Source organism: Sphingopyxis sp. OAS728, assembly GCF_014873485.1.
GTDB lineage: Bacteria > Pseudomonadota > Alphaproteobacteria > Sphingomonadales > Sphingomonadaceae > Sphingopyxis.
Map to the genome: position 1 here is coordinate 968,653 of NZ_JADBDT010000001.1, position 54,655 is coordinate 1,023,307.

Genomic DNA, 54,655 nt, shown 5'->3' on the forward strand with positions numbered 1-54,655 from the left:
CGGTGGTAATCCCCGACAGATGACCGCCCGAATTGAGCGCGCGCTCGGCCGCCTGCAGCGCGACGAGGCTCGCCTGACTGAAATTCTTGACCGATCCCATCTCGGCCTCGCCGCCCGCGACGCGATAAAGCGCGGTTTCGGCCTCCTCGATCTGCGCCTGCGGATCGACGCTTTCGCTGGTGTCGAGCGCATTTTCGACAAGTGTTCGCCCGACCCCCGCCAGTTCGCGGAGCAGCGCGAGGTCGAAAATCTGGCGTGCAAAGTCGCGCGCGCCAATCAGGCCGGCACCGCTACCCGTAAGCTGCGCGAGATAGCCCACGCCGCCGACCGCCTTGATCGCCTCGTCGGCCTCGAAATAGGGCTTCAGCGTGACCGGGGTCGCGATGCTGTTGCGCTCGATCAGCGCCATCGTCTGCTGGAAAATGCGGCCATGCAGCGGCTCGAAAAAATGTTCGGGGGTCAGCGCGACGGGCAAATCCTCGACGACTCGGTTGTCGATCAGAATCGCACCGAGAAACGCGGCCTCGGCCTCGATATTGCGCGGCATTTGGCGCTCGTCGCCCGTGGCAACGGCGGTCGGGATAAGGGCTAATTCAGGCATCGCTGTCTTCATGCGGCGGCGACCCCATCGGCGCAACCGGCTATGTTGTCCGGCATATCATAACTGTGGAATGCTGTGAATAAGTCGGCTTGCCCTTCGCCCCCGGGCAAGTAGAAGCACGAAGAATATGGCCGACGCAGACCCTTCGAAACAACGGATCATTTCGATCGAACTCGACGAGGGTTCGATCGTGTGGCGCAATCCGGATGTCGAGCAGGAACGCCGGGTCGCGATCTTCGACCTGATCGAAGATAATAAATTCGTGCCGCAACGCGGGCATGAGGATGGCTATGCTGGCCCCTACCGCTTGATGTTGCGTGTCGAGGACGGCCGGCTGATCTTTGAAATATCACGCGAAGATGGCTCCCCGCTTGAGGCCATCATCCTCGGGCTTGGCCGCTTTCGCCGCCCGATCCGCGACTATTTCGCGATCTGCGATAGCTATTATCAGGCGATCAAGACGTCGACAGCGCAGCAGATCGAGACCGTCGACATGGCGCGGCGCGGCCTGCACAACGAGGCAGCCGAGATGCTGATGGATCGCCTCGACGGCAAGATCGCGGTCGATTTCGCAACGGCGCGGCGATTGTTCACGCTGATCTGCGTGCTGCACATCAAGGGTTGAGCATGGCGACGGGGGCGATCAGGGGCAAAGGGTCAGGCAAGGCCGCCGACGATTGGCGCGCGGCAATCGCGCGGACGCTGCGCAAGATCGGCGGCGCGATCGTGCTGCTGCTCCTCGCCGCGGGACTCGCGCTATGGTGGGCGGCACGCTGGACGCCCGACCGCGCGCTTTATCCGATCCAGGGCGTGACGATCAACGCGGGCAATGGCGATGTTCATTGGGGGTCGATCAAGGCCGCCGGTGCCGATTTCGCATACATCATGGGGACTGACGGCTCGGCGGGGGTCGATCCGCAATTCGCGCGTAACATGGCTGCTGCACGCGAGGCCGGGGTGCAGGCAGGCGCGATCCATCGCTACAGCCTCTGCCAGCTCGCCACCGACCAAGCCGCCAATTTCATTCGCCATGTCCCGCGCCGCGCCGACGCCCTCCCTGCGGTCGTGTGGCTCGACTATGATGATCGCTGCCCCGACCGCCCGACGCGCGCGCTGCTGCTGTCCGAACTCGCCACTTTTCTGGCACAGATCGAGGCGCATATGGGCAAGCGCAGCCTGATCGCCCCCGGCCCGGCGTTCGAGGCCGATTACAGAGTCACACAGGGTATCGCGCGTACCACCTGGCTGCGCCGCGATTTCTTCGAACCCGACTATGGTGCCCATCCCTGGGCGATGTGGCAGGCGAACGACTATATCCGGCTGTCGGGCGCCGAGGGCACCGTCGGCTGGAACGCGCTGCGCCCGCAAGGAGAGATGCGATGACCGAGGACCGTGATGCACTGATCGACGCCGCGCGCGACGCCGCAACCCGCGCCTATGCGCCCTATTCGGGCTTCCACGTCGGCGCAGCGCTGCTGCTCAAGAATGGCGACGTCGTGACCGGCGCCAATGTCGAAAATGCGAGCTATGGCCTGACGCTCTGCGCCGAAACCGTCGCGGTGGCAAAGATCGTCAACGAGGGATGGATCGGTGAGCTTGCCGAGGTCGCGATCGTCGGCGGCCACCCCGACGGCGACAGGCTGCTCGGCACCGATCCGGTCAACCCGTGCGGACGCTGCCGCCAGATATTGAACGAAGCCGCCGAACGATCGCAGACCGACATTCTCGTCCATTGTGCCTCGGGCGACGGCAGCGCGGTGAAGACCTACAAGCTCAGCGAGCTGCTTCCCGTAGCTTTCGGGCCCAAGGATCTCGGCCTCATCGACTGACCGCTTGCGCAAGCCCCACAGGACCGACAAGAGACACTATGGCCATTCTTTCCGATCGCTGGATTCGCGAAGCCGCCCAAACGCAGGGCATGATCGAACCGTTTGTCGAGGCGCAGCGCCGCGACGGTTGCATCAGCTACGGCCTCTCCTCCTACGGCTATGACGCGCGCGTCGCGCCCGAGTTCAAGATCTTCACCAACGTCGATTCGACGATCGTCGATCCCAAGGATTTCGACCCGAAGAATTTCGTCGACCGCGAAACCGACGTCTGCATCATCCCGCCCAACAGCTTCGCGCTGGCGCGCACGGTCGAATATTTCCGCATCCCGCGCGACGTGCTCGTCATCTGCCTCGGCAAATCGACCTATGCGCGCTGCGGCATCATCGTGAACGTCACCCCGCTCGAACCCGGCTGGGAAGGCCATGTGACGCTCGAATTTTCGAACACCACCCCCCTGCCCGCCAAAATCTATGCCAATGAAGGCGCGTGCCAGTTCCTGTTCCTGCAAGGCAATGAGCCGTGCGAGACGAGCTACGCCGACCGCGCGGGAAAATATATGGGGCAAAAGGGCGTCACGCTGCCCAAGCTCTGATACCGCGACTTACGCTAACGCGCTTGCCCTCACAGCTGAAATTGATAACGTTCCCATAAATCAAAAATGGGGATGAGGTCATGAAATTCCGCACCGCCGCACTCGCGCTTACCGCGCTGCTTTCCTCGACTGCGGCGCACGCCGAGGGCTTTCTGAAGGTTGAGGGGACCCAGATCGTCGACGGATCGGGCAAGTCGGTGATCCTGCGCGGCATGGGCCTCGGCGGCTGGATGCTGCAGGAAGGCTATATGCTGAAGCTCGGCGAGGTCGGGCAGCAGCACAAGATCCGCGCCAAGCTTGTCGAACTGGTCGGCGAGGAGCGCACCGCGACCTTCTATCGCGCCTGGCTCGACAATCACACGACCGAGGCGGACATCGCCGCGATGGCGAAATGGGGCTTCAACTCGGTGCGCCTGCCGATCCATTTCGACCAGCTGACCCTGCCGACCGACAAGGAACCGAAGCCCGGCCAGGACACATGGCATGAGGAGGGCTTCCAGCGCATCGACCGCCTGCTCGAATGGAGCAAGGCGAACCGCATCTACCTGATCCTCGACCTGCACGCCGCGCCCGGCGGCCAAGGCAACGACCTTGCCATCTCCGATCGAGATCCAGCCAAACCTTCGCTGTGGCAGAGCGAAGAGAACCAGCGGAAAACCGTCGCGCTGTGGACCAAACTTGCGGCCCGCTACAAGGATGAGTCGTGGATCGGCGGCTATGACCTGATCAACGAGCCGAACTGGAGCTTCGCGACCCCCGGCAAGGGCAATGGCTGCGACGAGACCGAGAATAAGGCGGTCTGGAGCCTGCAGCAGCGGATCTCCGCCGCGATCCGCAAGGTCGACAAAAAGCATATCGTGATCATCGAGGGCAATTGCTGGGGCAATAATTACAAAGGCCTGCCGCCCGTGTGGGACGCCAATATGGTGCTGAGTTTCCATAAATATTGGAACCGCAACGACGAAGCGAGCATCGCCGAAATCACGGCAACGCGCAGACGCACCAATCGCCCGATCTGGCTCGGCGAGTCAGGCGAGAACAGCAATGTCTGGTTCCGGGATGCAATCGCGCTGGTCGAGGGTGAAGGCATCGGCTGGAATTTCTGGCCGCTCAAGAAAATCGGCTTCAACCAGCCGCTCGAAATCGATCCCGGCGAAGGCTGGATGAAAATTGTCGCATGGGCGACCGGCAAGGGGCCGAAGCCCGACGCCGACGCGGCCTTTGCGGCGATGATGACTTTCGCCGAAAACAGCCGGTTCGAGAAGAATATCGTGCACCGCGACGTCATCGACGCGATGCTGCGCCAACCGCACGATGCAAGCTACAGGCCCTTTGTCGCGCGCCGCATCGGCGGAGGTCCGCTTACCATCCGTGCCGTCGACTATGACCTCGGCGCGGCTGGCGTCGCCTATCAAGACAGCGTCGACGCCGATTATCATGTGGCGACCGGCGGCGATTGGGCGGTGTGGAACAACGGCCGCACGTACCGCAACGACGGCGTCGATATCGCGCGCGGCGCGGACGGCGCCCCCTATGTTAGCGATTTCGTCACCGGCGAATGGATGCGCTACAGCGCCGAGGTTGCAAAGGCCGGCCGCTGGACCGTCGCCGCGCGCGTGCGCTCGGCAAAGGGCGGGCGCATCGGCATCGACGAGAGCGGCATCGCCGTTCCCGCAGGCGCCGCATGGCAGGTCGTCAAGCTCGCCGATGTCGACCTGCCCGCCGGTCCCGGCGCCGCCACGCTGCGCGCGATCGATTGCAGCGACTGCGAGATCGCCGAGTTGGTCTTCACGCCGCGCTAGCCGGAACCCGATCGCCTCCCCGCGCGTCCTGTCTGCACAAGCGGACGGGGCCTGTTTGGAGGACGAAATCCATGTCCATGCTTGCCGTTTTCATCGGACGCCTGTTTATCGCGCTGATTTTCATCGTTTCGGGGATCAACAAGCTGATCCACGTGTCCGACACCAGCGCGATGATTAGCGCCGCGAACCTCCCGGGCGGCCTCGCCATTCCGGTCGGGCTGTTCGAACTGATCGCGGGCATCTGCATCGCGCTCGGCATCGCCGTTCGCCTCATATCGATACTGCTCGCGATCTTCGTCCTCGCCACCATCCTCTTCTTCCACCGCGAATTCACCGATCCGGTGCAAGCTATGGCGGCGATGAAGAATCTGGCGATTGCCGGGGGGCTGCTCTGCCTGTTCGGCTACGGCCATACGCGCTGGAGCTACGACGCGCTGCGCGCCAAGCGGCGCGACGAGCTCGCAGCACACCGGGCGCAAGAACATGCAACCGATGCCGAACTCCGCGCCGCACGCGCCGAAGGAAGAGCCGAAGCCGTCGGGGCGCCGGTCGTCGTCAAGAAACGCCCCTTCTGGCGCCGCTAGACCTTCGCGCTTGGCAAGCTCCGCCGCCTGCGCTAGCCTCCACTTAACGTTTACGTAAAGGGAGGATAGCCATGGCTGCGGCCCGCGAATTCGACATCATCGTCTATGGCGCGACCGGCTTTACCGGGCGGCTCGTCGCCGAATATCTTGCCGAGCATTACGCCGGGCGCAAAGACGCGCCGAAATGGGCAATGGCGGGGCGCAGCGCCGACAAGCTCGCCGAGGTCCGCGACCTGATCGGTGCGCCCAAAGACACCCCGCTGATCGTCGCCGACGCCAGCGATCCTGCCGGCCTCGACGCAATGGCGGCAAGCACGAAGGTCGTGCTGACCACCGTCGGTCCGTACCAGCTTTACGGCAACGAACTTGTCGCGGCATGCGTGAAGGCGGGGACCGCCTATGCGGATCTCTGCGGCGAACCCGGCTGGATGCGCGACATGATCGACGCGCACGAAGACGCCGCCAAGGCATCGGGCGCGCGCATCACCTTCAGCTGCGGTTTCGATAGCATCCCCTTCGACCTCGGCGTTCATTTCCTGCAGGCCGAAGCGATCAAACGCCACGGCAAACCTGCGCCGCGCGTCAAGGGCCGCGTCCGCAAGATGGCGGGCGCAGCTTCGGGCGGTACGATCGCGAGCCTCACCGAAACGCTGAAGGCCATGGCAAAAAAGCCGTCGCTCGCGCTGCTCCTCAAATCGAGTTTCGCATTGACCCCGGGCTTCGAGGGGCCCTCGCAGCCGACCGGCCTCGTTCCCGAATATGACGCCGCGACAGGCACCTGGACCGCGCCCTTCGTGATGGCGCCGATCAACACCAAGAATGTCCATCGCACCAATTTCCTGCTCGGCCATCCGTGGGGCGCGGATCTGGTCTATGACGAGATGGTGATGACGACGATCGGTGACGCCGGAAAGGCCATGGCCGAAGCGATGGCGAAGGCGAATCCCTTTGACCCCAGCATCAAGCCCGGCGAAGGCCCGAGCAAGGAAGAGCGCGATAACGGTTTTTACGATGTGCTCTTCATCGGCGAATATCCGGACGGCACCACCGTGCGCGCCAGCGTTCAGGGCGACCGCGACCCCGGCTATGGATCGACGTCGAAGATGCTCGCCGAAACGGGCATCGCGCTGCTCGCGAATAAGGGCGAAGGTGGCGTGTGGACGCCGGGCGCGCTCCTCGGCGATGCATTGATCGACCGGCTCACCGAACATGCCGGACTGACGTTCCAGATCGAGGATTAACCCAGACATGACGACCTCTCCCAGCGCGCTCGACGCGCTGCTCTCGACGCTGCGTACCGAAGAGGGCGTGGCGAAGGCGCATATCGACGAAGGATGGATGCAGGGCCGCACCGCTTATGGTGGGATCAGCTCGGCTGTCGCGCTCGCGGGGACGATGGCACTCCATCCGACCGAGACGCCGCTGCGCTATGCCCAGATCAGCTTCGTCGGCCCGGTGGGCGGCGATTGCACGGTCGAGACGCGCGTGCTGCGCCAGTCGAAATCCTCGCTGTTCATCGACGCCGGCGTGTCGAGCGACCAGGGGTTTGGCACCGCTGCGGTCTTCGCCTTCTCGGGCGACCGCAAGAGCCATCTCGACCACAATCGCATCGATATGCCGAATACGCCCGATCCCGCGACGCTGGCGCCGGTGCCCGAACATAAGGCGCGTCCTTCCTTCACGCGCCATTTCGATATGCGTCCGGTCAATGGTCCGCGTTTCGAATGGAAAAGCGACGTCGGCGAATATCTGACCTGGGTCCGCTTCGTCGAGGAGCCAGCCTGTCATCCTGCGGTCGCGCTGCTCGCGATGGGCGACGCCCTGCCTCCGGCCGCAATGGCTCTGTTCCGTGAATTCGGCCCGATCAGCTCGATGAACTGGACCGTCAATATGCTCACCGGCACGCCGGCGACCGACGACGGCTGGTGGCTCTTGTCGGCCAAGACCGGCTATGCGCGGCATGGCCTGTCGGTCCAGGACATGATGCTGTGGAACCGCGCTGGCGAACCGATCCTGAGCGGCAGTCAGGCGATCGCGATCTACGCGTGACATCGACCTGAATCGCCATTCGCCGGCCTGGATATTCGGCTGGCAATTTCCTTTCTTTCATCGTCTCGGTGGATCCTGGACCAAGTCCGGGACGACGAACGTCCGGTTGCAACCGCCGGCGGCCAGCTTTCGGGAAGCGGCCTAGCGATCATTTTGAACGCTTCGCCCAGCGTGGAGCCGATGCAACGGAACGATCGATGCAAACGGCCGTTGCCAGAATATCGAAACCCAAATGGAGGGTGGTTCGCCCTCGCCGTTGGAGAGAGAGAATGAAAAATCTTCTGAAAATTTTCGCTATTGGCAGTTCGATATTGCTTCTGTCTGCTTGCAATACGGTCGAAGGTGCCGGGAAAGACGTTGAATCGGCTGCTGACTGTGCCGATGGCGTTAAGGGCAACTGCTAGGCTGCGGCGCCCCGCTTCAAAAAATAGCTTCATCGTTCTTGGGAAAGCGGGATCCGGGGCTGGTTCGGTCAACGAACGCTCTGCGGCCCGCTTTCGCGAGGATGAAGAAAATGGGGATTGCGTCTCCCTACCCGGTGCGGGCTACGTTGGCCCTAAGATATGACCGGCAACGTAATCACCGCGTCGAGCCCGCCGCCTGCACGATTGTTCAGCGCCAGCGTCCCGCCCTCGCCTTCGGCGATATCGCGCGCGATCGATAGCCCCAGCCCCGCCCCGCCGGTCGCGCGATTGCGCGATTGCTCGCCGCGCGCGAAGGGCTCGATCAGCGTCTTGATCTGCTCGTCGGTCAGGCCGGGGCCATCGTCCGACACGATGATCCGGGCGTGCCCCTCGCGCAGCATGACCGACAGCCGCGCCCGCAGACCATAAGCGACCGCATTGTCGGCGAGATTACGCAGCGCCCTCTTGAGCAGCATCGGTCGCGCCAGCACCGTGGCGCCGGCAATATCGCCGACCTCGACATCCTGCCCGCGCTCCTGATAATCGGCCGCAAGCTCGCCGATCAGTTCGTGCAGCGGAATGCGCTCCTGCGCCTCGGTCCCTGCGCCCGATCGCGCGAGCGCCAATATGTCGCTCAGCATCGCGGTCATTTCCTCGATGCTGGCGATCATCTTGTCGCGCAGCCTGTCGTCGTCGATCTGCTCGACCCGCACGCGCAGGCTGGCGAGCGGGGTGCGAAGATCATGCCCGACCGCGCCGAGCATCCGGTCCTTGTCCGACAGCATCGTCGCGATGCGGCTGCGATAGGCGTTGAAGGCGCCGATCAACTCGCGCACGTCGGACGGCCCCTCCTCCTCGAGCGGCTCGGCATCGCGGAGCGCCGGATTGGCACGCGCCGCGCGCGTCAGGTCGCGCAGCGGCCGCGCGGCGCGCCACGCGATCAGCATGATCGGGACGAGCAGCAACAGGTAGAGCGACAGCGTCTGCCAGACGAGGAAGCCCTGAAGCCGGTTTCCGCCTGCCGCAATTCGCGTTCGCACCGCGAAATAGCGCCCATCGACCTTGGCGACGACAATGACGGCACGGTCGGGGAATGCAGGCCGGCGCAGCCGTTGCCGTTCGCGCGGCGGGACCGCCCACGCATCGACCATGGTCGCAGGGATATTGGTTTCGCCCAGCAAACCTTCGACATAGGCAGCAAGGTCGGGCACCCGGACGGCGCCGACGGGCATTGGGGGGCGCTGATCCGAAATCACCAGCTTTTCCGCCCGCTCGCGGGCTTCGTGCCGCTCGCGTTCGTTGCGCGGCGGCCCGAAGTCGCCGCGGCGGTCGCGCTCGATCGCATCGATGATCCGCGCGACCGCCATGCCGCCACCATGCGCGAGGGTCTGCTGCCGCATCCCGCGCGACAGCAGCACGAAATTGATCGCCTGCGCGACGAACAGCATCACCGCGACGGCAAAGACGAGCTGCCCGATCAGGCTTTTGGGCCACAGGCGCAGTTTCACGCCGCCGGCCCCATCCGCTTCACTTCGCACGCGAGCGTATAGCCCCCGCCCCACACAGTCTTGACCAGCTGCGGGTGCGCGGCGTCGACCTCGATCTTCTTGCGCAACCGGCTGACCAGATTGTCGATCGCGCGATCGAAGATATCGGCCTCGCGCCCGCGAACCATGTCGAGCAGCCGGTCGCGGCTCATCACTTGCCGCGGATGGCGGACCAGCGCGTGCAGCAGATGATATTCGCCCGACGACAGCGCGACCTCATTGCCCTCGCCATCGACGAGCACACGCTCGACCTCACGCAATACCCAGTCGCCGAATGCATAATAAGTCCCGCCCGGATCGAGCGCGCGGCCGCCCTGCTGCGTCCGGCGCAGCACGGTGCGAATGCGCGCGACCAGTTCGCGCGGGTTGAAGGGTTTGACGACATAATCGTCGGCGCCGATTTCCAGTCCGATGATCCGTTCGGTGTCCTCGGCGCGCGCGGTCAGCAGGATGACCGGGATGCTGCTCGTCTCGCGCAAATGGCGTGTCAGCGACAGGCCGTCCTCGCCGGGCATCATGATGTCGCTGACGACGAGGTCGACGCCCTGCGCGCGCAGCACCGAGCGCGCCTCGGCGGCGCTCGCGACGTCGGTGACGGCAAAGCCCTGCCCGGTCAGATACTCGCCGAGCGGTTCGCGGATCGACGGTTCGTCGTCGATCAGCAGGATGCGGGGCGTGTCGCTATCGGTCATCGGGTTTCCATGGAAAAATGCTAGTTCGCCCACCGGCCACGGGGGCCGATGGGCGATAGCTGGCAGGGACCGGCGACAAAGGCAATGCCGGGAGGGGGGAGGAAGGCCCTACGCTTTGCGCCCGGCCCCTGCCAAATGGCTTATTCGCTTGCGGGAGCGGCCGGAGCCGCACCGCGCTTGGCGCGCCATGCGCCGCGCTGCGCCTGGCGTTCGTCGGCGGTCACCTGGCCATCCTTGTTCGCGTCGGCGGCATCGAAGCGCGCGAGTGCCGCGGTCTGGAATTCCGCCTGGCTGATCGCCTTGTCGCCGTCGGTGTCGGCCTTGCCCATCATACGGCCGCCCATGCCATGGTGGCCGCCGCGCTTGCCGTGATGGCCACCGCGCATGCCGTCGCGCTTGCCTTCGCCGGCTTCAGCACGCTTTTCGCCGCGCTTGGCGGCGCGGTCGGCACCATGCTTGTCCCATTCGGCCTTGCTGATGCTGCCGTTGCCGTCGGCGTCGAGGCTGGCGAAGATTTTCGCCTGACGTTCCGCGTGCTGCGCACTGCGGTCGGCGACGTCGAGCTTGCCGTCCTTGTTCGCATCCATCCGGGCGAACATCTGTGCGGCACTCGCCTGCGCTTCGGCGCGGGTCAGCACGCCATTGCCGTCAGCGTCACCCTTGGCCGCACCACCGGGGGCAGCAAGAACGGGCACGGCAAGAAGCGCGGCGCCCAGTGTCAAAAGAGAGATTTTCTTGTTCACGTAACGAACTCCTTCAAGGGCGTTCCGGACAGGAGCCGGATCCCGATGAAGCCGTTCTAGGCGTCGTTCGTCTCAGCACATTGCCGGATCGACGGAGAATTGTCGCAAAATGTCGCAGAAGCGCCGCGCCGTTCATGATGGTGAAAGCGCGGCGCCTGCCTTGCGGACCGCAACGACCGCACGCACCAATCGATGCGCGCGGCCGGATGCCGGCGATCAATCCGGGCTGACAGGCGAATCCTTGTCGTCATCGGCAATCAGGACGATGGCGGTGATGCCGGCCAACAGGCCGATCAGCCCGATGATCCAGCTCGAATTGCCTCCCAAGTCGCTTTGGCCCTCGGTCACCGACAGCGCGCGTACGCCGTCCGCCGCGGAGGCGGCGACCGGCGCCGCAACCATCGAGAGCATCGCCAAAGATATGGCCGCTTTTTTGAGCATGGTCATTTCATTCTCCATCCGCTGGAACATTCCGTGCGAATTCCATCAACGAGGATCGTCCCCCAAATGATCCGCATCGCGGGGGCATTGGTCGCGGAAGCCGGACGGGTCGGCCCGGAATCGAATTTTCCGGCGCGACGCCAGCATGTTGCGGCGGCCGTGCCCCAACCCTAGGTTCGCCGCACAACGGAGGAGAGAGAATCGCATGACCGACACCGCACCCGACCGGCGAACTGTCCTGGCAGGAATGGGCGGCCTTGCCGTCGCGGCCGTCGCCGGCCCCGTCGCGGCCAAGGGAGTCGCGGCCAAAGAAGGCGCCGACTCGCGCCTCGACACGCTTCTCGCGGCACAGTTCGAACAGGGATTGCGCGACGATCCCACGCGCGCGACCTCGCTCGGCCTCGATACCGGCGCGCGCGCCGCGCTACGCGCGCAGTTTCCCGACTGGTCGCCCGCTGCCCGCGCAGCGCGAACGCGCCAGATCGACAGCGACCTCGCGGCGGTGCGCGCGATCAAGGCCGATACGCTCGGCGACGCAGCACGTATCGCGCACGACAGCGCCGAATTCGATCTGGTCACGCGCCAGCGGCTCGCGCGCTTCACCTATCACACCGGTGGTTTCGGCCACCGTCCCGGCCCCTATGGCGTCACCCAGCTCGGCGGTTTCTACACCGGGGTCAGCACCTTCCTCGACAGCCAGCATCCGGTCGCGAGCCAGGCCGATGCCGACGCCTATATGGTGCGGCTGCAGGCGATCCCGGCGTTGTTCGACGCCGACACCGAAATCGTGAAGGCGAACGCGGCAATGGGCGTCGTCGCCCCGCGTTTCATCCTCGATCAGGCGCTTCAACAGCTTGCACGTCTGCGCGATGGCGATGTCGCGGGCAAGACGCTCGTTAGCTCGATCGCCAAGCGCAGCACCGCAATCGGCCTTTCGGGTTATGGCGAGCGCGCCGTCGCTGCCTTCGAAGGCCCGATCCGCGCCGCGCTGTCGCGCCAGATCGATGCGCTGACCGCGCTGCTGCCGCGCGCCGGTACCGATGCCGGCGTTGCGCGGCTGCCCGATGGCGAGGCCTATTATGCCGCAACACTCGCCCAGCATACGACGACGAACCTCAGCGCCGCCGAAATCCATCGCATCGGCCGCGAACAGGTTGCCGACCTCAACTCGCGGATGGACGTGCTGCTGAAAGCGCAGGGTTACAAGGACGGCAGCATCCGTGAACGGCTGGACGCGCTCGGCAAAGCCGACGGCCAGCTGTTCGCAAACGACGATGCGGGCCGCGCCGAAATGCTCACCTACCTCAACGGCCTGCTCGTCAGCATCCGCGGCAAGTTGCCGCAGGTGTTCAGCCGTATGCCCAAGGCACCCTATGAAATCCGCCGCGTACCGCCCGAGATCGAGATCGGTGCCCCGGGCGGCTCGGCGCAGGCGGGAACGCCCGACGGCTCGCGCCCCGGCATCTTCTTCATCAACCTGCGCGATACCGCCGAATGGCCGCGCTACACGCTCCCCACCTTGGCGTATCACGAGGGCGCGCCAGGGCACTTGTTCGAGGGTGCGCTGAAGTTCGAGGACGCCGAACTGCCGCTTTATCGCCAGGCGGCGTCGGTCACCGCCTATGGCGAAGGCTGGGGACTCTACGCCGAACAGGTCGCCGACGAGCTCGGCATGTATCGAGACGATCCGCTCGGCAAGATCGGCTACCTCGCCTCCTATGCGTTCCGCGCATCGCGGCTCGTGGTCGATACGGGTATCCATGCGATGGGTTGGAGCCGCGAGCAGGCGATCGATTATATGGTCGAGAATTCGTCGAATTCGCCGAGCGCATCGCGCACCGAGATCGACCGTTACATCGTCTATCCGGGGCAGGCCTGCGCGTACAAGGTCGGCCAGATTGCGATCAGCCGCGTGCGCGACGAAGTGTCGAAACGCCCGGGCTACGACATCAAGCGCTTCCACGATGTGGTGCTGGGTGCCGGACGCATCCCGCTCGCGGTGCTCGAACGCCGCGTCCGCGCGGCCTTTCCGGCCTAGAAACAGGTAAGCCCCGTCGCATTTCTGCGGCGGGGCTCCCTAGGTTCCGTCCGAAGACAGGAACCAGATTCTACCTTCTCTTTCGATCCGATAGATAGGTGAAACGCGGCAGGCACCGGATGGTTCCCGCCGCGATCAAATTTTAGGTGATTTTCTTCGCGGCGGCCGATCCGAGGACGAGGAACAGCACAACGAGCGCAAGGCCGACGAAGAACAGGATCTTGGCGATACCCGCCGCGGCGCCCGCGACGCCGCCGAAACCCAGAACAGCGGCAAGCAGCGCAATGACTGCAAAGATCAAAGCCCATTTGAACATCCGACGTCTCCTTCGATTGCCCAGAGCAGGACGCGCAGCACCGGTTTCGAAAGCCCTCGAAACAGGCTTTCGAAAGAAGAAGCGACCGGTGGCCGTGCCTCAAGTCTCTGATTGATGTGTACGAAGGTGAAACGAGGGATGCGAAGGAAGGTTCCTGCCGCCCCTTCCCGTCCCGATCGATATGCCCTTGCCTATTCGGCTCGCCGTGCGTTTATGCGTGCAACGATCGAGGGAGTTTTCATGCGCATATCGTCTTTGAACCGGCTGCTTGCGGCGGCCGCATTTGCCTGTTGCATTCCGGCTTCGGCCATCGCCCAAGCGGGCGACGCGGCACCGACGCAAGGCACCGCCTGGCTCAACAAACAGATGGCAGCGCTCGCCGAGCGCAATGGCGCCGACGGATGGCGCGTGACGCCGAGCGGGCTGCGCTGGCGCCGAATCGCGGGCGACGGCAGCGGCGCGCACCCCGGTCCGGCCGATAACGTCACCGTCCATTATGTCGGCACCTTCGCCGACGGCCGCGAGTTCGACAGCTCGGTGCGACGCGGCGAACCGACGAGCTTCCCGCTCAATCGCGTGATCGACGGCTGGCAGGAAGGCGTGCAGTTGATGGGTGTCGGCGACAAGGTCGAATTCGCGATCCCCTGGCAGCTCGCTTACGGCCCCGACGGCAAGGGCCCGATCCCCGGCGGCGCGACCTTGCTGTTCACGGTCGAACTTCTGGGCGTCGAGCCGGCCGGCTAATTCGGCACGGGCGCCTCAGGAGGCGGCCGCCTTCGCATAGGACTGGACGTGCAGACGCGGGAAGACCGCCTCGAGCGGCTTGGTGTCGGGCAGCACATAGACATATCCGCCCTTCTTCTGGAAAAGCGGGCGGACGCTCTTGCTATAAAATAGCGACGGAACGTTGATGCAGCCAAAGGTGATGCGGTTGTCATCGATGCCGGGCGACAGCATCCGCTGGCGGCGGCGTTCCTTCTGGTTGCCCGTCGGGATCGGGTGGAGCGCCACCGACGTCGCATAATCGACCCAGAGCACCCGCTGTTTTCCGGCCGCCATCCCGAATTTGGCGAGGAAGCGCCCGGCGGGCGTCGTTCGCTCGGCGGGCCCGATCTCGGCGAGATTCTTCGAACCAATCCCCGGGGTCGCTTCGTCGCCGACCGCAACGCCGATCAAAACCGGAACCTGCCCGAGCGCTTTCCCCTTCGCGTCGAACAGCAGGAGCGAAGCCGCCTCCTTGTCGACAATGATATAAGGCAAGGCGGCATTGTCCCCTGACGCAGCAACCCAGTCGGCGACGCGCGTGGCGGCCTCCGATCGCGTGACCGCGTCACTGGTTTCGGGTGCGGGAGGAGGCTCCGCCGATCGAGCCGGCATCGAAGCGGTCAACGCGAGCCCTGCAATCGCCAGAAACACTTTGATCATAGGTCGATGCACTCGAATGAAGGGATCGCCGTCGCCCGGAAGCGACGGCGATAGAAATCACGGTTGATCAGCAGTTGCCGTCTAGCCGCCTCAGTTGCGCGGCCGCTTCTGCTGCGCCTGCATCCGCTGTTCGATGCCATCGACGCGGCTGTTGAGCTGATCGAGACGCTGGCCATTGTTCTGCGCCTGTCCCGATGCGGCCTGTGCTTCGCTCAAGGCTTGTTTCGCGGTGGCGTCGGTAGTCTGCAACTGCTGTTCGAGCGCATCGACGCGCTGGCTCACCACCGCGACCTGCTCGCGCACGAAGCCCTTGGTGGCGCAGCCGCCCAAAGCCAGCGAGCCGGCCAAAATCACCACGGCGGGTGCCAGTTTTTTCAGAGATGGGGACATCGAAATTCTCCTAGTCGCTAATGCCCCCCTCCCGACCGGCCCAAGCCGAGCGCCGCCGCGCGAACAATGCGATTCTGTCCGGCTGTGCATTCCGTCAGGTAGATGGATAACGCCGGCGGATAGCGGCAAGTTCCGGGGCTCGGCGCGCCTCTCGGCGGCCAATCGAGCCCGTCGGCTCGCGCATTATCGATGCCTGATTTTGTTGGAGCGGGTAGCGGGAATCGAACCCGCCTAGCTAGCTTGGAAGGCTAGAGCATTACCACTATGCTATACCCGCATCTCCAAGGTCGGCGGCGATTGCCATTTTGCCCGGCCGCCGTCAAGCGCCTCATTGAGAACATCTTGGCAACATGCTAAAGCGATGCCGTGCAGGACGGCGACGACCATAGCCCCGAGGACGCGGCGGACACTCCGGTCCGCAAGATCATCCACGTCGACATGGATGCCTTTTACGCGTCGGTCGAACAGCGCGACGATCCGTCCTTGCGCGGTAAACCCGTAGCCGTCGGTGGCTCGTCGCGGCGCGGTGTCGTTGCCGCCGCGAGTTATGAAGCGCGCAAATTCGGCGTGCGGTCGGCGATGCCCAGCATCACCGCGAAGCGCCAATGTCCGGGCCTGATCTTCGTCCCGCCCCGCTTCGAAGTGTATCGCGATATCTCGCACCAGATCCGCGCGATCTTTCGCGACTATGCCGATGAAGTCGAACCGCTGTCGCTCGACGAGGCCTATCTCGACGTCAGCGCCGACAAGGCCGGGCTCGGCAGCGCGACCGCCGCTGCGAAGCTGATCCGCCAGCGCATCCGCGAGGAAACGGGCCTCACCGCGTCGGCCGGCGTCTCGTATAACAAGTTCATCGCCAAGCTGGCGTCGGACCAGAACAAGCCTGACGGCCTTACCGTGATCCCCCCCGGGCGCGGTGCGGCCTTCGTGCAAACATTATCGATCCGCCGCTTCCACGGTATCGGCCCCGTGACGTCGGCGAAGATGGAGGGGCTTGGCGTGTTTTCGGGTGCCGATCTCGCCGGTAAAGACCCGATGTGGCTTGCCGAGAATTTCGGCAACAGCGCCGAATGGCTCTATAATCTCGCACGCGGCATCGACCATCGCCGCGTCAAATCGAACCGGCCGCTGAAATCGCTGGGCGGCGAGCGCACCTTCTTCAACGACCTGATCACCGACACCGAAATCCGCGAGGCGCTCGCGCATGTCTGCACCGTCGTGTGGGACCGCGCCGCGAAGAAAGGCGCGCGCGGCCGGACCGTGACGCTCAAGCTGCGCTACGCCGATTTCCGCACGATCACGCGCGCCAAATCGGTCGCCGCGCCGATCCTCGACGGCAATTCGCTGCTCGCCGCGGGCGAAGCGATCCTCGCCCCCCTGCTGCCCACCGAACAGGGCATCCGTCTGCTCGGGGTGACGCTCAGCAAGTTCGAGGGCGAAGAGGATGAGGAGGAAGACGGCGCCGCCGCGCCCGCCGACCTGCTCAGCCTTATTTGACGACGGTGGGCGCGAACCGCTTCATCGCTGCCTTCATCTTCGGCGACAGCGACGCCAGGCTGCAACGGATCAGCGTCTCGTCGGTCTCCTGGATTTCGTCGCGGAACGGCGCGCCGACGCGGTAGAGCGCCCGGTCGGTTCCGGCGAGCTTGAGCCGCATATAGCCGGCGCCGTCATAGCCGCCGAACTGCATCTGGGTGAACCCGCCTGCCACGACGCGCGCCTGCGTAATCGGCTCGAGCTCGGCCGCCGGTCCCATCGAACCGCCCGGCCCGTAATAATAGAGCGCGCCCCAGCGCTTTCCGTCGAACACATAGCCGTGATGGACGGTCGCGCATTTTTCGGTGTCGTTGGTCCAGAAGCCGGGTGCAATCGGCAGTTTGACCTGTCCTTGCGCCGCCACCGGCGCGCTGCTCGCAATGGCCGCGAGCGCCAAAATCCATCCGCGCATCGATACCCCCACCTCTGCCGAAAATGACGTCATGGTGGCGGAAATGGGCGATGCGATCAACCCGCGTCGGCGAAAACGCGTTCCTTGGTCGCCGTGAAGCGGATCGCCGGGTGACGCTGGGTCACATAGCCGACTTCCCACGCGTCCTTCGCCATGAAGACCGGAGCGCCGTCGCGGTCGGTCGCGCTGGCGCCGCGGTGGTCGGCCTGAAACGCCTTGAGTGCGGCGGCATCGTCGCTCGCGATCCAGCGCGCGGTGTCCCACGGCGACTGCTCCAGCTTCGCCTCGACCTTATATTCGGCCTCGAGCCGGCTGATGAGCACTTCGAGCTGCAACTGGCCGACGACGCCGACAATCATGTTCGACCCGATTTCGGGATAGAAGACCTGGATGATCCCCTCCTCGGCCATATCGTCGAGCGCTTTGCGAAGCTGCTTGGTCTTCGTCGGATCGACGAGCGCGACGCGGCGCAGGATTTCGGGCGCGAAATTCGGCAGACCGGTGATCGTAATGTCGGTGCGTTCGGACAGGGTGTCGCCGACGCGGAGCGTGCCGTGGTTCGGGATACCGATGATGTCGCCGGGGAACGCCTCTTCGGCCATCTCGCGGTCCTGCGCGAGGAACAGCATCGGGCGGCTGATCGCGATCGCCTTGCCCGTCCCCCCCTGCATCAACCGCATGCCGCGCTCGAACTTGCCCGAGCAGAGACGCATAAAGGCGATGCGGTCGCGGTGCGCGGGATTCATATTCGCCTGTACCTTGAACACGAAGCCGGTGACGGCATCGTCGCCGGGCTGCACCGGCGCGGGTTCGGCGGGCTGCGGCTGCGGCCCCGGCGCGTGGTTGGCGAGCGCCGACAGCAGGTCGACGACGCCGAATTCCTTGAGCGCCGATCCGAAATAGACCGGCGTCAGGTCGCCATTGCGGTATGCTGCGGCATCGAACGGCGCATAACAGGCCGAGGCTAGCTCGGTCTCTTCCTTGAGATGCGCGAGCCCGCCAGCGCTGAGTTCGGCCGCGAGCGCCGGATCGTCGAGCCCGGAAACCTTCGCACGGTGCCCCTCATACATGCGCGAGGCGTCGCCGCCCGGACGCATGATCGCCGGATCGACGAGGTCGTAGATCCCCTCGAACTGCCCGCCCATGCCTGCGGGCCAGTTCATCGGGCAAACGTCGAGCGCGAGCCGGTCGGCGACCTCGTCGAGCAGCTCGAACGGCGGCAGGCCTTCGCGGTCGACCTTGTTGACGAAGGTGATGATCGGCACCGAGCGGAGGCGGCAGACCTCGAACAGCTTCAGCGTCTGCGGCTCGATGCCCTTCGCGGCGTCGATCACCATCACCGCGCTGTCGACCGCGGTCAGCGTACGATAGGTATCCTCGCTGAAATCCTCGTGCCCCGGGGTGTCGAGCAGGTTGAAGACGAGGCCCTGATGTTCGAAGGTCATCACCGACGAGGTGACCGAAATGCCGCGCTGCTGCTCGATCTTCATCCAGTCGGAGCGCGCGCGCCGCGCGGCGCCGCGTGCCTTCACCTCGCCCGCGATATGGATCGCGCCGCCGGCGACGAGCAATTTCTCGGTCAGCGTCGTCTTGCCCGCGTCGGGGTGCGAGATGATGGCGAAGGTACGGCGGTCGGGATGCTTCTGGGACATGGCGCGGGCGCCTAGCAGGTGGGGCGACATGTGGAAAGGGGCTGGCGTCGGCGCCGCCATCGCCGCATGATCGACCTATGCGAACCCTGCTCCTCGCCGCCGCGCTGATCGCCGCCCCCGCCGCCGCGCAGAACTCCCCTTTCGTGGGGGAATATAGCCTTGCCGAAGGGCCCGAAGTCGGCGGCGGCCTATTGATCCGGAACGATGGCCGTTTCCAATATATGCTCGCTGTTGGCGCGCTCGACGAACGCGCCGAGGGCCGCTGGGAGATGCGCGGCGACATGGTCTGCCTCACCACCGACCCCAAACCCGTGCCGCCGGCGATGGAGAAAGGCCCGCTGATCGAGGTCGAGGGCGCCGTCCCGACGCTGCTCGTTACTTGGCCGAACGGTGAAGCCATCCCCGGCGTCGATTTCACAATCGGCTTCGACAGCGGCGATCCGGCCGAAGGCTACACCCAATATTATGGCTGGACGATGCCCGAGGACGACACGCGCATCCCGCGCTGGGTCGAGGTACGCGAGCCCATCTATGATATCACCGCACCGCGCTATGAATTGACCGAAGCCGACGGCGGCAAGGTGCGCGTGATCATCGTCCCCAACGACATCGGCGTCGTGAATTTCGACGGCGCCTGTGCCGAAAAGACCGAGCGCGGCGTCACCCTCCACCGTGCAGAGGGCGACATGCGGTTCGTGCGACTGGGCGGTGAATGACCGGCTAAAGCTCGGCTAGCAGCCGGTTACTGCTTTTTCCCGACGATTGCGCCGGAGCCGACGCCGCCTCCCCCCACGACCGAAAAGCTTCCCCCGATTTCCGCCGCGGCGGGACCGTAAAAATGCCCCCCCACAACGACCCCATAGGTGCCGCCACCACTGCTTGCGCCGGCGAATTGATTGCCATCTCGGATCGATCCGTCGATGTTATGCGTGCCAAGGCTCTTCGGCAGGCCATTGACCACGTTCTGCGCCGTCAGGTCCATGGTGAGGGCGACCGTTCCCGCGCCGAAATTTGCCGAAAATGTGCTGGGACCGGAAAGCGCGTATACGCCTCCGGCGTCCGAAAACTGCCCATCGATCTTGGTACGATAATTGGACGTCCCGGTCCGCGGCATGTCGGCGGCGGCGGTCTGGACTCCGAAGGCAAAGAAGGCGGTGTCGACATCGACGCTCGCCCCCTTGTCAACGATCGTCTGCAGCGCGCCATAGCTCGCATAGGTCAACGCCAATTCGGTGTTCGCCGGACCGGGATTGAACAGGACGAGATTTTCGCTCTTGTTGCCACTGGCCTTCTCATAAACCGAAATGACCGGCGTGCTGTCGCCCGCCTGCCGGTTCGAGGCTGCAAATGTCGACTGAGGCAGGGTGAGCCCAACCACCGTATAGGATTTCGTGCTCGCATCATAACGCACGATGGCGCTCGAGCTTACAGCGGCAGCGCGCTGCGTTGCGCCGCCCGTCGAGCGCAGGACATTATATTGCATGACCGTCGCGAAGCCGACCAGATCCTCGCTGAACTTCAGATCGGTGAGCGACGTATTGGACTGGGCGGCGGGGGGCGGCGGCGGCAGCGGGGTGGATGACAGGCTCCCGCCACTGCCGCCGCAAGCCGACAAAGCGGCGCAAGAGAGGCCGACAAGTATAACGCGCTCGCAATTCATAAACTTCCCCCCGAATATTCGATCATCTTGCCGCCATCTCCAATCCCGTCAAGGCTGATAAGACACTAATCTGGTTGCGTTAATTTATCCCGAAGACTCCTAAACTTCACGCCGTCGGTGCATGGGGTCGTCGATCCGATCCCCCCAAACCCCTTGCACTCAGGCGGCAAATGAGTCACACTTTACGTGAACGTAAAGGTAAGGCACCTGCGAGAGGATTCTTCCCCATGACCCTTCCGACCTTCGACACGATCAAGCTCGAAATCGCCGACGCTGTCGCGACGATCACGCTCAACCGCCCCGACCGGCTGAATTCGATGCCGCCCGCGATGGCCGACGATATTCGCGAAGCGCTCGACCATCTGCCGGGTCTCGGCGCGCGCGCGCTGCTGATCACCGGCGAAGGCCGCGGTTTCTGCTCGGGCGCCGACCTCGCGGGCGACCGCTCGGCGGGCGGCGCGGTCAGCGGCGGGGCGCGGAGCCGCAATGCGCTACGCGGTCATTACAATCCCATGCTGCTCGCGCTCGCCAATCTCGACATCCCCGTCGTTGTCGCGGTCAATGGCCCCGCCGCGGGTGTCGGGTGCAGTTTCGCGCTGTCGGGCGATTTCACGATCGCGGGCAAGAGCGCCTATTTCCTACAGGCGTTCGTCAACATCGGCCTTGTCCCCGACGGTGGCTCGTCGTGGCTGCTGCCGCGCCTGATCGGCGTGCCGCGCGCGTTGCAGATGATGATGCTGGGCGAGAAGATTTCGGCCGATCAGGCGGCGGACTGGGGCATGATCTACAAGAGCGTCGAGGACGCCGACCTGATGGCCGAAGCCAAGGCATTGGCGACGCGGCTTGCGAACGGGCCCACGATCTCGCTCGGCACGATGCGCAAGATATTGCGCGACGGGCTGACGCAGGATTTCGCGACCACGCTCGACGCCGAAGCGAAGGGCCAGTTCATCGCCGGCGGCACCGCCGATGCGATGGAAGGCATCATGGCGTTCCAGCAGAAGCGCAAAACCGAGTTCAAGGGCAAGTAAGCCCGAAAATGCAAACCCCGGCGAGAGCCGGGGTTCGTTTCTACTCCGCCGCTTCCTCGACCATCACCTTCTTGTAGATGCTCGTACGCGGGTAGGAGCAGAGGCGCATCACCATCGGCTCGAAGAACTCAAGCGGCTCGCTGTCGTAATCGGGATCGAACGCGGGCGCGTCATATTTTTCGCAGAATTCGGCGCATGCGGCCGCATAAGGGCTGTCGGCGAACTGGTCGCGCATGTCGCGATCGAGGCCGATATAATGGAAGAAATAATGGCCCTGAAAAATCCCGTGGTGCTGGACGATCCAGAGATTCTCCTCTGACAAGAAGGGTTTGAGGATCGCCGCGGCTACATCGGGATGGTTGAACGCGCCCAATGTGTCGCCGATGTCGTGAAGCAGTGCCATCACGACATATTCCTCGTCGCGGCCATCGCGGTGCGCCCGCGTCGCGGTTTGCAGGCAATGTTCGAGCCGGTCGACCGGAAAGCCCCCATAATCGCCGCCGAGCAGCTTCAGATGTTCGAGGATGCGCTTGCCATTGTTCGGCGCGAACTCTTTCTGCTCGCGCGCGATAATGTCCCAATCTTCCTGCGTTCCGTCGATCATCGACCGGAAAGTGGCGTGATCGTGCGTCATCTCGTTCATAGCAGCCTCTCCTATTTTGTGGAGCAGCCTATCCTATTCGTTGTTATTTGCAACGTTATAGGTCTTGACCTCGGCCTGTGTCAGGCACCGCCGCGTCGATTTGTCCTCAGCATTCGCCAGCGCTTTCTGCTGGTACATGACCTCGGTCAGCAGCTTGCGCGACACCCCCATGCGGATCAGGAAGTCATTGTCCTCGCTCGCGAGCAATGCGGCATCCTGTTCGATGTCGCCGATCAGTTCCTTCGTCGCATCGGTGCCCATTGCGACGCTTATGTCGATCGCGCTGCGGTCGCCGGTGCGCGTGAACATATGGACGATGAACAGCCCACCGGGATCGATCACGCGCGGCTGGCCGCCCATGAAGATGAAATTGCACGCGCTGAAACAGGCCCAGCCCGCGGGGATGCGCGTCGTCAGCCCGAAGTTCGAGCGGATGATCCGCCCTGCCGCATTGCCCGCGCGCGCGTCGCCGCCGGGCGAGCGCAGCCAGACTTCGCTGATGTCGGGATTGGCTGCGAGCGCGGCCTTCAACCGCTCGGGCAGCCCGGAATCGATGCGCCCTTCGGCGAGAAGTACCTTCCCGCCTTTTTTCGCAACGGGGGTCAGCTTCATCGTCGCATTTGCCGACCAGTCGGGAGTCAACGGACAAGTCGGGTTTGCCGGATCCATCGCCGGCTTGGCCGCGCCTGTCAGGCAGGCGATCAGGCCCGCCGCGGCTGCGATGCGAAAGGCTCTACGCCGCAAGGACATAGCGCGCCTGCCCCGGCCCCTTGCACATCCGCTTCGACACGCGCGTTTCCTCACCCTCGACAATGATGATGTCGGTGACGTTCATGCACTGCGTCCCGTCGGCAAGTTCGTTCTTCGCCGCGACGGTCGACGACCCGCTGACATTCTCGCGCGTTTCGCTCTTCCAGTTGGCGGTCGCGCCGACTTCCTCGCCGCGCGTCACTTCGTCGGTCGCGGCGGCCGCCTGCACCTGTTCGGCGGGATCGAGGCGGCACGCAATCGCGTCGGTGAGCGTGCCGCTGACCTCGCCGATCGGCACATAGCTGTAGACGCCGGCCTTGCTCGCCGCATCGCCGACCGCATCGTTGATCACATTGCCCAGGATATTGCGGCCGATGCTGTTGCCCTTTTTGCCCTTCGGACAGCCGCCGCTCTTGTCTTCGCTCGGCTTGGGCGCCGGTGTCGTCACCTTCCGGAGCAGGCTGCCGAACTGCGCTTGCGCAGGCGTAATGGCTAGCAGGCACGCCGCGAGCACCGCGGGGGTCGCCATAATTTTACGCATCATCTTGTCCACCCTTGTCGCGTCCGAACCCGGACTATCCTGCGACCCCTGTACCAATGGTTCATGCCACCCGCTGTGATTTTCATCAACTCTGCAACTTATGTCATCCAGACAGGTTGAATTAGGGATGAATATGTCACAGTAACGCCCCCATGCTCTCGCAAAAGACCCGTTATACGATCCGCGCGTTTCAGCACCTGGCCGACAATTGGGGCAAGGGGCAGGTGCAGCTTGCGGACATCGCGGACGCGCAGAACATTCCGCCCAAATTCCTGACCGTGATCCTGTCGGAAATGGCGCGCGAAGGCCTGCTGATTTCGCAGCGTGGGCGCGACGGCGGCTATCAGCTCGCCTTGCCGCCGATCGACATCAGCTACGGCGACCTCGTCCGGCTGACGCGCGGCTCGCTCGCGCTCGTCCCCTGCGCCGCACGCAACGCACACGAACATTGCAAGAATTGCCTGCCCGAAGCCGAATGCCGGCTGCGCAGCCTGATGCTGAAGGTCCGCGACGACACCGCATCGATCCTCGACCGCATCACGCTCGCCGATCCGATCGCTTTGGAGCCGGTGTTCGACAAAGACGAGGCGGCCGAATAGCAGCGGCTTTTGAAGGAAGGGATTGATGACAGCCACCCTTCCCGCCCCCTGCGACAGCGCCGTCCTCGACCGTTCCGGCGGGCAGGTGCCATCGCATCCGCGCTGGACGCTTGCCGCGACGATCCTCGCGTCGAGCCTCGCCTTTATCGACGGGTCGGTGGTCAATGTCGCGCTGCCTGCGATCGGCCGCAGCCTCGATGCCGACGCCGCCGGGCTGCAATGGACGGTCAACGCCTATCTGCTCCCGCTCAGCGCGCTGCTACTCCTCGGCGGCGCGGCGGGCGATCAGATGGGGCGGCGCCGGATGCTGATCGCGGGAATCCTCGTGTTCCTTGCCGCGTCGCTCGCCTGCGCGGTCGCGCCGACGATCGAAGTCCTGCTAGCCGCGCGGGCGTTCCAGGGAGTCGGCGCCGCGATGCTGATGCCCAACAGCCTCGGCATTCTCGGCAACAGCTTCCGGGGCGAGGCGAAAGGACGTGCGATCGGGACGTGGGCCGCGGTCGGCGCCATCGCGAGCGCGGTCGGCCCGCCGCTCGGCGGCTGGCTGATCGAGGTCGCCGGGTGGCGTGCGATCTTCTACCTCAACCTGCCCGTCGGCGCCGCGGCGATCGTCATCGCGTGGCGCTATGTCGCGAATGACAGGGGCAGCGGCAAGCCGCTCGATTGGGCGGGAGCGGCGCTCGTGACCGTTGGTCTCGGGCTTCTGACCTGGAGCCTCACCGATTGGTCGAACGACGGCGCCGTCGGGGGGCCCGTCCTATTCGGTCTGGTCGCCGGCCTCGCGATGCTCGCCGCCTTCGTCTTCGTCGAACGCGCGCGCGGCGATGCCGCGATGATGCCGCTGTCGCTTTTCGCATCGAAGGCCTTTGCTGGCCTCACCTTCCTGACCTTCGCGCTTTATGGCGCGCTCGGCGGGCTGCTCGTCCTGCTCCCCTATCTGCTCATCTCCAGCGGCTATTCGCCGCTCGAGGCCGGCCTTGCGCTTTTGCCCTTCCCGCTCGTCATCGGGCTGGCGTCGCGCTGGATCGGGCAAATCGCGGCGGGCGCCGGGCCACGATGGCCGCTGACGCTCGGCCCGATCGTCGCTGGCGCGGGCTTCCTGCTGCTGCACCGCGTCGATCCTGCGGCGGGCTATGTCGTGGGCGTGCTCCCCGGCCTCTTCGTGATCGCGCTAGGCATGGCGGGCGCGGTGGCGCCTTTGACGACCGCCGTGCTGTCGGCGGTCGACGATCAACATATGGGAACTGCGTCGGGCTTCAACAGCGCGATCGCGCGGACAGGAGGATTGATCGCGACGGCGCTCGTCGGGGTCGTGCTGTCGCAGAGCGGCGACGCCTTGCTGTCGGCGTTTCGTACGGCGGCGATCGCGGGCGGCGTGCTGGCCGGCGCGTCGGGGCTCGCCGCGTGGGCCACACTTGGTGGTCCCGGACAGGGCAGTCGAAGAAGGTGAGTTGGAGAAGAAATGGTGGAGCCTAGCGGGATCGAACCGCTGACCTCCTGCATGCCATGCAGGCGCTCTCCCAGCTGAGCTAAGGCCCCGTACCATTTCGTCGTGTCGCGCTGGCCAATGGCTTGGCGGTTGCGACCGGGACGCCGCCTTTAGCAGCGCCATCGAGTGATGCAAGGGGCCAAATGCATCTTTGTGACGCCTTTTTGACCCCTCGCCGAAAAAATCAGGTTTCGACGTCCTCGTCGTCGCCCGTGGCAACGCCCAGATCGTCGTCGCCGCCGAGGTCGACGTCGTTGTCGGGCGAATCGCTGTCCTCGTCGACATCGACGTCCAGATCCAGATCCTCGTCGGCGCCTTCTTCCTTGGCGACCTTGCCGGGCTTCTCGATCTGCTCGAACGGCATCGGCTGCTTCGATTTCAGCACCGATTCCGGGATCCAGTTGTAACCGCAATTGATGCAGTTCACCGGATCGTCCTTCGTCAAATCATAGAATCGGGTTGCGCATTTCGGGCAGCTACGCTTCGTGCCCCATTCAGCCTTGATCATATATGCCTCGTAACCCTTTGGAAACAGGATAGAAATATCGGAAGAGCGACGGCGCCTGAATAGCTATCCGCCAAATCGGCGTGCGCCTTGCCAGATTGCAAGGCCGCTGTCAAAAGCCGCACGCCATGACCGATCAAACCGCCACACCGCGCAGCTTTTCCGCTTCCGTTCCGCTTAAAGGTAGGATCGCGATTCCGGGTGACAAGAGCATCTCGCACCGCTCGCTGATGCTCTCGGCGCTCGCGGTGGGGGAAAGCCGCGTCACCGGGCTGCTCGAAGGGCATGACGTGCTCGCGACCGCCGCCGCGATGCGCGCGATGGGAGCGACGATCGAACGTCAGGACGACGGCGAATGGGTGATCGACGGCGTCGGCGTTGGCGGGCTGCTCCAGCCGCGTGAGGCGCTCGACATGGGCAACAGCGGCACCTCGACACGCCTGCTCATGGGCCTCGTCGCGAGCCACCCGATCACGGCGACCTTCGTCGGCGACGCCAGCCTGTCTGGCCGACCGATGGGCCGCGTCATCGATCCGCTGAGCGCGATGGGCGCCGATATCAGTGCCTCGCCCGGCGGCCGACTGCCGCTGATGGTCCGCGGCCTCGCGCCCGCCATCCCCCTCACCTATCGCCTGCCGATGGCTTCGGCACAGGTAAAGAGCGCCGTGCTGCTCGCGGGCCTCAACACGCCGGGAATCACCGAAGTGATCGAACCCGTGCCGACGCGCGACCATAGCGAACGCATGCTGCGCGGCTTCGGCGCCGATTTGACCGTAGAAACCGACACCGACGGCACGCGCCACATCCGCATTCGTGGCGAGGCCGAGCTTAAGCCGCAGACGATCGTCGTTCCGGGCGATCCGTCGTCGGCCGCCTTCTTCATCGTCGCGGCGCTGATCGTTCCGGGCTCCGACATCACCATCGCCAATGTCGGACTCAACCCGACGCGCGCTGGGCTCGTCGAGGTGCTGCAGCAGATGGGTGGCGACATCATATTGCAGGACGCCCGCGAGGTCGGAGGCGAACCCGTCGCCGACCTCCGCGTCCGCCACAGCAATCTGAAGGGCATCGAGGTCGACCCCGCCATCGTGCCGAGCATGGTCGACGAATTCCCGATCCTCTTCGTCGCCGCCGCATTCGCCGAGGGCCGCACCGTGACCACCGGCCTCGACGAACTGCGCGTCAAGGAAAGCGACCGCATCGCGGTGATGGCCGCCGGGCTCAAAGCGATCGGCGCGCGCGTCGAAGAAAGCGAGGACGGGCTCGTCATCGACGGCACCGGCGGCGAGCCCCTGCCCGGCGGCGCGACCGTTGCCGGCCATCTCGATCACCGCATCTGCATGAGCTTCGCGGTCGCGGGTCTCGTCAGCAAGACGCCGGTGACAATCGACGACATCGCCCCGGTCGCGACCAGCTTCCCCAATTTCGAGGAACTGCTGGCGGGGTTGAAGGATCAACATCATGAGCTATGATCTCATGGTCTTTGATCCCGCAGTGGCACCGCGCGATCGTGCCCGTTTCATGGCGTGGTATGGCGAACTGACCGCATGGGGCGAAGGACATTCCTACGACGACGCCTCCATCACCACCGACGGGTTGCGTCGGTGGTATCGAGACATGCTCGCTACTTTTCCGGCCATGAATGGTCCCGATGCGGCAGATCGTCCGGACGACTCCCCCGTTTGGGACGATCTGCACCTGACAGATTACAGCATTGCGCGGCATGCGATCTATTGCGCGTTCAGCTGGTCGGTGGGCGAAGAGGCCTTGGCCGCCGTCCCGCAGCTGGCAGCCAAGCATGAGGTGGGTTTTTTCGACGTTTCGGCTGATGCCGGGCAAATCCGTTTTCCAGACGGTTTAATCCTGTGATCATCGCCGTCGACGGCCCCACCGCGTCGGGCAAGGGCACCCTCGCCCGCCAGCTCGCCGACCATTATGGCCTGCCCGTGCTCGACACCGGCCTGCTCTATCGCGCGGTCGGTTATCAGACGCAGCTCAACCATGGCGACGCCGACAATGCGACCGATGCGCTGGCCGCATGCGACTTCCCCGACAGCTTGCTCGATGATCCGGCGCTGCGTTATGAAACCACCGGCGGGCTCGCCAGCCGGGTATCGGTCCATCCCGCCGTCCGCGCGGCGCTGTTCCAGCGCCAGGTCGATTTCGCCAACCAGCCGGGCGGCGCAGTGCTCGACGGGCGCGATATCGGCACCGTCATCGCGCCGCATGCCGATGCCAAGCTGTTCGTCACCGCCAGCCCCGAAGAACGCGCGCGCCGCCGCCATGCCGAAATGCGCGGGCGCGGGGTCGATGTGACCTATGACGCCGTGCTCGCCGACGTCCATGCCCGTGACGCTCGCGACACCGGACGTGCCGACGCGCCGCTGCTTCGCGCCGACGACGCCTTGCTGCTCGACAATACGGACATGGACAAGGACGCCGCGCTCGCCGTCGCCATCGCCTTCGTCGAGGAACGGCTGAAGCACCGCGGCTAGACCCGGCTTTCTGCCTTGCCTTTGCGGGGGTCGAGGACTATATGCGCGCCGTCTGACGGGCTTTTAAGCAGGTCGAGGCATGGTCAAACCGCCGCTCGAAACCGAGTGTCGGGCGTGACGGGATGCACCCGTCGCGCCCATTTTGCTTTGTCCATGGCTTGCCGGCGAGCGGTTCGAAGGATGCTGCGTCCTGCATCCGGCAGGCGTGGCGGATCGGCCACAAGACCAGCGGAACCAACCGCTTGGCCGGAACAAATGAAGTAAGGAAACACAACTATGGCCACTACGGCTTTCCCGACGCGCGACGATTTCGCCGCGATGCTCGATGAATCGCTTGGTGGTGCCGACGGCGGCTTTGAAGGCCGCGTCGTCAAGGGCACCGTGACCGCGATCGAAAACGACCTGGCAGTGATCGACATCGGCCTAAAGAGCGAAGGCCGCGTGCCGCTTCGCGAATTCGCGATGCCGGGCCAGAAGGCCGACATCAACGTCGGTGACGAAGTCGAAGTCTATGTCGACCGCGTCGAAAACGCCAATGGCGAAACCATGCTGTCGCGCGACCGTGCTCGCCGCGAAGCCGCCTGGGACCGCCTGGAAGAAGAATTCAACAAGGAAGCCCGCGTCGAAGGCGTCATCTTCGGCCGCGTCAAGGGCGGCTTTACCGTCGACCTCGGCGGCGCCGTGGCGTTCCTTCCGGGTTCGCAGGTCGATATCCGCCCCGTGCGCGACGTCGGCCCGCTCATGGACCTGCCGCAGCCCTTCCAGATCCTGAAGATGGATCGCCGCCGCGGCAACATCGTCGTGTCGCGCCGCGCCATCCTCGAAGAAACGCGCGCCGAACAGCGCTCGGGCCTGATCATGAACCTCGAAGAAGGCCAGATCATCGAAGGCGCGGTCAAGAACATCACCGATTATGGTGCGTTCGTCGACCTCGGCGGCATCGATGGCCTGCTCCATGTCACCGACATGAGCTACAAGCGCGTCAACCACCCGAGCGAAGTCATCAACATCGGTGACACCGTCCGCGTCCAGATCATCCGCATCAACCGCGACACGCAGCGCATCAGCCTCGGCATGAAGCAGCTCGAAAGCGATCCGTGGGAAGGCGTCGCCGCCAAATACCCGGTCGGTGCGAAGCTGTCGGGCACCGTCACGAACATCACCGATTATGGTGCGTTCGTCGAACTCGAAGCCGGCATCGAAGGCCTCGTCCACGTCAGCGAAATGTCGTGGGTCAAGAAGAACGTCCACCCCGGCAAGATCGTCTCGACCAGCCAGGAAGTCGACGTCATCGTCCTCGAAGTCGACAGCGACAAGCGCCGCATCTCGCTCGGCCTCAAGCAGGCCCAGTCGAACCCCTGGGGCGCGTTCGCCGAAACCCACCCGGTGGGCTCGGTCGTCGAAGGCGAAGTCAAGAACGCGACCGAATTCGGTCTGTTCGTCGGCCTGCCGGGCGACGTCGACGGCATGGTTCACATGTCGGACATCGCTTGGGGCATCTCGGGCGAAGAAGCGCTGCACCTCCACCGCAAGGGCGAGGCCGTGCAGGTCGTCGTTCTCGACGTCGACGTCGAGAAGGAACGCATCAGCCTCGGCATCAAGCAGCTTGAAAAGGGTGCTCCGGCCGTTGGCGGCGGTGCCGCCGCTGCTGGCTCGGTGAAGAAGAACGACGTCGTTACCGTCACCGTCCTCGAAGTCCGCGACAACGGCCTCGAAGTCCAGGCTGGCGACGATGGCGCGACCGGCTTCATCAAGCGCGCCGACCTCGGCCGCGACCGCGACGAGCAGCGCGCCGAACGTTACCAGGTCGGCCAGAAGTTCGATGCGATGGTCATCGGCTTCGACCGCTCGAAAAAGCCGAACTTCTCGGTCAAGGCGATGCAGATCGCCGAAGAGAAGCAGGCTGTGGCTCAGTATGGCTCGTCGGACTCGGGTGCCTCGCTCGGCGACATCCTCGGCGAAGCGCTGAAGGCCGGCAAGAAGGATTAATTCCTCCTTCCGCGTCCACGCGAAACAAAAGGCCCGCAGAGTGTTCCTCTGCGGGCCTTTTTCTTTCGGTGATATATTTTGACCGGACAGTGATTCATGATACCTTCTCCGCGCGTTGGGAGGGGTCTCACGCAAAAGAATGGACCGGCAACGACCGGTTGCCTGCTTCGGCGGGAAATGCGTGATTGTATATAATAGGGGAAGCACCATGATCCGGTCAGAACTGGTTCAAAAGATCGCTAGCGAAAACAGCGATTTGCGTCTCGAGGAAGTCGAGCACATCGTCGACACTTTCTTCGATTCCATCGTAGACCAGCTCGCTGCGGGCGGCCGCGTCGAGCTGCGCGGCTTTGGCGCCTTCTCGACCCGTTCGCGCGAATCGCGCACGGGCCGCAACCCCCGAACGGGGGCGGCCGTCGACGTGAAGGCCAAAAACGTGCCTTATTTCAAACCGGGCAAGGAAATGCGCGAACGTCTGAACAGCTAAGACCGGGCGCCGCTCGGCGGCGCCGGTCCATTCCGGCCCATCAGTTCTTGAGCCGGTAGCCGGTCCGGAACATCGAGAAAATGATGCCGAGGCACAAAGCCAGGAATAGCGCCACCGCGCCCATGCTGACTTCGATCCCAACGTCGCCCTTGCCAAAGAAGGTCCAGCGGAACCCGCTGATCAGATAGACGACGGGATTGAACAGGGTGATCGTCCGCCACACTGCAGGCAACATGTCGAGCGAATAGAAAGCGCCGCCGAGGAAGGTCAGCGGATAGATCACCAGCATCGGGATCACCTGAAGCTGCTCGAAACTCTGCGCCCAGATACCGATGATGAAGCCGAACAGGCAAAAGGTCACCGCCATCAGGATCATGAAGGCCGCCATCAACAGCGGATGCGCGACCTGCACGTCGACGAACAGGTGCGCGGTCGCAAAAATGATCGATCCGATCACCACCGACTTCGTCGCCGCGGCGCCGACATAGGCGATCACCGTTTCGAGCGGCGACAGCGGCGCCGACAGCATCTCATAAATCGTCCCCGTCCATTTCGGCATATAGATGCCGAACGACGCGTTGCTGATGCTTTCGGTGAACATCGTCAGCATCATCAGCCCCGGCACGATGAACGCGCCATAGGGAACGTTGCTGACCTCGGTCATCCGGCTGCCGATCGCCGATCCGAAAACGACGAAATAAAGCGCGGTGGTGATCACCGGCAGCATCAAGCTGGTCCAGAAGGTGCGCCCGAAGCGCGCCATTTCAAAGGCATATATCGCGCGCACACCGCGCCAGTTCGCGGTCATGCGGCTTCTCCCTTTGTACCGTTCGAGTCATGCACCAGCCCGACGAAAATATCCTCGAGCGAACTTTGCCGCGTGTGCAGGTCCTTGAACTGGACCCCGATGTCGGTCATCCGCCGCAGCAGCGACGGCACGCCCGTCGCCTCGGCGCGGCTGTCGAACTCATAGACCAGCTCGTTGCCCTCGCCCGCGAGCGCCAGTTTCCACTGCGCCAGCTCGTCGGGAATCGCCGTCAGCGGCTCGGCGAGGTTGAGCGTTAGCGTCTTGCGGCCCAATTTCTTGATCAGCTCGTCCTTCTGCTCGACCAGGATCAGCCGGCCGCCGGTAATCACTCCGACGCGGTCGGCCATTTCCTCGGCCTCCTCGATATAATGTGTGGTGAGGATGATCGTGACGCCGCGCTCGCGCAGCCCGCGCACCATGTTCCACATGTCGCGGCGGAGCTCGACGTCGACACCAGCGGTCGGTTCGTCGAGGAACAGGATTTCGGGTTCGTGGCTGAGCGCCTTGGCGATCATCACGCGGCGCTTCATGCCGCCTGACAATTCCATGATTTTCGACGTGCGCTTGTCCCACAAAGACAGGTCGCGCAGCAGCTGCTCGATGAATGCCGGGTTGCGCGGCTTGCCGAACAATCCGCGCGAGAAGGTCACAGTCGCCATCACCGTCTCGAACGCGTCGGTGTGCAGTTCCTGCGGCACCAGCCCGATCATCGTCCGCGCGGCGCGATAATCGCGCGCATGGTCGTGCCCGGCGACGGTCACCGTCCCCGCGCTCGCGGTCACGATCCCGCAGACGATACTGATCATCGTCGTCTTGCCCGCGCCATTCGGCCCGAGCAGCGCGAAAATCTCGCCCTTGTTGATGGTGAGGTCGACATCGCTCAGCGCTGTGTGACCGCTTTTATAGGTTTTTCCGAGGCCGGAAATTTCAAGGACCGCTGTCATCCCCTGCCTCTAGCCGAGCGGCCGGACGGCGTGAAGCGGCAAACATCGCTTGACCTCCACCCGTCCATCGGCTTGACCCACCTCAGCGTGCGGACGTGGCGAAATCGGTAGACGCAGCAGACTTAAAATCTGCCATCCTCTGGATATGCGGGTTCAAGTCCCGCCGTCCGCACCAGTCAGGAAATCGGGCGTCACACCCGCCGCTTCCCAATAGGCCGCCATCCCCATCTCTTCGCACAAGCGCAGGAAGCGCGGATGCGCGCGGAGATCGGCGGTCACCGGCAGGAACAGCATCTGCGTGACGCGGCGATGCTGGTCGGTGATCGACGGATCGGATGCTGTCTTGTGGACGCCCACGCTGACCGGCCCGCGGCGCAGCAGATAGCCCTCGGCAACCCGCAGCGCGACATCGGCCTCGCCCAGTCCGGCGAGGTGCATCACCGCCGCCAGCCCCTGCGCCGGCCCCTGCTCCGCCGACCGAAGATTGCGCTCGACCGCTTGCGCGTGCAGCGCCCTGTCATCGAGCTCGGCGAGCGATGAGAGCGTCAGTTCGAGCGTCGCTAGCACCGGCGGCGGCACGTCGGGCCGCGCCGGTGCGTCGGCGAGTTGCTGGATCGCCTGCCGAACGCGGCCGGTGAAGGCCAGGCTCCACAGCCGCGCGAACCAGATAGCCGGATGCCGCGGCCACAATGTCATGCCGCGATCACTCAACCCGGTCCATCGCAGCCAGCTGATCGGTCGACCAGAGCTGGTAGACTTGTTTGTAGTGCAAGGTCGCGGCCAGCGGCTCGATCGCGATCAACCGGCTGCTGATGGCGGCGGCGGCACCCGGCCGGCCGGTCGCCATTTCCAGCATGCACAGGTCATGCGCCGCAACGATATCGTCCGGGCTCTCTTCCAGCGCCGCGATCAATTTCGGGCGGCGTGCGGTCCAGTCTCCGAACAGCGGAGGCAGACCGATCAGCGCGGTGCGCGCATGCGGCTGCGCGGGGTCGATCGCCAACGCATGCGCAGCGGCGCCCTCGCATTCGCGGACGAGGTCGGCACACAGGTCGAGGTCGGCATATTCGGCGCCGTTCCGCAGGATCAGCGCAAGCATCCCGTGCACGTCGGCGCGCGACGGCGTCGCGGCAGCCGCAGCCCGCAACTGGGACAGCGCGGCCTGATCGACGAACGGCGCGCCCAGCTTCCAGCTCTGCCAGCCGGCATCGATCGCGTGTGAAACAAGTTCGCCGTCGTCGGCAATCAGCAGCGCATAGCCCGCTCCAGGAACCGTCTCGACGCGCAAGGCATCGCCCGCCGCCGCGCCCAACGCCCGGCGAAGCCCCGCGATCGCCCGGTTCAGGCTGTCGTCCCCGACGATCGTGCCCTTCCAGCATCGCGCGAGCAGGTCGTCGCGCGCGACCAGGCGGCCGGGCGCCTCGGCCATCGCGACCAGCACCTGCATCATGCGGGGCTCGACGACCGCCTTGCCCCCTGCCCCCCGGATGCTTCGCATCGACGGGCTGATCGTCGCGCCGCCCAGCGAGAAGTCGGGGCGCGGCGCCAGATTGTTCGGATCAAGCGGCTCCGTCGACACGCCGTCAGCCCCTTCCAATCGTCATGGAATCATCGGTTCTCCATCATGGCCCTGCCTGTGCCCTCCTGACAAGATGCGGGAAAGCCGACGGGGTGATTTATGCAAGGACATTCGATCTCGAAGACAAGCGCTCTAACGCTGATCTTGCTCATGTCGTCCTGCGGCGGCGACTCGTCGTCAGGCGGCGGCAGCGCAGTCGTGGTGCCGCCGCCGGCACCGGCCCCCACGCCGCCACCGCCGCCTCCGCCAGCCGCAACCTATGTCGGTGCGGTCTATGCCGGTACGAACAATAACGGCCCCGGCGGCAATTGGGTGGTCGGCTTCGGTCGCCGCGCCGACGGAACGCTCGTTCCTCTCGATCTCTACGAAACCGGCGGCGTCGGCCGCGCGAGTTCCTCCTCAACGCCGCCGCGGCTCAATTCGCTGATCGCCGAGGATTCGATCATCGCGGTGAACGATCGCTTCCTGCTCGTCGTCAACGCCGGGTCGAACGACGTCACAAGCTTTCGTATCAACAGCGATTACAGCCTGTCGCGTGTCGACGTCGAACCGAGCGGCGGCACCGCCCCGATCAGCCTCGCCCATCGCAATGGCGTCGTCTATGTCGCCAACGCCGATGAAGACGGTAGCTTTACCGCGCCACCGAACCAGAGCGGCAATATCACCGCGATGACGATCGATCCCGCGACCGGCGCGCTAACCCGTATCGCGGGCTTTTCGCTCAGCCTGCGCGGCCGCCCTTCGGACCTGGAGGCGACGCCCGACGGCAGCTGGCTTCTCGTCTCTTCGCTTAACGCGGCTTCACCACAGCTTCCGCAGCCGACCGCCGCCGAAATATCGAGCTTCCGGCTTCAGGGCGATGGCACCCTCGCCGCAGCGCCGGCGGGCACGGGGATGTCGACGCAGATCGGCAATGCTGCGGGCCGCAACCTGCCCAACGCGATCGGGATCGAGACATGGGCCACGGGCGGACGCCAGTTCGCCATCGCCGCCGAAGCGCGAACGGTGTCGTCGACGGGGGTTCCCTCGGCAACCTTCGCGACGGTGCAGACGGCTTCGGTCTCGACCTGGGAAATCGCCGCCGACGGCAGTTTCCTTCCGCGCTCGCAGGACTTCATGCTCGGCCCGACGATGACTTCGGGACCTCTCCAGGCCGGTTTCCTTGTCTATTCGCCGATTTACTCGACCTTCTGGGTCAACACCACTGCGGGCGCAACAATATCGGGCTATGGGCTGAACGCCGACGGCAGCATTTCGGTCAATAGCGTCAACGGCATCGTCGCCAGAGGCATCGCGGTCGATCCCGCCGCCGCCAGTCCGCTCGCGAATGCCGATGGATTTTCCGACATGGCGATCAGCGCCGACGGCCGCTGGCTCTACCAGCTCGTCGGGCTCAAGGGCCGCGTCGACGTCTATGAGATCGACACGTTGGTCGCGACGAATATCGCGCGCCGCCAGCAGGCCACGACCGGCCTCCTCCCGATGGACAATCTGCAGGGGCTCGTTTCGATCGGCGGTTGATCGGCGGATATAGGGCATGGCCTTGCGCCGCGCACCGTCCTACTATGCTGCGCAATGCGCTTCGTCCGTCCCGCCGCCGCTCTGTTGCTCACCGCATCGCTACCGTTCGCGCTCGCCAGTTGCGGCCTGTTCGGCGAACGCGGCCCGGTGAAAATCGCCGCCATCGGCCCCATCAATGCCGCCGCCTCCCCCCTGAATGGCGAATTGTCCGCCGCCAACGCCGCCCTGCTCGACGCGACCTCGCAAGGGCTCGTCAGCTATGACGGCGAGGGACAGATCGACACCGGCCTTGCTGACCGCTGGACCGTCACCACCGACGGGCGCAGCTATATCTTCCGCCTGCGCGAAGCCAAATGGACGAGCGGGCGCAAGGTCACGGCCGAGGATGTCGCCGCGATCCTGCGCTCCTATCTCGCCCCCGCGAGCCGTCACGTCCTGAAAAGCGATTTTCCCGAGATCGAAACGATCAAGGCGATGACCGACACGGTGATCGAGATCCGCCTTGCGGTGCCGCAACCCGGGATTCTCGAACTTCTCGCCCAGCCGTCGATGGCGATCGTCAACAAGGGTATGGGCTGGGGACCGATGCGCCCGCGCAAGATCGGCCGCGCGGTGCTGCTCTCGCCCGTTCCCGATCCGCTCGCCGAGGACCCGGAGGCGGCCGAAGCCGCAGCTAATGATCCTGCCGCCTCGATCGAACTCACCGGCACGACGCCGCAAGGCGCGCTCGCGCGCTTCAAGAATGGCTATGCCGATGGCGTCATCGGCGGTCGTTTTTCGACCCTGCCCTATTTCGCGGCGTCGAATATCGGTCGCTCGCGCCTTGTCGTCGACCCCGTCCCCGGCCTGTTCGGCCTCTCCTTCGTCCGCGCCGAGGGTTTCCTCGCGACCGACGCCAATCGCGACGCGCTTGTCCGCGCGATCCGGCGCGAGCGATTGGTCGAGGCGTTCGGCCTGTCCGAATGGCAGCCGCAGGTCACGCTCCGCCCATCGCTCTACGCGCGCGATAGCGGCCCCGCGCCGCTCGTCCCCGTCTGGGCCGAATATGACGAGGCTTCGCGGATTGCGCAGGCGAAGCGCGCCGTCGATGCCTGGCGCGGCGCCGGACGCGAAATCGAGCCGCTGCGCATCGCCGTCCCCGACACCCCCGGCGGCCGCATCCTTTTCGCCTATGTGTCCGCCGATTTCAAAGCGATCGGCGTGCCGAGCCGCCGCGTTCCCATGGCTTCAACCGCCGACCTTCGCCTGATCGACGAAGTCGCGCCGAACGACGATGCCCTATGGGCGCTCCGCCGCCTGTCGTGCCGGCGCGATACGCTCTGCAACCGCGAAGCACAGGAACTGATCGACCAAGCGACGGCCAACATCGATGCCGGCCAGCGCCGCGTGCAGGTGAGCGAGGCCGAGGCGGTTCTTGCCCGCTACGCCCCCTTCATCCCGCTCGCGACGCCGCTTCGCTGGTCGGTCGCGTCGCAGCGCCTGACGGGCCTCCGCGCCAACGGCCGCGCGCAACACCCATTGAATCATGTGATTGCCTTACCTAACTAATACAGCGGCGCTGCAACTTCGAGCGCTTTTGAAAGGACCCCGATGGCCCCTTCGACGCCCCCCGACGCGATCTTCGACGCGCTGATCTCGAATCGCAACGATCCTGCTGCGCTGCGCAAGCGCGTCGAGACGCTGGAAATCCTGCTCGAACGCAGCTTCGTCATCCCCGGGATCAACCGCCCGGTCGGCCTCGACGCGATCGTCGGCCTTGTCCCCGTCGTCGGCGACGTGATCGCCGCGACGATGGGCGCCTACCTCATCTGGGAAGCGCGCAATCTCGGCATGCCGAAGTGGAAGATCTGGCGCATGGTCGGCAATCTCGGTGTCGACACCGCGCTCGGCGCGATCCCGCTCGTCGGCGATGCGTTCGACCTTTTCTTCCGCTCGAACACGCGCAATCTCAAGATCATCAAGAAGCATCTCGACAAGCATCACCCGGGCACGATGATCATCGACCAATAGGCGCTTCGTCATCTTCCCTTGGGGTGTCTAATGCTGCTAGCACAGCGCCTCCACACCCCAGGGGAGACTATTGAATGATCCGCGCCAGCCTTGCCGCGCTTGCCCTCAGCTGTTCGATCACCGCCGTTGTTGCGGCCGCGCCACAAGACAAGGACCCGTACCTCTGGCTCGAGGATATCGAGGGCGCGAAGGCGCTCGACTGGGTCAAAAAGGAAAATGCGGCCACCGACAAGCTGATCACGAGCCGTCCGGGGTTCGAGGCCGACCGCAAGCGCGCGCGCGAAATCCTCGACGACGATCGCCAGATCGCCGAGCCCGGCGAAGTGATGGGCGACACGATCACCAATTTCTGGCGCGACGCGAACAATCCGCGCGGAATCTGGCGCCAGAGCCCGCTCGACGCCTATCTCGCCGGCAAGCCCGTCTGGACGACGCTCATCGACGTCGACGCGCTCGGCAAGGCCGAGAAGCAGAGCTGGGTGTGGCACGGCGCCGACTGCCTTGCCCCCGATTACACGCGCTGCCTCGTCTCGGTGAGCCCCGGCGGTACCGACGCCGACGTGGTGCGCGAATGGGATCGCACAACCAAGAGCTTCGTCGATGGCGGCTTCGCGCTGCCGCAGGCGAAGAGCAGCGTGACATGGGAAGACGCCGACACCTTGCTCGTCGCGACCGACTATGGCGAAGGCAGCATGACCGCATCGGGCTATCCGCGCGTCGTCAAGCGATGGAAGCGCGGCACCCCGCTCGCGTCGGCGGTGACGGTGGCCGAGGGCGAACATGAAGATGTCGGGATGAACGTCTTTGCGCTCGTCGACGGCGGCAAGCGCTGGCCGATGATCAGCCGCGGCAAGACCTTTTACACCACCGATTACCTGATTCGCGGCGTCAGCGGGGACAGCTATCATTCGACGATCATTCCCGACACCGCGAGCGTCCGCGACGTGCTGGGCGGCCAGGCCATCGTGTTCCTCAACAAGGATTTCGGCGAGGGTTTCCCGGCCGGCTCGCTGATCTCGCTGTCGCTCGACGACATGTCGGCCGACCGGCAGGTGCCGATCATCCCGGTCATGGCACCGACGAAGGCGCAGGCGATCGAGGATGTCTCGGCGACCGACAATATCCTGTGGGTCAAGGCGCTCGACGATGTTGAGGGCAAGCTCTTCGCGCTGCGCCAGGATCAGCCGAATGGTCGCTGGAGCCAGAAAGAGGTCCCCCTCACCCCCAACGCCACCGTCAACATCGCGGGCACGATCGGCAAGCGCGACACGATCTTCGCGAGCGCCGAGACGATGCTGATGCCGCCGACGCTTTACGCCGTGTCCGAAACCGCCGCGCCGCAAGCGGTGCAGAGCCTGCCCGCGACCTTCGACGCCAAGGACATGAGCGTCGAAAAGCGTTTCGCAACGTCGACGGACGGCACGAAAATCCCCTATTTCATCGCGCGCAAGAAGGGCACGACCGGTCCTGTCCCCGCGCTCGTCCACGCCTATGGCGGCTTCCGCTCGGCGCAGACGCCGGGTTATCTGACCGGCCAGCCGTACCGCGCCGGGCCGCTCGGGCTGTTCTGGGTCGAGGACGGCAACGCCTATGTCCTCGCCAACATTCGCGGCGGCGGCGAATATGGCCCCGCCTGGCACGATGCGGCGCTCCGTGAAAAGCGCCAGAACAGCTTCGACGACCTTCACGCAGTCGCCGAGGATCTGGTAAAGACCGGGGTCAGCGCGAAAGGCAAGATCGCGATCTCGGGCCGCTCGAACGGCGGCGTCCTCGTCGGCGCGGCGATGACGCAGCGCGCCGACCTTTATGGGGCGGTGATCTCGGGCTCGCCGATCAAGGATATGTGGCGCTACGACAAGATGCTCGCGGGCGCCTCGTGGGTTGCCGAATATGGCGATCCCGACGTGCCCGAGGATTGGGCCTTCCTGTCGAAATATTCGCCCTATCACAACATCCGCAAGGGCGTGAAATACCCGCCGATCTTCCTCTATCTTTCGACCAAGGACGACCGCGTCCACCCCGGTCACGCGCGCAAATTTGCCGCGCGGCTGATGGAGAATGGCAACCGCGTCTATTATCACGAATATCTGGAGGGCGGCCATTCGGTCGGCGCCGACCATGCCGAGGACGCGGTGCGCGCCGCGATGCTCCACGGCTTCCTGACGCGTGAACTGGTCGAAAAGAAATAGGGACTAGAGGCGCTTCGCCATCGGAATATCGTCCTCGACCGTCCCGTCGGCAAGGACGACCCGCTCGGCGAAGCGCCCTTCCTCTACAAAACCCAGCCGCGCATAAAGGCGGATCGCCGCCTCATTGCCCGAGCGCGATACGAGTTCGAGCCGGTTCACGCCGGGATGCTCGGCCGCGATCGCATCGAACAGCGCCGCGAAAAGCCGCGACCCGACGCCCCTGCCCTGCGCCAGCGGGGACACCGCGACGGTCAGGTCGGTCATGACATGCGCAAACTGGCGCGGCTCCATCCGAACGCAATGGACGACGCCAAGGAGCGCGTCGCCGTCGAACGCACCGAGCGCGACGCCGCTTTGTGCGCGGGTGATCACCGCATCGGCGTAAGCGACCGAAAATTCGTCGGGCTCGCGCGCCAATCCGGACCCCGGCACCGCAGCGACCTGTCGCAGCAGCGCCAGCACCGCTGCGCCATCGCCGGTCTGGAGCGCCCGGATGTCGATCCCGTCCGTCATCGTATCTGCCTCTTCTCCAGCTTCCGCGCCAGCGTCCGCCGGTGCATGCCGAGCCGGCGCGCGGTCTCGGATATGTTGAAGTCGGTTTCGACCAGCACCTGGTGGATATGCTCCCACTCGACCGTCTTGATCGACGACTGGCGGTCGCCCACCGGCGTTTCGGCATTGCCGTCGGTGCGGTCGAACGCCGCCTCGATATCATCGGTGTTCGACGGCTTGGCGAGATAATAGGAGGCGCCGAGCTTGATCGCCTCGACCGCCGTCGCGATGCTCGCGAACCCCGTCAGCACGACGATCCGCATCGCCGCATCGGCGGCGCGGAGCGTCTGCACGCAGGCGAGCCCCGACGCGCTGCCGAGCTTCAGGTCGACGACCGCATAGCCCGGCCGGAACGCCTGCAAATGCGCGTCCATCTCTTCGGGACCATGCGCGACCCGCACGTCATAACCGCGCCGCTCGAACGAGCGCTTCAGCGTCCGCGCGAACGCTTCGTCATCCTCGACGATCAGCAATTGCCGCCCATCTTTCTTGGCGTCGGTCATGCTTTCTCTCCGCTCTCGCGCGCAAGCGACGAAATGGGCAGGAAAATCCGCACCAGCGCGCCGCCTTCGTCGCGATTGGACACGCTGGCGCCGCCGCCGAGCTTGCGCAGCACATTGACGAGCAGAAACAGGCCCAGCCCGCCGCCGGGGCGTCCCTTGGTCGAGCGATAGGGCTGGCCGAAATTCTCCAGCATTTCGGGGCTGAAGCCCGGTCCGCGATCGGCGATTTCGATCACCAGCATGTCACCGTCGCGCGAGGTCGTAAAGCTCGTCCAGTCGGGCGACACCTCGGCCGCATTGTCGAGCACATTGCCGATCACCTGGCGCAGCGCGGGGTCCGATACGATCGCGACGTCGGCGCCGAAGCGGTCGTTGAATTCGACCGTGTCCGGCCGGCGCACCGCGCGCGTGTGCGACACGATCTCGTTGAACGCCGCGCGCATCGTCGTGAGCTGCGGCGCCTCGCCGCGCGCCTCGCCCGCCGACATCAGGATGCCGCTGACGATCGCCTTGCAGCGCTGCACCGCGGTGTCCATGTCGGCGAGATCTTCCTGCATCTCGCGATCCTTCGCGAGGCGCGGCGCCGCTTTCCAGTCACCGATCAGCACCGATAGCGTCGACAACGGTGTCCCGAGTTCGTGTGCCGCGCCTGATGCGAGCAAGCCCATGCGCACGATATGGTCCTCCTCCGCCGCACGCTGGCGGCTCGCCGCGAGCGCCGCGTCGCTGTCGCGCAGGTTGCGGCTGATCCGCGTCACGAAGGCGACGAGCAGCACCGCGATCAGCAGGAAACAGACGAAGCTGCCCTGCAGATAAAGCTCCATCGGATCAGCGGCATAGGCGGGCGGCAGCACGAGCGGCGTCGGATCGACGCGCAGCGCCGCGAGCGCCGCCAACGCCGCGGCGACGATCGCCCACGACGATCGCGGCGTCAGCAGGATCGCGCCGATCACCACCTGCAGCAGGAACAGCGAGGCAAAGGGATTGTCTAGCCCGCCGCTATGATGGAGCTGCCAGCCGAGCGCGGCTACGTCGAACAGCAGCACTGCGGTCAGCTCGGCATTGGTCACCGCGCGCCCGCGGCGGAGCAACGCGATGCTCGCGAAGTTGATCGCGATCAGCACCATGATTGCCGCGAGCAGGGGGGCACCCGGAAGCGATATGCCCATCGGCCCGCTGACGATCCCGATCGTCGCCAGCTGTCCCCCGACCGCAATCCAGCGCAGCTGGATCAGCAGCGTCATGTTGCGGCGCCCGGCGGGGGCCCGGACGGGCGCGGCCGGCAGGATGGTCGGGCTGGTCATCAATCGCGGATACGCCACAGCCGCCATGCAAAAAAGAGGCTGAGCGCACAAAGCGCAAACCAGGTCAGCGCATAGACGAGATGATTGTCGGGAAAGCGCACGACGGTCAGCCCGCCGACGGGATAGCCGCCGGGGTTCGGTGTGCTGTCGGCATCGACAAAATAAGGGGCGGCGTTGCGCAGCCCCCGCGCCTTCGCAATTGCCGCGACATCGCGCGAAAACCAGCGATCGGCCGCCGGATCGTTCGAACGAAGGAAGGCGCCTTCGGGCTCGGTCACGCGCAACAGTCCGGTTACGCTCACCGCGCCCGCGGCATTGCCCGCCGCCCGCGCCGCCGGATCGCGCCGGTCCTTGGGCACGAAGCCGCGATTGACGAGCAGCGTGAAGCCCGGGGTTTCGAGGGGAGTCAGAACCCAATAGCCGGGACCGCGATCGGTCACGGCCTGAACCAGCGTCTCGCGATCATGTCGAAACTGCCCGGTTGCCGTTACACGTCGATAGGCGTCATTCTTTGCGTCGACCGCGTCCCATGCAGCCCGCCCCGGAGCCGCCACCGGCTTCGCATGGATGCGCGCATCGACAGCAGCGACCAGCTCATGCTTCCACGCGCGCCGCTCGACCTGCCAGACGCCGAGCATCGCGAGGCCGATCGCCGCGATCAGCGCCGCGGCGGCAAAAGCGCCGCGGCGGGTGCGCGTCACGGTACCTGTCTCGCGTCCTCGTGCGACATCGGCATCATGTTGGTGTTGAGATGGTGCATCACCCACAGCGAGCCCGCGAGCATGATCACGACGACGATGATGGTGAAGACCAGCGAGGTCAGCGACCAGCCGCCCTCGGCCTTTGGCGTCATATGGAGGAAATAGACCATATGGACGACGATCTGGACGACCGCGAAGCCCATGATGATCGCGCCCGTGGCGGCAGCGCTGAGCGGCATCGTCATCACCAGCCAGAAGGGAATGGCGGTCAGGATCACCGACAGCACGAAACCGATGACATAGTCGCGCATCGAGGCGTGCGGCATCTCGATCTCGTCGTGACCGTGCGCAGCGTGAGGATCGGCGCTCATCGCAGCACTCCCATCAGATAGACAAAGGTGAAGACGCCGATCCAGACGACGTCGAGGAAGTGCCAGAACATCGACAGGCACATGACGCGGCGCTTGTTCGCCGCGATCAACCCGTGCTTCGACAGCTGGACCATCAGCGTGACGAGCCAGATGATACCGAAGGTCACGTGCAGCCCGTGCGTGCCGACGAGCGTGAAGAAGCTCGACAGGAAGGCGCTGCGCTGCGGCCCCGCACCGATTTCGATAAGATGGTGGAATTCGTAAAGCTCGATCCCGAGGAAGGCGAGCCCGAACAGCCCGGTGATCGCGAGCCACAGCTGGACGCCCTTCACCTTGCCCTGCTGCATCTGCAGCACCGCAAAGCCATAGGTGATCGACGAGAAGAGCAGCATCGCGGTGTTGAGCGCGATGAGCTTCAGGTCGAACAGATCCTTCGGCGACGGCCCCGCGGCATAGCTGCCGCCGAGCACGGCATAGCAGGCAAAGAGGATCGCAAAGATGAGGCAGTCGCTCATCAGATAGATCCAGAAGCCCAGCATCGTGCTGTGCCCCTCGGGATGCGCATGCTCGTCGAGGTCGTAGAACTGGACGGGTTCGTCGGCGGTGATGGTCTTGGCACTCATCGGATCAGGCTCCGGCCGCCAGCTGGCGGGTGCGCGCTTCCTCGACCGCGGTGACCGTCGCCGCCGGGATGTCGAAATCGCGCTTGTAGTTGAAGGTGTGATAGATCGCGCCGACCACCGTCGCGGCAAAGCTCAGCGCCACCAGCCACCAGATATGCCAGACCAGCGCGAAACCCATGACGAGGCAGAAGCCCGACAGGATCATCCCCGTGCCGGTGTTGCTCGGCATATGGATGTCGCGATAGCCATCGACCGGCCGCTGATGCCCGCGCTTCTTCATGTCATACCACGCGTCGAGGTCGTGGATCACCGGCGTGAAGGCGAAATTATAGTCGGGCGGCGGCGAGCTGGTCGCCCATTCGAGCGTGCGGCCGTCCCACGGATCGCCGCCCGTCGTGTCGCGCAGTTCCTTGCCGCGCCAGATGCTGACACCGAACTGGACCAGCATCGCACCGATGCCCGCGGCGACGATCAGCGCGCCGATGCCCGCGATCACGAACCAGATTTGCAAGCTCGGGTCGTCGAACACGCGCATCCGGCGGGTCACGCCCATCAGGCCGAGGATATAGAGCGGCGTGAAGGCGACCCAGAAACCGACGACCCAGCACCAGAAGCTGATCTTGCCCCAGAAGACGTCGAGCTTGTAGCCGAACGCCTTGGGCCACCAGTAGTTGATCGCCGCGAACAGGCCGAACAGCACGCCGCCGATGATCACGTTATGGAAGTGCGCGATCAGGAACAGCGAGTTGTGCAGCACGAAGTCGGCGGGCGGCACCGCGAGCAGCACGCCGGTCATGCCGCCGATGACGAAGGTCAGCATGAAGGCGATCGTCCACATCATCGGCAATTCGAACCGGATGCGGCCGCGATACATGGTGAAGAGCCAGTTGAAGAGCTTGGCCCCTGTCGGGATCGAGATCACCATCGTCGTGATGCCGAAGAAGCTGTTGACGCTCGCCCCCGACCCCATGGTGAAGAAGTGGTGCAGCCAGACAATGTACGACAGGATGGTGATGCACACCGTCGCATAGACCATCGACGTATAGCCGAAGAGCTTCTTGCCCGAGAAGGTCGAGGTGACTTCCGAATAGACGCCGAACAGCGGCAGCACGAGGATGTAAACCTCGGGGTGACCCCAGATCCAGATGAGGTTCACATACATCATCGGCGACCCGCCGAGATCGTTGGTGAAGAAATTGGTGCCGGCGTAACGGTCGAGCGTCAGAAGCGCGAGCGTCGCGGTCAGGATCGGGAAGGACGCGACGATCAGGATGTTCGAGCAGAGCGAGGTCCAGGTGAAGACGGGCATCTTCATCAGGCCCATGCCCGGCGCGCGCAGTTTCAGGATCGTGACGATCAGGTTGATGCCCGACAAGGTCGTGCCCACCCCGGCTATCTGTAAGCCCCAGATATAATAATCGACGCCGACATTCGGGCTGTAAGCGATCCCCGACAAGGGCGGATAGGCAAGCCAGCCGGTCTGCGCATATTCGCCGACGAACAGCGAGATCATCGTCAGCACCGCGCCCGACGTCGTCATCCAGAAGCTGAAATTGTTGAGGAAGGGAAAGCTGACGTCGCGCGCGCCGATCTGCAGCGGCACGATATAGTTCATCAGGCCGGTGATGAACGGCATCGCGACGAAGAAGATCATGATCACGCCGTGCGCGGTGAACACCTGGTCATAATGATGCGGCGTCAGATAGCCTTCGGACCCGCCGAACGCGAGGGCCTGCTGCAGGCGCATCATGATCGCATCGGCAAAGCCGCGCAGGAACATGATGAGCCCGAGGATCATGTACATGATCCCGATGCGCTTGTGGTCGACGGTGGTGAACCATTCGGTCCACAAATAGCCCCAGAGGCGGAATTTGGTGATCAGGCCAAGCACGGCGAGGCCGCCAAGGACGACGCCGATGAAGGTGACGACGAGGATCGGCTCGTGCAGCGGCAGCGCCTCGAGCGACAGCTTGCCGAGGATCGGACCGGTTTCGGGTGCGGGATGCGGGATGCTCATGAGGATCTCGGGCTCGTTCAGGACAGCGGGCGGTCGGCGGCGGCGGGTGCGCGCAGCGCGGTGCGTTCGGGCTTCGAGGGATGCGGAAGGCCCTCGCCCTTCAGTTTTGCGGGTGCCACCGGCTTTGCGTCGGGGCGGTCGTTCGACATCACCGGCGAGCTGCAATAGGCCGCGACATAGCGCATGCTCCAGCGGGCGGCATCGACGGTGCCGCGCGCTGCGAACTTGTCATAAGTGACCTGCCGGACGTTGCCGATGCCCGCGATGCCCGCGCCGCCCTTGGCGTCGAGCGCCATCATGTCGTGCATGCACATCTTGCCGGGCTCGACGCACATGTTGACGACGGCGTCGAACAGCTGCGGATCGCTTGCGGCGAAGCGGCGGACCGGTTCCTTGTGCGTCGGCTTTTCGAGCTTCAGATAGGCATCGCGGCTGAGGTCGCCTTCGGACGAGGCTTTCGCTTCGGCGACCCATTTGTCGAACTCGCTCGCGGGCAGGCTCTTCACCGCAAAGCGCATATTCGAAAAGCCCCAGCCCGAATAATTGGCCGAGAAGCCTTCGTAAGTGCCGGTCTTGTCGAAGACGCCGTGCAGCTTGGTTTCCATGCCGGGCATTGCGTAAATCTGCCCCGCGAGCGCGGGCACGTAAAAGCTGTTCATCACCGACGAGGAGGATATGCGGAACCGCACCGGCCGGTTCACCGGCAGCGCCAGTTCGTTCACCGTCGCCAACTGCTGTTCGGGGTAGATGAACAGCCATTTCCAGTCGAGCGCGACCACCTGCACGTCGAGCGGCTTGACCTCGGCCGCGACCGGCTGGCCCGGCCCCGTCCGCGCGAGCGGGCGGTACGGGTCAAGCAAATGCGTCGCGACCCACGTCACCGCGCCAAGGCAGATGATGATGAGCAGCGGCGCCGACCAGATGACGAGCTCGAGCTGCGTCGAATGGTCCCAGTCGGGCTTGTACGTCGCCTCCTTGTTCGACGCGCGATATTTCCACGCGAAGAAGATCGTCAGCGCCATCACCGGCACGATGACCAGCAGCATCAGCACGGTCGACAGGACGATCAGGTCGCCCTGCTGGCGCGCGACGTCGCCGGCGGGATCGAGCACGATCAACCCGCAACCCGAAAGCATGGGCAGCGCGGCGAGCAGCGGCAAAAGCCGCAATCGGGCGAGAAAACGGGGGAGATTGCTTGGCATGATGCGCGCCTAGGCCTCCTTTGTTGCACTGCACATAGGACATTTTGTCCAATCCCGCGACCGCTCATCATCGCGCAGGGGCATTTTCATTCCGGGCGATTTTGCCCTATGACCGACTCGTGCCGCCGCATCTTGTCTTGCGGAGGGCGCCAGCTCAAGGATTGTTACCATGGCTGCCGATACTGTGCCCACCACCGAGGTCGAACGCGACGCCCGCGCCCTCCATGACGACGGCCACCGCATCGACCCTGCCGAGATCGCGATCGGCGTCATCATCGGCCGCACCTCCGAATTCTTCGACTTCTTCGTCTATGCGATCGCGTCGGTGCTGGTGTTCCCCAAGCTGGTCTTCCCGCACCTCGACCCGCTGACCGGCACGCTCTGGTCGTTCGCGATTTTCGCCCTCGCCTTCCTTGCGCGCCCCGTCGGCACGATCATCTTCACCGCGATCGACCGCGCCTATGGCCGCGGTGCGAAGCTCACCATCGCGCTGTTCCTGCTCGGCGGCTCAACCGCTGCGATCGCCTTCGTCCCCAGCTATGAATCGGCCGGCATCGGCGCGGCGTTGCTGCTCGCGCTCTTCCGCATGGGCCAGGGCGTCGCGCTCGGCGGCTCGTGGGACGGCCTCGCGTCGCTGCTCGCAATCAACGCGCCCGAGAAGAAGCGCGGCTGGTATGCGATGATCCCGCAGCTCGGCGCGCCTCTCGGCCTGATCGTCGCCAGCCTGCTCTTCATGTTCCTGATCGCGGCGCTGCCGGCCGAGGATTTCCTCGCCTGGGGCTGGCGCTATCCCTTCTTCGTCGCCTTCGCGATCAACGTCGTCGCGCTCTTCGCGCGGCTGCGCATCGTCGTGACCCCCGAATATGCCGAATTGTTCGAGAACCGCGCGCTCGAGCCCGCGCCGCTGCTCGAAACGGTGCGGTCGGAATGGAAGACGATCGTCGTCGGCACCTTTGCTCCGCTCGCCAGCTTCGCCATGTTCCACATGGTCACCGTCTATCCGTTGTCGTGGGTCTTCCTTTTCACCGACGAAACCCCGGTGCGCTTCCTGATGATCGAGGCGATCGCCGCGGTCGTCGGCGTTGGATCGATCATCGCCTCGGGCATTCTCGCCGACCGTATCGGCCGCCGCACCTTGCTCGGCGCCACCGCCGCCGCCATCGCTGCGTTCAGTGGTTTCGCGCCGCAGCTGCTCGATGCGGGCGAGTTCGGCGAGGCGACCTTCATGATTCTCGGCTTCGCATTGCTCGGCCTGTCGTTCGGCCAGTCGTCGGGCGCGCTCTCGTCGAACTTCCAGCCGCGCCACCGCTACACCGGCTCGGCCTTCACCTCCGACCTCGCTTGGCTGTTCGGCGCCGGCTTCGCGCCGATGATCGCGCTCTGGCTTTCGAGCCAGTTCGGGCTGATCGCGGCGGGCGCCTATCTGCTGTCGGGCGCGGTCGTGACGCTCGTCGCGCTTTGGCTCAACCGCGAGCTCGCCAGCACGATCGACTAAGGCTCACAGGCCGGGGGCTGCCGCAGACCCCCAGCCGCCTTGTCCAAGGCGCGGTTTGACCACCGACTCGATCGCCCGCTGCCCTGATGCGCAACCGGTTCGCGACCGCCGCGTTCCTTTTGCATGTTCATGACCGATCTCTTCGCATGACACCGCGCTGGCCTTCGGTCCTGTGGGTCGTTCGCCACGGCCAGAGCGCGGGCAATGTCGCGCGCGATGCGGCGGACGCCGCGGGCGACCTCCGCATTGCGCTCGACCACCGCGACGTCGATGTCCCGCTTTCGGCGTTGGGCGAAGAACAATCGCGCGCGCTCGGCGAATGGTTCGCGGCGGGCGAGGAGGACGGGCGCCCCGAAATCATGCTTGCCTCGCCCTATGTCCGCGCGATCCAGACAGCCGAGATTTTCCGCACGGCGGGCGGCTGCGAGCCCGACGAGAAGATTTGCATCGACGAACGCCTGCGCGAAAAGGAGTTCGGTATCCTCGACGGGCTGACCCGCCTCGGCATCGCGGCGACACACCCCGAACAGGCCGAATTCCGCTCGGCGCTCGGCAAATTCTATCATCGCCCGCCCGGCGGCGAGAGCTGGTGCGACGTCATCCTGCGCCTGCGGTCGCTCCTCGACACCGTCTCGCTCCACTATGGCGGCCGGCGCGTGATGATTGTCGCGCATCAGGTCGTCGTGCTGTGTTTGCGCACGATCATCGAAAATCTGGGCGAAAGCGAAATTCTTGCGATCGACAAAGAGGGCGACGTCGCCAATTGCGCGATCACCGAATATCGCTTCGATCCGCGGGTCGGCCGCGACGGCAATCTCGTCCTGTCGCGCTATAATGCGACGGCGCCGATGGCGGGCGAGGTATCGGTCACCCGCGAACCCGATGCGATGGTCGCCGCGCGTGGCTGATCCCGTCCCGCTCGACACCGCCTGGCTCAAGGCCAACCCGCTTCCCGATCATCACGACAATGTCGACAAGAACAGCCGCGGGCGAGTGCTCGTGGTCGGCGGATGCCGGCGCGTCCCCGGTGGGATGCTGCTCACTGCAGAGGCCGCTTTCCGGGCGGGCGCCGGCAAGGTCACGATCGCCACGATCGCCTCCGCCGCGATCCCGATGGGCATCGCCTTTCCCGCCTGCGCGATCGTCGCGCTTCCCGAAACCGCCGACGGCGAAATCGCGCCCGAAAGCGCCGACCTGCTGCTTGCCGAAATCGCAGGCCATGATGCGGTCGTCTTCGGCCCGGCGATGATCGACGAGGACGGCGTGCGCACGCTGCTCGCCGCGCTCCTCCCCGCCCTGCCCGCCGAGATGTTCCTGCTGCTCGACGCCTTCGCGCTTCGCGCTGCGACCGATCATGTGGACGCCATCGCCGCGCGCGGCGAGCACATAGTATTGACGCCGCACGAGGGGGAGCTCGCCGCCTTGCTCGGCATCGAAAAAGACGATGTGTCGCGCGATCCGCTGGCCGCGCTCACCCGCGCGGCGGAAACCTATGATGCGACGGTGATGGTCAAGGGCGCCACCAGCCATTTGATGGCGGGCGAAACCTGCCTCTCTTATGCCGGCGGCGGGCTCGGCCTCGCGGTCAGCGGGTCGGGCGACGTGCTCGCGGGCCTGATCGCCGGGCTCGGCGCGCAAGGCCTTCCGCCGCTTCAGGCCAGCGCTTGGGGCATTTGGTTACACGGCGAGGCAGGGCGGCGATTGTCCGAAACGATCGGACCGATCGGCTATCTCGCGCGCGAACTGTTGCCGGTCGTTCCGGGATTGATGCGCGGCGTTTAAGCCGGGCATGCCCTGCCCCGATGTTTGAGCTTGGCCGGTTGCCGACTGCCCGCTTCAGGTAAGCGAAATAGAGGAGAAGACGCCAGACAGTTTCCCGCAAACGCCTTCAACGCTCGGGGTCACGCTGACCGTACCGCCCGAAGGCATCAAGAATTCTATCCATCTCTGCGTGATCCAGCAGCTTTGTACCTCCGATCGCGAGCGTCCCGCAGTAGACGGCCGCCTGCTCCTCGATTTCCTCGGCAATCGCCATGGCGACGGGCAGGCTGGGACCCAGCGCGATCAGGCCGTGATTGGCCATCAGACAAGCGCGGCGGCCATCGAGCGTCGCCGCAACATTGTCGGCCAGTTCGTCGCTGCCAAAAGTCGCATAGGGTGCCACGGGCACGCTCGCACCACCGCCGACCGCGACCATATAGTGCAGCGGCGGAATCTCGCGGTGCGCGCAGGCGAGGATCGTCGAATGGCGCGCGTGGCAATGGACGATCGCCTGCGCGTCGGCGCGGCGCTGGTACAGACCCATGTGCATCCGCCATTCGCTCGAAGGCCTCGCGGCACCCGGCGCCACCCCGCCGTCGGCGTCGACAAACACCATCGCCTCGGGGGTCAACCGGTCGGGGGTCACACCCGATGGGGTGACGAACATCCCCGCGCCGAAACGGACCGAGAGATTGCCCGAGGTGCCGCGGTTGAGACCGCGCGCATCGAGTGCGCGCATCGCGTCGACCAGTTGCTGCCGGGCTTCATTCTCCGTCATCACGCATCATCCCCCGCCGGCGTCGAACCCATAAATGTCAGTGTGCCGTCATAGCCTTCGAGCCGGCCCAATGTGCCGACGCCGAGCGCGACCTGCGCCGCGGTCGCCACCGCAAAGCGGAGCGCCGCGTCGACCTCCATGCCACGCCGCCGCGCCGCGAGAAATCCCGCGCACAGGCTGTCGCCGCAGCTCGTCGTGTCGACCGGCACGATGCGATGCGCAGCGGCGTGGACCTGCCGCTCGGGCAGCACCAGCAGCGCGCCCTCGGCGCCCATCTTGATCAGGCAGCCGCCCGCACCGCGCGCCATGAAATGCCGTGCCCCCGCAACCGGATCGTCGGTCCCCGCCATCGCGCGCACTTCGGCAAGGCTCGGCATGAACAGGTCGACGTGCGGCAACAGCGCGTCGAGATCAGCCTGCGCCGCCTCGCTCGGTGCGATCAGGTCACACGAGATGAAGGCGCCGCTCGCGCGCGCCTCGCGCAACAAGTCGGCGCCCTGCCCCGCCACGCCCGGAAAGCCGACCGCGCCCCAATGAACCGCGGCGGCGCGACGACTGGCGGCGGCGACCACATCGGTGACCGGAGCAAAGATGCTGGCGCCCATCATGTGCCAGTTGGGACGGTCGCCGTTCGGGCGGATCGGCAAGACCGTCGTCGACGTAGGCCGCTCGCGGTCGGTGTCCAGCAGGCTGGTATCGACCCCCGCGGCATAGAACATCGACTGGACAAGCTGCCCCTGCGGGTCGGCGCCGACCGCCGAAGCGATGGCGACGTCGAGGCCGAGCGTCCGCGCAACGAGCGCGGTCCCCCCGGCGGTCCCGGCGGGTGACAGCGCGATCGTCTCGACAAGCTGCCCGCTCTCGCCCTCGGGCAGAGAGGCGACAGGATGAACGGTGATGTCGAGCGTCGTCAGGCCGATCGCGAGCAGGTCGAGCGGCTGGTCCACGGTCAGCCGTGCTCCGCCTGCGCGGCCGCGAGCATGACGAGGATCGGGTGCGGCTCGAGTGTCGCGCGGCGCCCCGCGACTGCGGCAAAGGCTCCGTCGGCGGCGGCAACCGTGGCGTCGATGTCCGCCTCGGTCATCGCGGCGCACAGGAACATATTGTGCCAGGGGTGCATATAAATGCCGCGTGCCAGCATCTCTTCGGCCCAGCCGTAACCGACGCGGAAATCGGGGTCGTCCGCGAACATGATCTGCGGCATCTGGACCGGGCCGGTCTGGCGCAGGGTGAAACCATGTTTTGCCGCCGCCACGTCGAGCCCGTTGCGCAGCCGCTCGCCGAGCGTGACGCTGTGCTCGAGATAGTCGCTCTCGCGGATGATCCGCAGCGTCTCGATCGCCGCCGCCATCGGCACCGCCGACAGCCAGAAGGAGCCGGTCGCATAGATAGCGCCCGCGCCGTCGCGGCAGCGGTCCGATCCGAGCAGCGCCGAAATCGGGTGGCCGTTGGCAAAGCATTTGCCCCATGCGGAAAGGTCCGGCTGGACTCCGAGGTCGCTCCAGCTGCTGCCGCGCGCAAGACGGAAGCCCGCGCGGACCTCGTCGACGATCAGCATCGCGCCGGTTTCGTCGCAGAGCTCGCGGGCTCGGCGGGCATAAGCCGGATCGGGCGCCTCCTGATCGATGAAGGCGTCGTGGCGGAAGGGCGAGGCGAAGATCGCGGCGAGGTCGTCGCCGGCGGCTGCCACCGCCGCTTCCAGACTGACGACGTCGTTATAGGCATAGTTGCGCACATGCGCCCGGTCTTCGGCCACCGTGCCCGCGGGGATCGGCGTGCACCAGGGCGCGGCACCGTGATACGCGCCCTGCGCGACCAGCACGATGCGCTTGCCCGTCTGCGCCCGCGCGCTGCTCATCGCCATCGTCGTCGCGTCGGTGCCATTCTTGCAGAACATCGCCCAGTCGGCATGCTCGACCATCGACACCAAAGTTTCGGCCAGCTCGACCATCAGCGGCGACGGCCCGGTCAGCGTGTCGCCCAGTTCCGCCTGCGCCTGCGCCGCGGCTTCGACGCGCGCGTCGCGATAACCGAGCAGGCTGGGGCCATAGGCGCACATATAGTCGAGATAGCGGTTGCCGTCGGCATCCCAGATATAGGCACCCTCGGCCTTGCTGAAGAATTGCGGGAAGCTGGCGGGCAGCATCCGCACCGATTCATGTCCGTACATCCCGTTCGGGATCACTTTCAGCGCGCGCGCGCGCAGCGCCGCATCCTGTACTCGGCTCATATCCATCTCGCTTGTTGATCAGAATTTCAGGACGGCCTGAACGCCATAGGTGGCGGGGTCGTTGTAATTGAGCTGGTCCATCGTCACGACCGGCGAAATATAGGTGATGTAGCGCGTGCCGGTGAAGTTCTTCGCCCACAGCGCAATCTCGATATCCTCGTCGGGCGACAGCCACGACAGGCGCGCATTGGCGGTGCCATAGGGCTTCACGCGATTGGCCCGCACATTGTCGGGCGTCAGATAGGTTTCGGACTGAAGGCTGCCGTCGACGCGCAGCCGCAGCGCGCTGTCGCCGGGAAGCGGCTGGGTCAGCGAGAAACCGGCCGAGATTGCCACCTCGGGCGCGTTGACCAGCTTGTTGCCCGAATAATCGTCCGCCGCGAGTGCAGTGAAATCCTTGTAGCGTGCATGCAGCAGGCTGGCGTTGACGAACGCGTTGAAGTTGCGCGACGGCTGCGCCTGCAACTCGACCTCGAGACCGTAGAGTTCGGCATTGCCCGCGTTGAGCTTGCGCTGCACCGGCAGCACGCCCGACGTGTCGAAGACAAACACCTGCAGGTCCCGATAATCATAATAGAAGGCAGCGGCGTTGAAGCGCAGCTTGCGATCGAGCAGGTCGCTCTTGAACCCCGCCTCATAGGCATAGAGTTTTTCCGAACGGAAGGGCTGGAGCTGCGCCGGGTCGCTCGACGAGCCGCCCGCGAAACCGCCGCTGTTATACCCCTTCGACGACGAGGCATAGAACAGCAGATTGTCGGTCGCCTGGAACGACAACGCCGCGCGCCACGACAAATCCTTGAAGGTCTTCGATCCCGTGAAATCGA

At 65.0% G+C, this 54,655-nt stretch carries 58 protein-coding genes and 3 tRNA genes (2 of these 61 running past the window's edge); 28 read left to right on the forward strand and 33 right to left on the reverse strand.

Annotated elements, in window-relative coordinates:
• Positions 1-601, reverse strand: partial view of a replicative DNA helicase gene (locus tag GGC65_RS04530; RefSeq protein ID WP_192646072.1) — the beginning only. The gene continues 911 nt to the left of window position 1, outside the view; only the first 601 of its 1,512 coding nucleotides appear in the window; its start codon is at positions 599-601; its stop codon lies beyond the left edge, outside the window.
• A gap of 127 nt (positions 602-728) precedes the next feature.
• Between GGC65_RS04530 and GGC65_RS04535 the strand changes: the two genes are divergently transcribed.
• The 8 genes from GGC65_RS04535 to GGC65_RS04570 all read left to right on the forward strand — a co-directional run bounded on the left by GGC65_RS04535 (position 729) and on the right by GGC65_RS04570 (position 7,458).
• Complete coding sequence (locus tag GGC65_RS04535) at positions 729-1,226, forward strand: UPF0262 family protein (protein ID WP_192646073.1); 498 nt, start codon at positions 729-731, stop codon at positions 1,224-1,226.
• Positions 1,227-1,228: 2 nt separating this feature from the next.
• On the forward strand, positions 1,229-1,984 hold the full coding sequence (locus GGC65_RS04540; RefSeq protein WP_192646074.1) for a GH25 family lysozyme: 756 nt from the start codon (positions 1,229-1,231) through the stop codon (positions 1,982-1,984).
• Positions 1,981-2,430, forward strand: a complete 450-nt coding sequence (locus GGC65_RS04545) for a cytidine deaminase (protein WP_192646075.1) — start codon at positions 1,981-1,983, stop codon at positions 2,428-2,430. Before GGC65_RS04540 ends, GGC65_RS04545 begins: the two co-directional genes overlap by 4 nt.
• Positions 2,431-2,468: 38 nt before the next feature.
• Positions 2,469-3,023, forward strand: coding sequence for a dCTP deaminase (dcd, locus tag GGC65_RS04550; RefSeq protein ID WP_093512738.1), 555 nt, complete (start codon positions 2,469-2,471; stop codon positions 3,021-3,023).
• 80 nt (positions 3,024-3,103) lie between these two features.
• Positions 3,104-4,825 carry a cellulase family glycosylhydrolase gene (locus GGC65_RS04555; protein WP_192646076.1) on the forward strand — a complete coding sequence of 574 codons (1,722 nt, stop codon included), beginning with the start codon at positions 3,104-3,106 and terminating at the stop codon, positions 4,823-4,825.
• A 71-nt stretch (positions 4,826-4,896) separates the two neighbouring features.
• Positions 4,897-5,409, forward strand: a complete 513-nt coding sequence (locus tag GGC65_RS04560; protein ID WP_192646077.1) for a DoxX family protein — start codon at positions 4,897-4,899, stop codon at positions 5,407-5,409.
• Positions 5,410-5,480: 71 nt separating this feature from the next.
• Complete coding sequence (locus GGC65_RS04565; RefSeq protein WP_192646078.1) at positions 5,481-6,650, forward strand: saccharopine dehydrogenase family protein; 1,170 nt, start codon at positions 5,481-5,483, stop codon at positions 6,648-6,650.
• Between the two features lie 7 nt (positions 6,651-6,657).
• Positions 6,658-7,458: an acyl-CoA thioesterase gene (locus GGC65_RS04570; protein ID WP_192646079.1), complete on the forward strand. Its 801-nt coding sequence runs from the start codon at positions 6,658-6,660 to the stop codon at positions 7,456-7,458.
• A gap of 556 nt (positions 7,459-8,014) precedes the next feature.
• Here the strand turns inward: GGC65_RS04570 and GGC65_RS04575 are convergent.
• The 4 genes from GGC65_RS04575 to GGC65_RS04590 all read right to left on the reverse strand — a co-directional run bounded on the left by GGC65_RS04575 (position 8,015) and on the right by GGC65_RS04590 (position 11,291).
• Positions 8,015-9,370, reverse strand: coding sequence for an ATP-binding protein (locus tag GGC65_RS04575; RefSeq protein ID WP_192646080.1), 1,356 nt, complete (start codon positions 9,368-9,370; stop codon positions 8,015-8,017).
• Positions 9,367-10,101: a response regulator gene (locus tag GGC65_RS04580; protein WP_192646081.1), complete on the reverse strand. Its 735-nt coding sequence runs from the start codon at positions 10,099-10,101 to the stop codon at positions 9,367-9,369. Before GGC65_RS04580 ends, GGC65_RS04575 begins: the two co-directional genes overlap by 4 nt.
• Positions 10,102-10,241: 140 nt before the next feature.
• Positions 10,242-10,844, reverse strand: coding sequence for an EF-hand domain-containing protein (locus tag GGC65_RS04585; RefSeq protein ID WP_192646082.1), 603 nt, complete (start codon positions 10,842-10,844; stop codon positions 10,242-10,244).
• 216 nt (positions 10,845-11,060) lie between these two features.
• Entirely contained in the window at positions 11,061-11,291 is a 231-nt protein-coding gene (locus GGC65_RS04590) for a hypothetical protein (protein WP_192646083.1), read from the reverse strand.
• Between the two features lie 199 nt (positions 11,292-11,490).
• Between GGC65_RS04590 and GGC65_RS04595 the strand changes: the two genes are divergently transcribed.
• Positions 11,491-13,323: a DUF885 domain-containing protein gene (locus GGC65_RS04595; RefSeq protein ID WP_192646084.1), complete on the forward strand. Its 1,833-nt coding sequence runs from the start codon at positions 11,491-11,493 to the stop codon at positions 13,321-13,323.
• A gap of 142 nt (positions 13,324-13,465) precedes the next feature.
• On the opposite strand, the gene GGC65_RS04600 is transcribed toward GGC65_RS04595, so the two are convergent.
• On the reverse strand, positions 13,466-13,639 hold the full coding sequence (locus tag GGC65_RS04600; RefSeq protein WP_039574779.1) for a DUF1328 family protein: 174 nt from the start codon (positions 13,637-13,639) through the stop codon (positions 13,466-13,468).
• Positions 13,640-13,879: 240 nt separating this feature from the next.
• Between GGC65_RS04600 and GGC65_RS04605 the strand changes: the two genes are divergently transcribed.
• Entirely contained in the window at positions 13,880-14,383 is a 504-nt protein-coding gene (locus GGC65_RS04605; RefSeq protein ID WP_192646085.1) for an FKBP-type peptidyl-prolyl cis-trans isomerase, read from the forward strand.
• A 15-nt stretch (positions 14,384-14,398) separates the two neighbouring features.
• Here the strand turns inward: GGC65_RS04605 and GGC65_RS04610 are convergent, their stop codons facing one another.
• From GGC65_RS04610 to GGC65_RS04620, 3 genes are all read right to left on the reverse strand, one after another.
• Positions 14,399-15,064, reverse strand: coding sequence for a hypothetical protein (locus tag GGC65_RS04610; RefSeq protein WP_192646086.1), 666 nt, complete (start codon positions 15,062-15,064; stop codon positions 14,399-14,401).
• A gap of 90 nt (positions 15,065-15,154) precedes the next feature.
• Entirely contained in the window at positions 15,155-15,454 is a 300-nt protein-coding gene (locus GGC65_RS04615) for a hypothetical protein (RefSeq protein ID WP_192646087.1), read from the reverse strand.
• Between the two features lie 203 nt (positions 15,455-15,657).
• A tRNA-Gly gene (locus GGC65_RS04620) sits at positions 15,658-15,731 on the reverse strand.
• 89 nt (positions 15,732-15,820) lie between these two features.
• Here GGC65_RS04620 and dinB point away from each other — a divergent pair.
• Positions 15,821-16,951, forward strand: a complete 1,131-nt coding sequence (dinB, locus tag GGC65_RS04625; protein ID WP_192646088.1) for a DNA polymerase IV — start codon at positions 15,821-15,823, stop codon at positions 16,949-16,951.
• Here the strand turns inward: dinB and GGC65_RS04630 are convergent.
• Positions 16,944-17,435, reverse strand: a complete 492-nt coding sequence (locus GGC65_RS04630) for a hypothetical protein (RefSeq protein ID WP_192646089.1) — start codon at positions 17,433-17,435, stop codon at positions 16,944-16,946. The genes dinB and GGC65_RS04630 overlap by 8 nt on opposite strands.
• 23 nt (positions 17,436-17,458) lie before the next feature.
• On the reverse strand, positions 17,459-19,054 hold the full coding sequence (locus GGC65_RS04635; protein ID WP_192646090.1) for a peptide chain release factor 3: 1,596 nt from the start codon (positions 19,052-19,054) through the stop codon (positions 17,459-17,461).
• A gap of 77 nt (positions 19,055-19,131) precedes the next feature.
• On the opposite strand from GGC65_RS04635, the gene GGC65_RS04640 reads away from it, so the two are divergent.
• Positions 19,132-19,770, forward strand: a complete 639-nt coding sequence (locus tag GGC65_RS04640; RefSeq protein WP_192646091.1) for a hypothetical protein — start codon at positions 19,132-19,134, stop codon at positions 19,768-19,770.
• 26 nt (positions 19,771-19,796) lie between these two features.
• Here GGC65_RS04640 and GGC65_RS04645 read toward each other — a convergent pair whose 3' ends face one another.
• The gene (locus GGC65_RS04645) at positions 19,797-20,669 is read right to left on the reverse strand and encodes a transferrin-binding protein-like solute binding protein (protein ID WP_192646092.1); all 873 of its coding nucleotides are present in this window, start codon (positions 20,667-20,669) and stop codon (positions 19,797-19,799) included.
• 272 nt (positions 20,670-20,941) lie between these two features.
• On the opposite strand from GGC65_RS04645, the gene GGC65_RS04650 reads away from it, so the two are divergent.
• Positions 20,942-21,745: an enoyl-CoA hydratase-related protein gene (locus tag GGC65_RS04650; RefSeq protein ID WP_192646093.1), complete on the forward strand. Its 804-nt coding sequence runs from the start codon at positions 20,942-20,944 to the stop codon at positions 21,743-21,745.
• 40 nt (positions 21,746-21,785) lie between these two features.
• Here the strand turns inward: GGC65_RS04650 and GGC65_RS04655 are convergent, their stop codons facing one another.
• From GGC65_RS04655 to GGC65_RS04665, 3 genes are read right to left on the reverse strand one after another with little or no spacing between them, the layout of a single operon-like run.
• On the reverse strand, positions 21,786-22,388 hold the full coding sequence (locus GGC65_RS04655; RefSeq protein WP_192646094.1) for an HD domain-containing protein: 603 nt from the start codon (positions 22,386-22,388) through the stop codon (positions 21,786-21,788).
• A 33-nt stretch (positions 22,389-22,421) separates the two neighbouring features.
• The gene (locus GGC65_RS04660; RefSeq protein ID WP_225940674.1) at positions 22,422-23,138 is read right to left on the reverse strand and encodes a hypothetical protein; all 717 of its coding nucleotides are present in this window, start codon (positions 23,136-23,138) and stop codon (positions 22,422-22,424) included.
• Complete coding sequence (locus GGC65_RS04665) at positions 23,122-23,682, reverse strand: hypothetical protein (protein ID WP_225940675.1); 561 nt, start codon at positions 23,680-23,682, stop codon at positions 23,122-23,124. The genes GGC65_RS04660 and GGC65_RS04665 overlap by 17 nt, the downstream gene beginning before the upstream one ends.
• A 149-nt stretch (positions 23,683-23,831) precedes the next feature.
• Here GGC65_RS04665 and GGC65_RS04670 point away from each other — a divergent pair, with 149 nt between their 5' ends.
• Both GGC65_RS04670 and GGC65_RS04675 read left to right on the forward strand, forming a co-directional pair.
• Positions 23,832-24,278, forward strand: coding sequence for an RrF2 family transcriptional regulator (locus tag GGC65_RS04670; RefSeq protein WP_192646095.1), 447 nt, complete (start codon positions 23,832-23,834; stop codon positions 24,276-24,278).
• 25 nt (positions 24,279-24,303) lie between these two features.
• Entirely contained in the window at positions 24,304-25,728 is a 1,425-nt protein-coding gene (locus tag GGC65_RS04675; RefSeq protein WP_192646096.1) for an MFS transporter, read from the forward strand.
• A 13-nt stretch (positions 25,729-25,741) separates the two neighbouring features.
• On the opposite strand, the gene GGC65_RS04680 is transcribed toward GGC65_RS04675, so the two are convergent.
• Together GGC65_RS04680 and GGC65_RS04685 are read right to left on the reverse strand one after the other, a co-directional pair.
• Positions 25,742-25,817: transfer RNA gene (locus GGC65_RS04680), tRNA-Ala, on the reverse strand.
• A gap of 134 nt (positions 25,818-25,951) precedes the next feature.
• Complete coding sequence (locus GGC65_RS04685) at positions 25,952-26,275, reverse strand: FYDLN acid domain-containing protein (protein WP_192646097.1); 324 nt, start codon at positions 26,273-26,275, stop codon at positions 25,952-25,954.
• A 125-nt stretch (positions 26,276-26,400) separates the two neighbouring features.
• On the opposite strand from GGC65_RS04685, the gene aroA reads away from it, so the two are divergent.
• The 5 genes from aroA to GGC65_RS04710 all read left to right on the forward strand — a co-directional run bounded on the left by aroA (position 26,401) and on the right by GGC65_RS04710 (position 31,243).
• Complete coding sequence (gene aroA / locus GGC65_RS04690; protein WP_192646098.1) at positions 26,401-27,744, forward strand: 3-phosphoshikimate 1-carboxyvinyltransferase; 1,344 nt, start codon at positions 26,401-26,403, stop codon at positions 27,742-27,744.
• A complete protein-coding gene (locus GGC65_RS04695) occupies positions 27,734-28,141 on the forward strand; it encodes a hypothetical protein (RefSeq protein ID WP_192646099.1) in 408 nt (135 codons plus the stop codon). Before aroA ends, GGC65_RS04695 begins: the two co-directional genes overlap by 11 nt.
• Complete coding sequence (locus GGC65_RS04700; protein WP_192646100.1) at positions 28,138-28,767, forward strand: (d)CMP kinase; 630 nt, start codon at positions 28,138-28,140, stop codon at positions 28,765-28,767. Before GGC65_RS04695 ends, GGC65_RS04700 begins: the two co-directional genes overlap by 4 nt.
• A gap of 276 nt (positions 28,768-29,043) precedes the next feature.
• The gene (rpsA, locus tag GGC65_RS04705; RefSeq protein WP_192646101.1) at positions 29,044-30,756 is read left to right on the forward strand and encodes a 30S ribosomal protein S1; all 1,713 of its coding nucleotides are present in this window, start codon (positions 29,044-29,046) and stop codon (positions 30,754-30,756) included.
• A gap of 208 nt (positions 30,757-30,964) precedes the next feature.
• Positions 30,965-31,243, forward strand: coding sequence for an integration host factor subunit beta (locus GGC65_RS04710; RefSeq protein ID WP_192649394.1), 279 nt, complete (start codon positions 30,965-30,967; stop codon positions 31,241-31,243).
• 40 nt (positions 31,244-31,283) lie between these two features.
• Here the strand turns inward: GGC65_RS04710 and GGC65_RS04715 are convergent, their stop codons facing one another.
• Positions 31,284-32,051: an ABC transporter permease gene (locus GGC65_RS04715; RefSeq protein ID WP_192646102.1), complete on the reverse strand. Its 768-nt coding sequence runs from the start codon at positions 32,049-32,051 to the stop codon at positions 31,284-31,286.
• Complete coding sequence (locus GGC65_RS04720) at positions 32,048-32,995, reverse strand: ABC transporter ATP-binding protein (protein ID WP_192646103.1); 948 nt, start codon at positions 32,993-32,995, stop codon at positions 32,048-32,050. Before GGC65_RS04720 ends, GGC65_RS04715 begins: the two co-directional genes overlap by 4 nt.
• A gap of 89 nt (positions 32,996-33,084) precedes the next feature.
• On the opposite strand from GGC65_RS04720, the gene GGC65_RS04725 reads away from it, so the two are divergent.
• Positions 33,085-33,170: transfer RNA gene (locus GGC65_RS04725), tRNA-Leu, on the forward strand.
• On the opposite strand, the gene GGC65_RS04730 is transcribed toward GGC65_RS04725, so the two are convergent.
• Positions 33,149-33,691 carry a hypothetical protein gene (locus tag GGC65_RS04730; RefSeq protein ID WP_192646104.1) on the reverse strand — a complete coding sequence of 181 codons (543 nt, stop codon included), beginning with the start codon at positions 33,689-33,691 and terminating at the stop codon, positions 33,149-33,151. The genes GGC65_RS04725 and GGC65_RS04730 overlap by 22 nt on opposite strands.
• 7 nt (positions 33,692-33,698) lie before the next feature.
• Entirely contained in the window at positions 33,699-34,574 is an 876-nt protein-coding gene (locus tag GGC65_RS04735) for a winged helix-turn-helix domain-containing protein (RefSeq protein ID WP_192646105.1), read from the reverse strand.
• A gap of 150 nt (positions 34,575-34,724) precedes the next feature.
• Between GGC65_RS04735 and GGC65_RS04740 the strand changes: the two genes are divergently transcribed.
• The 4 genes from GGC65_RS04740 to GGC65_RS04755 all read left to right on the forward strand — a co-directional run bounded on the left by GGC65_RS04740 (position 34,725) and on the right by GGC65_RS04755 (position 40,294).
• The gene (locus tag GGC65_RS04740) at positions 34,725-36,095 is read left to right on the forward strand and encodes a hypothetical protein (RefSeq protein ID WP_192646106.1); all 1,371 of its coding nucleotides are present in this window, start codon (positions 34,725-34,727) and stop codon (positions 36,093-36,095) included.
• A 54-nt stretch (positions 36,096-36,149) separates the two neighbouring features.
• Positions 36,150-37,643: an ABC transporter substrate-binding protein gene (locus tag GGC65_RS04745; protein WP_192646107.1), complete on the forward strand. Its 1,494-nt coding sequence runs from the start codon at positions 36,150-36,152 to the stop codon at positions 37,641-37,643.
• A 42-nt stretch (positions 37,644-37,685) separates the two neighbouring features.
• Positions 37,686-38,105 carry a DUF4112 domain-containing protein gene (locus GGC65_RS04750; RefSeq protein ID WP_192646108.1) on the forward strand — a complete coding sequence of 140 codons (420 nt, stop codon included), beginning with the start codon at positions 37,686-37,688 and terminating at the stop codon, positions 38,103-38,105.
• Positions 38,106-38,179: 74 nt separating this feature from the next.
• Complete coding sequence (locus tag GGC65_RS04755; protein WP_192646109.1) at positions 38,180-40,294, forward strand: prolyl oligopeptidase family serine peptidase; 2,115 nt, start codon at positions 38,180-38,182, stop codon at positions 40,292-40,294.
• A gap of 3 nt (positions 40,295-40,297) precedes the next feature.
• On the opposite strand, the gene GGC65_RS04760 is transcribed toward GGC65_RS04755, so the two are convergent.
• From GGC65_RS04760 to cyoA, 8 genes are read right to left on the reverse strand one after another with little or no spacing between them, the layout of a single operon-like run.
• On the reverse strand, positions 40,298-40,807 hold the full coding sequence (locus GGC65_RS04760; protein WP_192646110.1) for a GNAT family N-acetyltransferase: 510 nt from the start codon (positions 40,805-40,807) through the stop codon (positions 40,298-40,300).
• Positions 40,804-41,349, reverse strand: coding sequence for a response regulator transcription factor (locus tag GGC65_RS04765; protein WP_192646111.1), 546 nt, complete (start codon positions 41,347-41,349; stop codon positions 40,804-40,806). The genes GGC65_RS04760 and GGC65_RS04765 overlap by 4 nt, the downstream gene beginning before the upstream one ends.
• The gene (locus GGC65_RS04770; RefSeq protein ID WP_192646112.1) at positions 41,346-42,653 is read right to left on the reverse strand and encodes an ATP-binding protein; all 1,308 of its coding nucleotides are present in this window, start codon (positions 42,651-42,653) and stop codon (positions 41,346-41,348) included. Before GGC65_RS04770 ends, GGC65_RS04765 begins: the two co-directional genes overlap by 4 nt.
• Positions 42,653-43,354, reverse strand: a complete 702-nt coding sequence (locus tag GGC65_RS04775; RefSeq protein WP_192646113.1) for an SURF1 family protein — start codon at positions 43,352-43,354, stop codon at positions 42,653-42,655. The genes GGC65_RS04770 and GGC65_RS04775 overlap by 1 nt, the downstream gene beginning before the upstream one ends.
• Complete coding sequence (gene cyoD / locus GGC65_RS04780; protein WP_192646114.1) at positions 43,351-43,725, reverse strand: cytochrome o ubiquinol oxidase subunit IV; 375 nt, start codon at positions 43,723-43,725, stop codon at positions 43,351-43,353. Before cyoD ends, GGC65_RS04775 begins: the two co-directional genes overlap by 4 nt.
• On the reverse strand, positions 43,722-44,348 hold the full coding sequence (cyoC, locus tag GGC65_RS04785) for a cytochrome o ubiquinol oxidase subunit III (protein ID WP_192646115.1): 627 nt from the start codon (positions 44,346-44,348) through the stop codon (positions 43,722-43,724). Before cyoC ends, cyoD begins: the two co-directional genes overlap by 4 nt.
• A gap of 4 nt (positions 44,349-44,352) precedes the next feature.
• On the reverse strand, positions 44,353-46,365 hold the full coding sequence (gene cyoB / locus GGC65_RS04790; RefSeq protein WP_192646116.1) for a cytochrome o ubiquinol oxidase subunit I: 2,013 nt from the start codon (positions 46,363-46,365) through the stop codon (positions 44,353-44,355).
• Positions 46,366-46,382: 17 nt separating this feature from the next.
• Positions 46,383-47,567, reverse strand: coding sequence for a ubiquinol oxidase subunit II (gene cyoA / locus GGC65_RS04795; protein WP_192646117.1), 1,185 nt, complete (start codon positions 47,565-47,567; stop codon positions 46,383-46,385).
• A 169-nt stretch (positions 47,568-47,736) separates the two neighbouring features.
• Between cyoA and GGC65_RS04800 the strand changes: the two genes are divergently transcribed.
• The 3 genes from GGC65_RS04800 (at position 47,737) to GGC65_RS04810 (ending at position 50,844) form a co-directional block, all read left to right on the forward strand.
• Positions 47,737-49,062, forward strand: coding sequence for an MFS transporter (locus tag GGC65_RS04800; protein WP_192646118.1), 1,326 nt, complete (start codon positions 47,737-47,739; stop codon positions 49,060-49,062).
• Between the two features lie 146 nt (positions 49,063-49,208).
• On the forward strand, positions 49,209-49,970 hold the full coding sequence (locus GGC65_RS04805; RefSeq protein WP_192646119.1) for a histidine phosphatase family protein: 762 nt from the start codon (positions 49,209-49,211) through the stop codon (positions 49,968-49,970).
• Positions 49,963-50,844 carry an NAD(P)H-hydrate dehydratase gene (locus tag GGC65_RS04810; RefSeq protein ID WP_318780121.1) on the forward strand — a complete coding sequence of 294 codons (882 nt, stop codon included), beginning with the start codon at positions 49,963-49,965 and terminating at the stop codon, positions 50,842-50,844. The genes GGC65_RS04805 and GGC65_RS04810 overlap by 8 nt, the downstream gene beginning before the upstream one ends.
• 106 nt (positions 50,845-50,950) lie before the next feature.
• Here GGC65_RS04810 and GGC65_RS04815 read toward each other — a convergent pair whose 3' ends face one another.
• The 4 genes in view from GGC65_RS04815 to GGC65_RS04830 are tightly spaced (at most 18 nt apart) and all read right to left on the reverse strand, a layout consistent with a single transcriptional unit that may run on beyond the window.
• Entirely contained in the window at positions 50,951-51,601 is a 651-nt protein-coding gene (locus GGC65_RS04815; protein WP_192646121.1) for a class II aldolase/adducin family protein, read from the reverse strand.
• Positions 51,601-52,548 (reverse strand): carbohydrate kinase family protein, encoded by a 948-nt coding sequence (locus GGC65_RS04820; protein ID WP_192646122.1) that lies wholly within the window; start codon positions 52,546-52,548, stop codon positions 51,601-51,603. The genes GGC65_RS04815 and GGC65_RS04820 overlap by 1 nt, the downstream gene beginning before the upstream one ends.
• A gap of 2 nt (positions 52,549-52,550) precedes the next feature.
• Entirely contained in the window at positions 52,551-53,831 is a 1,281-nt protein-coding gene (locus GGC65_RS04825; RefSeq protein ID WP_225940676.1) for an aminotransferase class III-fold pyridoxal phosphate-dependent enzyme, read from the reverse strand.
• An 18-nt stretch (positions 53,832-53,849) separates the two neighbouring features.
• Positions 53,850-54,655 carry the final stretch of a TonB-dependent receptor gene (locus GGC65_RS04830; RefSeq protein WP_192646124.1) on the reverse strand. Its footprint extends 1,426 nt past the window's final position, so only the last 806 of its 2,232 coding nucleotides appear in the window; its start codon lies off the right edge, out of view — the gene reads right to left on this strand; the stop codon is at positions 53,850-53,852.

What these genes read in the sequence shown, in the direction of transcription:
- dcd (WP_093512738.1), top strand. Translation starts at nt 2,469, where the DNA reads ATGGCCATTCTTTCCGATCGCTGGATTCGCGAAGCCGCCCAAACGCAG.
- GGC65_RS04605 (WP_192646085.1), top strand. Translation starts at nt 13,880, where the DNA reads ATGCGCATATCGTCTTTGAACCGGCTGCTTGCGGCGGCCGCATTTGCC.
- cyoD (WP_192646114.1), bottom strand. Translation starts at nt 43,725, where the DNA reads ATGAGCGCCGATCCTCACGCTGCGCACGGTCACGACGAGATCGAGATG.
- cyoA (WP_192646117.1), bottom strand. Translation starts at nt 47,567, where the DNA reads ATGCCAAGCAATCTCCCCCGTTTTCTCGCCCGATTGCGGCTTTTGCCG.
- GGC65_RS04665 (WP_225940675.1), bottom strand. Translation starts at nt 23,682, where the DNA reads ATGATGCGTAAAATTATGGCGACCCCCGCGGTGCTCGCGGCGTGCCTG.
- GGC65_RS04730 (WP_192646104.1), bottom strand. Translation starts at nt 33,691, where the DNA reads ATGACATTGTGGCCGCGGCATCCGGCTATCTGGTTCGCGCGGCTGTGG.
- GGC65_RS04805 (WP_192646119.1), top strand. Translation starts at nt 49,209, where the DNA reads ATGACACCGCGCTGGCCTTCGGTCCTGTGGGTCGTTCGCCACGGCCAG.
- GGC65_RS04715 (WP_192646102.1), bottom strand. Translation starts at nt 32,051, where the DNA reads ATGACCGCGAACTGGCGCGGTGTGCGCGCGATATATGCCTTTGAAATG.
- GGC65_RS04570 (WP_192646079.1), top strand. Translation starts at nt 6,658, where the DNA reads ATGACGACCTCTCCCAGCGCGCTCGACGCGCTGCTCTCGACGCTGCGT.
- GGC65_RS04765 (WP_192646111.1), bottom strand. Translation starts at nt 41,349, where the DNA reads ATGACCGACGCCAAGAAAGATGGGCGGCAATTGCTGATCGTCGAGGAT.
- GGC65_RS04745 (WP_192646107.1), top strand. Translation starts at nt 36,150, where the DNA reads ATGCGCTTCGTCCGTCCCGCCGCCGCTCTGTTGCTCACCGCATCGCTA.
- cyoB (WP_192646116.1), bottom strand. Translation starts at nt 46,365, where the DNA reads ATGAGCATCCCGCATCCCGCACCCGAAACCGGTCCGATCCTCGGCAAG.
- GGC65_RS04610 (WP_192646086.1), bottom strand. Translation starts at nt 15,064, where the DNA reads ATGATCAAAGTGTTTCTGGCGATTGCAGGGCTCGCGTTGACCGCTTCG.
- GGC65_RS04770 (WP_192646112.1), bottom strand. Translation starts at nt 42,653, where the DNA reads ATGACCAGCCCGACCATCCTGCCGGCCGCGCCCGTCCGGGCCCCCGCC.
- GGC65_RS04595 (WP_192646084.1), top strand. Translation starts at nt 11,491, where the DNA reads ATGACCGACACCGCACCCGACCGGCGAACTGTCCTGGCAGGAATGGGC.
- GGC65_RS04670 (WP_192646095.1), top strand. Translation starts at nt 23,832, where the DNA reads ATGCTCTCGCAAAAGACCCGTTATACGATCCGCGCGTTTCAGCACCTG.
- GGC65_RS04825 (WP_225940676.1), bottom strand. Translation starts at nt 53,831, where the DNA reads ATGAGCCGAGTACAGGATGCGGCGCTGCGCGCGCGCGCGCTGAAAGTG.
- GGC65_RS04740 (WP_192646106.1), top strand. Translation starts at nt 34,725, where the DNA reads ATGTCGTCCTGCGGCGGCGACTCGTCGTCAGGCGGCGGCAGCGCAGTC.
- GGC65_RS04640 (WP_192646091.1), top strand. Translation starts at nt 19,132, where the DNA reads ATGCGAACCCTGCTCCTCGCCGCCGCGCTGATCGCCGCCCCCGCCGCC.
- aroA (WP_192646098.1), top strand. Translation starts at nt 26,401, where the DNA reads ATGACCGATCAAACCGCCACACCGCGCAGCTTTTCCGCTTCCGTTCCG.
- GGC65_RS04815 (WP_192646121.1), bottom strand. Translation starts at nt 51,601, where the DNA reads ATGACGGAGAATGAAGCCCGGCAGCAACTGGTCGACGCGATGCGCGCA.
- GGC65_RS04630 (WP_192646089.1), bottom strand. Translation starts at nt 17,435, where the DNA reads ATGACGTCATTTTCGGCAGAGGTGGGGGTATCGATGCGCGGATGGATT.
- GGC65_RS04655 (WP_192646094.1), bottom strand. Translation starts at nt 22,388, where the DNA reads ATGAACGAGATGACGCACGATCACGCCACTTTCCGGTCGATGATCGAC.
- GGC65_RS04650 (WP_192646093.1), top strand. Translation starts at nt 20,942, where the DNA reads ATGACCCTTCCGACCTTCGACACGATCAAGCTCGAAATCGCCGACGCT.
- GGC65_RS04635 (WP_192646090.1), bottom strand. Translation starts at nt 19,054, where the DNA reads ATGTCCCAGAAGCATCCCGACCGCCGTACCTTCGCCATCATCTCGCAC.
- GGC65_RS04800 (WP_192646118.1), top strand. Translation starts at nt 47,737, where the DNA reads ATGGCTGCCGATACTGTGCCCACCACCGAGGTCGAACGCGACGCCCGC.
- GGC65_RS04545 (WP_192646075.1), top strand. Translation starts at nt 1,981, where the DNA reads ATGACCGAGGACCGTGATGCACTGATCGACGCCGCGCGCGACGCCGCA.
- GGC65_RS04565 (WP_192646078.1), top strand. Translation starts at nt 5,481, where the DNA reads ATGGCTGCGGCCCGCGAATTCGACATCATCGTCTATGGCGCGACCGGC.
- GGC65_RS04555 (WP_192646076.1), top strand. Translation starts at nt 3,104, where the DNA reads ATGAAATTCCGCACCGCCGCACTCGCGCTTACCGCGCTGCTTTCCTCG.
- GGC65_RS04710 (WP_192649394.1), top strand. Translation starts at nt 30,965, where the DNA reads ATGATCCGGTCAGAACTGGTTCAAAAGATCGCTAGCGAAAACAGCGAT.
- GGC65_RS04600 (WP_039574779.1), bottom strand. Translation starts at nt 13,639, where the DNA reads ATGTTCAAATGGGCTTTGATCTTTGCAGTCATTGCGCTGCTTGCCGCT.
- cyoC (WP_192646115.1), bottom strand. Translation starts at nt 44,348, where the DNA reads ATGAGTGCCAAGACCATCACCGCCGACGAACCCGTCCAGTTCTACGAC.
- GGC65_RS04695 (WP_192646099.1), top strand. Translation starts at nt 27,734, where the DNA reads ATGAGCTATGATCTCATGGTCTTTGATCCCGCAGTGGCACCGCGCGAT.
- rpsA (WP_192646101.1), top strand. Translation starts at nt 29,044, where the DNA reads ATGGCCACTACGGCTTTCCCGACGCGCGACGATTTCGCCGCGATGCTC.
- GGC65_RS04560 (WP_192646077.1), top strand. Translation starts at nt 4,897, where the DNA reads ATGTCCATGCTTGCCGTTTTCATCGGACGCCTGTTTATCGCGCTGATT.
- GGC65_RS04615 (WP_192646087.1), bottom strand. Translation starts at nt 15,454, where the DNA reads ATGTCCCCATCTCTGAAAAAACTGGCACCCGCCGTGGTGATTTTGGCC.
- GGC65_RS04685 (WP_192646097.1), bottom strand. Translation starts at nt 26,275, where the DNA reads ATGATCAAGGCTGAATGGGGCACGAAGCGTAGCTGCCCGAAATGCGCA.
- GGC65_RS04590 (WP_192646083.1), bottom strand. Translation starts at nt 11,291, where the DNA reads ATGACCATGCTCAAAAAAGCGGCCATATCTTTGGCGATGCTCTCGATG.
- GGC65_RS04660 (WP_225940674.1), bottom strand. Translation starts at nt 23,138, where the DNA reads ATGTCCTTGCGGCGTAGAGCCTTTCGCATCGCAGCCGCGGCGGGCCTG.
- GGC65_RS04540 (WP_192646074.1), top strand. Translation starts at nt 1,229, where the DNA reads ATGGCGACGGGGGCGATCAGGGGCAAAGGGTCAGGCAAGGCCGCCGAC.
- GGC65_RS04755 (WP_192646109.1), top strand. Translation starts at nt 38,180, where the DNA reads ATGATCCGCGCCAGCCTTGCCGCGCTTGCCCTCAGCTGTTCGATCACC.
- GGC65_RS04720 (WP_192646103.1), bottom strand. Translation starts at nt 32,995, where the DNA reads ATGACAGCGGTCCTTGAAATTTCCGGCCTCGGAAAAACCTATAAAAGC.
- GGC65_RS04760 (WP_192646110.1), bottom strand. Translation starts at nt 40,807, where the DNA reads ATGACGGACGGGATCGACATCCGGGCGCTCCAGACCGGCGATGGCGCA.
- GGC65_RS04750 (WP_192646108.1), top strand. Translation starts at nt 37,686, where the DNA reads ATGGCCCCTTCGACGCCCCCCGACGCGATCTTCGACGCGCTGATCTCG.
- GGC65_RS04535 (WP_192646073.1), top strand. Translation starts at nt 729, where the DNA reads ATGGCCGACGCAGACCCTTCGAAACAACGGATCATTTCGATCGAACTC.
- GGC65_RS04580 (WP_192646081.1), bottom strand. Translation starts at nt 10,101, where the DNA reads ATGACCGATAGCGACACGCCCCGCATCCTGCTGATCGACGACGAACCG.
- GGC65_RS04675 (WP_192646096.1), top strand. Translation starts at nt 24,304, where the DNA reads ATGACAGCCACCCTTCCCGCCCCCTGCGACAGCGCCGTCCTCGACCGT.